The following is a 57671-nucleotide window of genomic DNA, read 5'->3' on the forward strand; positions in this document are numbered from 1 at the left end:
GTATGCATTGAAAGCAACGAACAAACCTCGTCCAAGGAAACATAAGGGCTGCTTCCAAGACTGCTTTTAAGTGATGGCATCTGGTCTTCCTGCCTTCTGTATCAATCTATTGTTTATACGCAGCTTAAGATTTTTAGATAAAGGAACGTCTTCTTGGCGTTTGCGATAACTCCAGGCGGCGTAATCCACGGTAAGCATTTGATCCCCCACATTCACGAAATCCAGGACAATCCCGGTCCGTTCAATTTCTTGCTGCGCCGACTGAATGAGGGTAAGAAAATAGGCATCCCTCAACGTGTGAGTGATGCCTAGATCAAGCTTCAGCAAAGCCAATAAATTCTCTGTGATTTGTTCGTTCATGGAGCACCGCCTTATTCTTTAGGCTTTTTCTTTCTGGCCGGCGCTTTCGGTTTAGGATCCGGCTGCTCACTTTGTTCAGTGGCTTCGGTTTCTGGAACATTTGTATTTCCAGAATTGTCTGCATCCGCAATAAAGCCGCGTTGCTCCAGATAGGCAATGCGTTTATCATCAGCTGTTTCATAGAAAGAGCCCGCATTGTAACGGGCCCTTGTTTCTGCATCAATAAATGGCTTGATTACTTTGTTTTTCATCCTTTATCCTCCCTTATACGACAGGAACGTCTACGATGGTAACCAGAACAAACGCTTCAGGCTTTACTGGTTTCCCGTCGAATCGTCCTTTGCCGCGGAATGCGGTTTGATCTTCCACAAATTTCACGTGTTCAGAATTATCAATTGTGATGGCTTCACGTTCAACAAGCGTATACTTTGAGTATTCTCCGAAAAGGACTTTATCTGCATCCAGGTTGTTATTGAAAACAACGCGCAGGCCAAGAAGATCAGGACGGCCAAGGTTTGGAAGCTTGCCCACCACGTTACCCTCAGAATCCACCTGAATGCTATACTCTGCAAGTCGGCCGTAATACGTTCTGCGGCTCATGACAGCAACGATTTCTCCGACACTATCAACGCCCGTGTCAATGAGTCCAAGGTGCTTCACTAGGTTTTTCAAAAGGTTAGCATCCGCATCGACTGAGACAATGTTTTCAGCTGGCAGGGCAGGAATGATTCCTTCCGGCTGTTTTTGTGCAGCTCCTTGACCTTTTACAATGGCAATATCAAGTGCAAGAGCGATAGCTCGAGCGATTTTCTTTGTCACATATTCATCTAGGTTAATGATAGAATCCTGCAGCAGGTAATTGTCAACAAACGTAACCTTACCTACCTTGAACCCGTCAAAGTCAATGTTTGCAATTGTTCCAACGTCTCCAGTAGGAATCGGGGCTTTTTGTTCAACCCAAGAGGCCGGCGTTGTATCTGTATCAACCAGGATACGAGTTGTACCTTTCACACGAATCTTTTCAACCAATGGATAAAGTGTTGTGAAATCCCCCATGATGTCCATGATCCGGTTAATGACCACTTCCGGAATAGTCAGCTCGGAACCTGAGATGGCGCGGATGTTACGGAACTTATTGTAAAAATCCACAACTTCGCTGTGCTTGTAGTATTCACCAGTTCTCAATAGCTCTCTTACCTGTTGTCTGTTCATGCCTTCCATTTCCCCCTTTTCATTTGAACGCTGCTGCTGTGCTGGCTCGTTGCTGTTTAGCTTTTCGAGTTCGCTTTCAAGGTCAGCAATTTCTGTTTCGAGCTTGGTCTTACTTTTTTCAAGCTGTGCCTCGTCGTCTTCAAGCTTTGTCATGCTCTCCTCAACGGCTTCAATTTCGTCTTCCGTTTTGGCCTCATTGATCGCTGCCTCTAACTCTTGGGACCTTGTTGCAAACCCTTCCTGCTGAATCAATAAATCAGCCAGGCTTGATTGTCTTTGTTCAATTTTCTTTAAAAGCATAATTTGTCTTAGTGCCATTGTTTCAATCGCTCCTTTAATTGGTGTTTACGCTGATCGAGCTGACGCTTTTGGTGTTGCTCTATTTCCGACTTCCGAGCCTGGACGCCCGTTTCTTCATATGCCGGAAACGTACAGACAGAAACTTCATGAAGGTCCACTTTTCGGATGGTCCACTTGACCGAACCATCTTCACGAAAATCTGTGTCTTCTTTCAGGATGTTGAATCCGAAACTGCACTGGTCCACATCCCCTCGCTTTACCCGTTCATAGATGTTAACTGCGTCAGAGTCATTGGGGTTAATGCGAATCTTCCCCCATAGACCATGGCTGTCAGCCTTCAATTCAAGGGTTCCGGATTTGTTCCGGCCAAGGACAAGGGTTGTATCGTGATTGATTAGACCGCGAATATCATTTCCAAGCGTTTCATTGAACGCTTCAGGACTCAGCTCCTCATAGGCGCCTGTCCACAATTCAGTGGCGCGATTGAACACAGCAAAATATCCCTCTATCACCATTTCCTCTCCATCGACAGCCCGGGTCTTTAATTCTGTTGAGACGCTCCTGGTTTGACGGCCCTTAACTCTACTCATCGTTTTCACCTCCTTGGTTCAACTTCTTTTGATCGCCAATCATGCCAGCTGGGATATAGTTCTCTAGCATGACAAGTTCATTAAGTCCCTCTTTCGGGGAAAGGCCAATCCAATCGCGCACCTCGTTCCCTTCCATGATGCCGCGCGTATACATGTTCATGCCGACCTCTGACAATTCCTTAATGTCATACGCGTAAAGGGAACGAGGATTAAATTTGAAATAAAGATCAGAAGCATATAAGAGCTTTCTTGTCAGCTCTTGCTCCATGCCTTTTGCAATAGGAAGCAAGGAAGAATTGATAAAATTGTTGAACTCATCTTTTTTAAATTCGCCCACGCCAACAAAAAAAGGCGGCACTCCTAAGATGCCGGCCACCGTTCTCTTATCTATTTGTACAGCGTCATTAATTGCTAAATCGTTTAATGACAAGGGTTTAACCTGTTCAATTTTGACAAAGTCGGCAGGGACAATCCAGGGCTTGCCGCCTCCGGTTTCATTGATGTACTTGCTTAAGATTTGATCGCGGCCCTCTTCGCTGGCCAACTCTTCAGACATCGCATCAACTGAAATAATGACGGAGGGTTTCCACTTGTCGGTCATAAAGCTATTCTTGGTTTTGGTGGCCTGCCGTAAATTATCGACAATCTCTTTTAAGACCACTTGAAAGCCCTGGCCAATGTACGGTCGTTCCGGATCAGGGTTTAAAACAAAGTGAAGGATCTCGTCATAGTTGTACGATTTTCCTTGATAGTTCACCTTATAGGCAAATTCAGTGTCGACAAAATGAACGCCAGATGGCCGTAAAGGAATAAGGTCTTGTATTAGTCCCTTTTCAAACCTGGGATAAACCACGCTGTTCCCACTTCCATCAAGAAGCAAGGTGTAAACGATGTTATACACCCAGGCTTTCCGAGTCATTAAACTATAAGGACTTATATCAAGCTTACGGGCCAGTGCGTTTCTAACCCTCACATCACCATTGTCTGTATTTTGCATTAAGTGAATGGTCATGGAGCTGATTAAGTCTGCAATTCTGTGAACTGCCATTCGCACTTCCGGATTATCAGACATCTTTGTATATCCTGAAACAAGAAGTGACTTGTCTTCTCCGGCCATAAAGAGCCCGATGGTTGTTAACGGTTCAGACCGGACCTGACTTTTCTTTTTACTGCGGTTTCGCTTGGCCATGCATCATCCTCCTTTCAGCCAAGAGCTTGCGTCAGTTGACTTCTCAATGTTTTCAAGCATACGAATAGCACCAAAAACAGCCGCGTCGAATACATCAATGCGGAGGTTTGGCATCACTTTTTCGTATTGGATCATGTCATCTGTTTTTTCAATCGCAGCCACATTTTGAACGCAATATTCAAAAGCTTGTGAATGCAGATAATAGAACATTTCATCTTTTGCTTTTTTCTCAATCCGCCGGAAACCTTCTGATTTCTTATAAAAGTATTGCGGCTGATCAATCATTTTGAAGCCTTTCTTTTTCATATCGACAAAAAACTCACGGGAGAACTTGCGGTCAAATCCTACCTGCTTCACCTTGAATCCCATCTTCTTCATATTCGCAAACCAATTGACTATGTCCGAGTGATTGACGGTGGCAGTATTACACATATTCAGCCACCCATCATCCCTCCATCCAAACAGAGGAATATTATCCTCCTCTGCCTTTTGGGTTGCGGCCACTATCGGGAACCAGGCATGCGTAACAGCAATATCAACGCCTTTATAATTTCCATAAAGGGCAGCTGCTGTTAAATCGTGCATTTTCGAAAGGTCGGCGCCGCCATACCAGTCTATATTCAGCTTAATCAGATCCTTGATTGTCCACTTGTACTTCCTATCAGAGACTTTAAACTCGTCAATATTAAAATAGGCCCTCATCGCTGACGTGTAGATGTTCAGTGACTTGGCCAGAAAGTCTTTGCGCTGCTGGGGATCGTTTTGAGCCTGCAGGGCGTCGTTCAAAATATCATCCGGCCGAATAGAAACGCCATAAGCCGGGTTTGCTTTTTGATGTTCAATAGGATTTGTATAGTCTACATTCCCTTTTTCATCCTCGTCAGCTTTTGCAATAAAGACAAAATAGGCTTCGTCCTTAATCGTCCCGTCTAAAATCTTTTTACAATACTGCAGGCGCTGATAGCAGAAGCTCGTCATATCATCGCCGGCTGTCGTAATGCCAATCATCAGCTTGTTTGTATAAGCTTTCATGGCTTCCTTGATGATGTTGTATTGCTTCGGTGTTTTATAGGCGTGCAGCTCATCAGCAATGGAGATGTTACAGTTTAGTGAGTCCTGTTTATCCGGATTGGCCGCAAGTGCCTGGATGTAAAGCGAACCGTCCCCTAAATCACCGGAGATTGAGTGTTCCTGGTTGTTGTCGATTACACGGAAATTTTCTTTCTCCCCCATTTGTCCCAAGTTAAAATTGATAAAGTTGAAACTTTCCAATGACTGCTTCAACGCGGCAGCAACGATGTACACTTTACTTCCACTCTTCCGGTTCAATAGCCCCAACGCCCAAGCGAGGCCAGCCGCAAAACTTGTCTTGATGTTTTTTCGAGGGATATAAATAAATGCCTCTTTGAACCGGCGGATCTTCGTCCCCTTTTTATAAAAGCCAAGCAAATTGTAAACCTGGAATTTGTGAAAAGGCTCTAATAAAAAGGGTGTGCCCCTCAAAGGAGTTCCGTCCAGCATTTCTCCCTGGGCATGAACAAAGGTTTTTTCGATGATTCCTATGACGAACTCTGCATCCTTTGGATCAAACTCATAATCCGGATTCTTTAAGTCGCGCAAAAAGCGCTCGCATCCTTGAATTTGTTCCCGGTTTACAAGCTTCCTGCGTTCTATAATGCTGTTGGCATACTCCATTACCACGTCATAGTTCTCGTATTTTTTCTTTTTCATTTCAGGCTGCTCAAAACACTAGCCAGCGATGAGGTTTTTTTCTTTTCAATGGGGGAATCGCTGGATTTCGGATTAAGGCAGAGACGATCGGAGTATGCCAAAATGTCCTTCCGAAGTGATTCCAGGGATGCAACAATCGGGGATTTTTTTGCACCTCCTGCAGCAGTATATGACTCGTATTCATATCCCTCATCTTTGAATTGCTCATTCAACCGGTTGTATTGAAAAACAAGTTCGGCATAGATGTCAATCAAGCGATTATACTGGGGTTTATGCACTCCGAGCTCTTTCATATCCGAGATCGTTTTTCGTTTAATCGTTTCTTTGGACGGCAGCTTCGTCAACGCCTTCTCACCTCCGAAAAAAAATTTTTGGAAAATCGCTCTATTGGAAAAAGTTCCCCCCCTCGGTCCCCAGAAAAAAATATTTTTTTAAAAAAGTTAGGGGGGGTTAAACAAAGAATAAAATTTAGGTTTTTTTTTGAGATTTTTCTAAATGATTTTTTCATAATCTCTCATTCTTTCAGCGCGTTCTACCCACCACTCACCCAAGGTAGTCAGACGATCAGTTGTCCGGTCGTGCATCTTATCATGACACCTATTGCATAAGCTCAACAGATTCCATGTAGCAAGTCGAAGCTCTGGCTTGTCCAATAAAGGATTGATGTGATGAACCGTGGATGCTGCTGTCTTCTTTCCATAACGTTTGCATTCTCTACACTCATATAAGTCACGCTTCAAGATTCTTATACGTTTGCACTCCCAAGTTGAAGACTTATAGAATTTATTAGCGTATGATTTCATTGTTTCACCTCAAATAAAAAGACACCCTATTCCTCGGCGCCTAAACTTACTAATACTTTACTCAATAATTCCAAGAGTTTATCGTGATCTTTTATGAAACTATCATTCACCATGAAATGTGGTTCACCATCTTTATAATATAAAATTCTAAAAGCCTTGTAAGACATAATAGCATCACGAATGGCTTGGGTTTCTTCTTCAGTAAAGTAAGTCCCTAAATCCTGATTAGTGATAAATATTTTTTCTGGAAACATCTTCATTTTTGCAGCAGAATAATTTGATTTGTTTGCCTCCAGGTATAAACACAAGAAAGTCACTTGATCAATAACATCTCGTTTTAGGTGATTTCTAATTTGTTTCTTTTGTTCGGTCTGTAAATCCATCATCGCCTTTGCAATCTTTACACTTTCTACTGATGCTTTAGTGGCTTCTTCAGCTGCTCTCGCGGATTGAACTGCTGCTTCTGCAGATTTCTTATTTGCACTAAAAATTAAGAAACTAAAAAAACCCGTCACTATTACGCTTAACCCAGAAATACTTAAGCTTAAAATCTCTACTGTGTCCAACACTTTCTCCACCTTTCAATTTACAATTCCACAACTAAGAGGATTTACCTCTTATAATGACGAATAATGTAAAAAAAGAGGTGAGAACATGTCATATGCATGGTTGCATAACAGTAAAATAGATATATCTATTGTCACTATTAATGAAAAAGATTATATTGTATATTTGACAAAAGTTGGTTCTATACAACCAAAATTGGTCGAAGAGATTGAAACTGGGAAAAGAATAAGACTTAATGATGTTCGAGATGAAATAACTTCTATAAATCCTAATGCCGAAGTTGATGAAATGATAATTTTTATGATAAATAAATTGCAATAATATACTTCTTATATCCGCTATGAGTTTCTGACATATTCTAATGTAATATTTTGAGAACTTGCAAAAAAAATTAAGGAGCATTTTTCTATGGATAATTTAAAAGAAGTTATAGTTTCAAAGCCAAACACACCCTATTTCTCAAACTTAAAAATTAAGATACCAAGATTTTGTCCCCATTGTAATCAAGCAATTTCAGCAATAACAGTTGAATATTATCGTTTGAGTTATATAGGAAATGAAGAAGCACTAAATGTCTTACTTCATAAATGCCCTGATTGTGAAAAATTCTTTGTTACTTTACATAAGAGATACAAGGAAAATAATCAAGAGTTAGAGTACATATCCGTCTATCCGAACCAAAAAAAAGTTCAGTTCCATGATTTAATTGAAAAAATTTCTCCCAGGTTTATAGACGTCTACAACCAGGCTTATACGGCGGAACAACAAAATCACTTAGACGTGGCTGGCGCTGGTTACCGTCTAGCATTAGAAATTCTTATTAAGGATTTTGCAATTAATGCCTTGCATGAAGATCCAAAAGTAGTAAAAAGAAAATCATTAAGTAATGCTCTAAAAGATTATTTAGATGAGCAGGAAGCCTTGACTTCAGCAGATGTTGTCCGCATACTCGGGAATGATTACGTTCATTACGAGCAAAAACATGAGGGAGTGGAGTTTACAGAACTCAAATGGTACTTAGAAATGTTCATTAAGAGGCTTGAAGCTAAGCTACTTTTCCTCAATCCCCCAGTCCCTACTCGAATGATTGATGCTTAAATTGTATTGAGATTTCAGAATTGGCTAATTCGTTTTTTAAAGAGTTAGCCTCTTTTAATAATTCATTAAGTTTGTTTAACTTCTCTAATGTTTCATCAATACCAATCGCTTTAACATCTAATCTCAGACCACCCATATTGATTTCACTCATAAAGAGAACATCCTTTCTAAATTAAGTTACCAGTTAACAGGCCTATTGCCTGAAATATAAAAAGCACCATATAGGTGCTTTAAATCGTTATTTTGTTTAATATACTCTGATTCAAGTCTTCTTCTAAAAATTTAATAAGTGAATCCCAATATTCTTCTTTTGTAAAAATAAATTCCTTTGGTTGATCATTAGTAACAATAACTTCAAATTTTATACAGTCATGATCTAAATAGACAATGATATCTCCATATGATATGAATTCCTCTGATAAGAACTTGATTTGATCACTTAATTGTACAAACTCTTTACTATATTTAGCATCAATATTTGGATCCTTTAATATCTCATCAATTCTAAGACCAATTTTACTTATTTCTTTTTGATTATTTTTAAGTGATTTCACCTGGAATTTCTTAAGAAAAGGTGAACTTTCCACTTGCTCTATAATATAAATGACTTTATGTGTAGCGTTTAAACCTTTAAAAACCATTTCAACTTTGTCAAATTTGGCTTGCAAACTAACCGACATATACTCACCTCCCTATTGTCATCAGTTTCGACAACATAAGATGAAATCCTGCATTAAACAGGAATATTCCTCCTTTAATTTATCTGTAGAGCCTTATCAAATCCATTTAACACTGTCTCTTCATGTAGTCCAGTGCATCTTCTTATACAATTCAAAGTATTTTTGTTCTGCTAAGGTGACAATTCCTAACTATCTTACCTAATCTCATTCTTCTTTTAAGGCATAGAAAAAGCGCCCTCCCGATTGGAAAAACGCTTTTGAGTTATTTTGTTAATATCATATTATCAGGTATAGTGGTTAATGCTCTGCCGTACTTCTGCCATTTTTCTGCTTATCGTCTGCAATAATATTTTCTTTTTACAAGTTTAACGTTAGGCGTTTATATTCAGTATCATTTTTTAGATTTTGAAGGTTATTATTAGGTGTTTTAAATAAATATGTTAAAACCTGTTGAAGTTTCACATCTGCAACTCTAGGTAAAAACTGTTCTATAAGATTATTAAACCTTGTAGAACATCGAGAAAATTGCAACCTTGATTTAACATCACTATCATTAATAAGCTTTACAAACTCTCTTATTTGAGGTTCGGTAAATCGATTGATAAGATCATCATAATAGATTGATGCAGAATCAGAGACCCCATAACCATTTCCAATGTAACACATAGTTAGTACTTTCACATATTTATCAATAACTATTAACGGTATCTCACCTGTCTGCGGAACATATGCAGATAGTAGTCTTGCATGAGGTGGCTCATTGTGGAAATTATTAAACCCATTATGGGCCGAAAACAAGTTATCTAATGCCATATCCATATCGACTGCAATTTGTTCTTCTGGCAAATATGATAATCCTTGTACAAATTGCAAAAACTCATGAGCTAAGCCCTTTCTAAATAAATCTGCATTTGCTGAATAAACTGCATACTTTAACCCTAGACTTCTCTTAGATTCTACAGAACAGTTTTCCCATAAAGAAGGTGCTACTAGTTTTAAATTATTTTTTATTTTGACATCTAATTGAGGGTCCGTATACATTCCAAAAACTGCTCTGATCGTAGAATCTACTAAATCCACTGGTAACATTTCAATATTAGAGTTAATAGGTGGTAAATCGATGGTTGAGAGTATATTGGTTCTCAAATTATTTAATAACCTTTTCACTTCCAAAACAGGTCCTTCCGGTTCTTTTGCTAAGACTTCCTTAATGCAAGTTTGTAACCAGCTTGTTAGCTGTAAACCGTCTAAGTCGTTATGGTTTGGATGGGCCGCACTAGCGTGATTCCTCATATCACGAATGTAATCAAGATGCTTATAACCAATATCCGTTATTATTCCAGTATCCTTACAGCCTTTAATTAATTCCCATTCATCTAGTTTCTTTAAATCTTCTTCTGTTTTGAAAGTAGCTCGACGTTTAGTGTCGGTTACAATACTGTTTAAAAAATAATCCATATCAAACCTAATAACTTTTTTACGTAAATTGATTACCGTTTCGTTCCAAAGAAAATTTAATGCAGCATCGAATAAACCAGCCCCACATGCTGCTATAAATTTAGAAATGTACATAGAACTACTTTTTAATTCTGGAGTCAACCGGTTAACTACCCTAGGTAGATTGTCCAAGACGTCCATTCTCTCGTCTGGAGTGACTAAAATATTCTGAGAAGGTAAATCAAGATTTTCTAAGTATTGTTGAAGCCCTTTTGAAAAAGCATCAACAGATGGTCCTACTTCATAAGCATCAACAGATTGCGCTACTTCATTACTAGTATTAATGGTAATTATCTCGTTTTTATCCATGTCTAATCCCCTATCTTTAGTATAAAAATTTGAGTTTTGTTAGTTATATTTCACAAAAAATTATTCTTTTATATTAATTAGACATATTATCCTTTTTTCCCTCTAATTACCCATATCTTATATTGTGTTGAATTGATAAATGTACTACGAAGGTTGTCCTGTATGTATTCAAGGCCCATTTAAAAAATGAGTAACACAAATATATAATGAGGAGTATTGTAGTTTAAACCTACACTTGTAATTTATGGTAGTATTTAATGAAAGCAATAAAAAATTCATTCTGATAATAAGAGGTAACTTATGAATAGAGTTAAGTTTTCCCCTAAAGCAACTATAATAGTGCGCGGATATTTGGATAGGATTGAAAAAATTTTTAATGAAAAACCATATTCCAAAAAAACTGTAAACATTAACGAAGTGATTGAATTGTATAACATTATTAAGTTTTATGATGAAGGAAACTTAAATGAGTATTTTATTGATAAAAAACACATAACTTTAAAAACTGAAATAAATCTAATAAAAGGTTTTATAGGACAGTTTTTACACAAAGAAAATGCAACTAATTTAATAGCAATATTCAAAGATGTGGAGTTTAAATATTTAGATGATTACTGGAGTCTAATTAATCACTTTAAAGCATTCCATCATATTTCTAAAAGCGATTTTTTAGAAATATTATTTAGAGATGATATTTTCCTACCACCAATACTAAAAAATAAAAAAATAGTTAATTTTTTTAGTAATGAAATTATTCAATATATGTTTGCGGATATCAAAAGTGCAGAATATATACTTGATGTATATGAAATTATCCATATGACTGAAAAAGAAGAAATGTTTTTTCCATCAGCATTAACAGTTGAAAATAAGGAACAGTTAATTAAAAATTATATTAATTCTGCAGATCCTAATATAAATTATTTAAGAGTCATAAAAAACATTCAAAATTCAACCGAACTTAGGATATCAGACAAAACCAGACTCGAGGCCTCCAAAAGACTTAATTTAGAGGAAGAAAAGATATTTAAAACTAATAGAGGATTGGAGTATTCCACTTCTGTAATTTTTAAATCAGATCAAGAAGAAGCTGTTATATACAATTTTTCAGGATTAAACTGGGAATGTATAGTGGGAATGAAGTGGTTAGAAGAAAATTCAGATTTTAATACACTACTTAATAATTTCATTTATATTTTTGAGTATGTGGATAGTACAATGTTGCTAAATGATGTAAGCAAAATGAATGAACAAGGTACATTAGAGCAGTTTTTTTTGACTCGTACTAAAAAATCATATAATGTGGGTAGTATTTTTCACCATAAGAATTTTTTTTCCACACTAAAAATGCAGGGGTATTATCATCAACTTCTTAAATTTAATGTTAGACTTGAAGAGGTATTCGAGTGGTTCTTCACAAAATATTTAAGTGAAGAATTTGGAATAGTTAATTTTAGAATTAAGTTACCTTCAAAGGGTTCATCTTACTTAGAAAAATGCAGAGCAATTCTTCCCGAAATGGAAAGTGCCCTTAAGCAGTATGGATATTTTATAGAGGATGGATATATTGATAATGAGTTATTACATTTTTCTTCGAATCATTTACTCTATAAAGAGTGTTCGAGCATTCTACATCAAAAATACATTTATCCAAGTGGGGAAGAATATTTAAAAGCTACTTATCTGTTATTTTCCAAACAATGTATGTTAAGTTACACCCCAAGATTGAAAAGAGAAACATCTGATTTTTTTAGTTTATTACTTAGTGAAAAAATAAAAAGTGATGAATATGATGAGTACCTAGTAATTGAATTGAAATGGCTTCAAGAAAGAGATTATATTGAGATAGATTCACAGGGTTTTTTAAAATTAAAGGATAAAATAAAAGTGATGGTTTTACATAAATTATATAACGACGAAGTAATCAATTATTGGAGAGTTCCTAAAGAATATAAAACTAAAATTGACAAGTTATTAGAAGAAGGCCTTCTGATAGCAGAAAATAAATTCTTTAATAAGCTTGAACATGAGTATTTTGATTATCATTTAAATAAAGCTACTTTTAGCAACTCTTTAGACTTAAGAAATATGTATCTCCATGGGACGCAGCCAAATGATCCTAGTAATGAGAAAATTCATGAAACCAACTATATGACTTTCATGAAATTGTTTGCGTTCCTAATAATAAAAATTAATGATGAATTATGTGTTTGGAAGCATAATAATTCATCTAGACAGAATGATATATAATAAATTTAAAAGGTATTCTAAAACCCCAATTTTTAAATTGGGGTTTTAGTAATTGATTAATTCCTTCCTTATATTCTAAATGTTCTTAAAGCTTTGTTCATTGCATCCTGATCAATTCCAATATACCTTAGGGTAAATGCTGGATCAGAGTGATTAAGTATTTTCTGTAGTAAAGCTACATCACCAGTCTGTTTATACAAATGGTATCCAAACGTCTTCCTTAAAGTATGTGTCCCGATGTCATCGAGTCCTACATATTCAGCAGCCTTTCTAAGAATTTTATATGCTTGACTCCGCCCTATTGGTTTGTTTAGACCCTCTCTGCTCTTAAAAAGGTAAACATGATCCTCTTTACCTTCAATATACTTTTTGAATTCTCTTTGGAGCTGCGGAGTCATATCTATGCGCTTTTTCTTGTTTGTTTTAATTTCTGTGATATTGAAATAAGATTTCTTTGCATCTATCACTTTTAGAGGCAAAATATCAGATATTCTCAATCCAGAGTTAATACCTGTAACAAATAACATATAATTTCTTTCATTCTGTTCCTTGAGATAACGTTTAATGAAAAAGATCATTTCAGGATCTCTTATTGGTTGGACAAAATTCACTAATTCATCACACTCTCACGCTCAGCATATACCTCGATATTAAGTATTAAGGCTAACTTATAAAAAGCCCTTGTCTTAACTCGGTAATATTTTCTTTCACTCATACCGATTTGATTATAGATTTCATAATCGTAGGCTTCTTCCTGGCTCATATACCTATTTATTATTATCGATCTTTCCTGTTGCGATAGACGATTTACAGCCTTGTGAATTTGAGCGAGAAATTGTTTTCTGTGTCGATCATAATCTGCTTTTTTAACGGCTATATTCTCCGTGTTTGAAAAGTTAACATTTGACTTTGAAGGTGGCAGAAAAGAGTAGTTTGCTGTAAGTTTAGGCAATTCCTCTTCAAATGTCTGTAGTAATAAAATTCTATATTTTTCAAGTGCTTCTTCGACTCTCTTTTTGGTTTCTTCTCGGTTTATTTCTGGTAATGTAAATGATAATTGTGACATTTTATCCCCCCAGCATGAATTTAAATCTCCTTGTTCTACATTATCTTTCTTGCAGCTGAACACTTTTATCTAAACTTGCCATTGCTTCATCCAGCCTTTTTTTAATAAATTTATACCTTCTCTCTTCATCTTCTTTAATTATTGGACATTTACATGGGATAAAAATATATGTCCCTAAATTTTCTTTTACTGCAGCTTGTCCACAACAATTACACTTCATTAGTTATCCCCCTAAGCCTTCGAATCTATAATTCTTACCACTTATTTTAATGGGTGTAGTATTTTGCACCATTCGACTGAAATCCCTTTCTCCATACATTTGAATAAGTTCTTTGGATCCATAATTTGTTGTTATTACATTGGATTTTCCTAGTCTACTATCCAGTACTTCAAATGTTTTACCACGTGCCCAAGAAGAACCTTTGTCATCTTTTGCCCTATCAGCTCCAATATCATCTAATATAAGAAGGTCTGTTTTTTGCATGGCTCGTAAGATATCTTTCTCTGATACTTCGCTGTTTTTGTTGTATGAATTCTTAAGTTCTGTAAGTAATCGAGGTAAGGAAATGAAAATACACGACACCTTTCTTTTGGTTAGTGACTTTGCAATGGATGCTGCTAAGTGACTTTTGCCGCGCCCAGGTTCTCCAAGAAAGAACAATCCATCAACTCCATTAAAGCTCTCAACGTATTCTTGAGATTTAAGCAAAGCCTCTTTCTGTGACTCATTTTTGGGTATAAATGTGTCAAATGCAGCTAGCTCTAGATCACGATTTATTAAACTGTGATATTTAAAAACATCTAGTATTTCATCCATTTCTCTGTTTTTAATCCATTCTGATGCTTCTTTACCGAGTTGTTTATCTACTAAAGCAACCTCTGTACAATGAAAACAATATTCCAATCCATCTTTCAAAAGATATTTCTTTGAACAACTAGGACATCTGAACTCAGAAACCGAGATCGTATTCTTTAAGAAGTTCTGCTGTATCTTTTGCATTTTCTTCTCTCTCCTCATAACCATCAATGAATGAATCGTTATTTAAAAAAGTTGCTGGATGCTTAATGTATTGTTTAGCAGTATTTAGTACTTGTTTAGCGTACATATCAGTCCCAATTAGAATCTTTTTAAGTGAATGGGTTTTCATGGCTGACTTAAAAGATTTGGCAGCTTTTTTCTTATCAATTTTCCGAGGATATATTGACCAGAATTGCTCAAATTCATTTGAGTAAATACTATTCTTATTTTCTTTTTCTTCTTCTTTTTCTTCTTCTTTTTCTTCTTCTTTTTCTTCTTCTTCCCCATAGTGTATGGATAGGGTATCTATAGGGTATCCATACTGTTTAGATGTTGATATAAATGCATTCTTAAATGATTTTGACTTTATTTGAGATACTTCTTTGTTTACGCATGCGATTACTTTTGGAGACGCAATGCGATTAAATTTTAACCAATTTATGATCATTACTTCTTTGGTTCCACTATCATAGTTAATCTTTCCGTAACTGATAAACCGTTTTATTAATTTGGTTACAGTTTCCCGGTTATAGCCTGTCTCAGTTTCAATTATTCTAAGAGGCAATTCGTATATGCCACACTGGCTGGTTTTACTATTAGTCATAAGATACAGATAAAAGTACTTTTCTTCCGGCGTAAGATCTAAAACAAATCCATCCTGCCAAAACTCTACATGCACTTGGCGATATTTAGCCATATTTACACCCTCTCATGCAATTTCCCCTATATTTATGTTACAATTGAAAAAAGTATTTTTTATAAGCGTCCATTGTTGGTAGCAATGGATTTTTTTATGCCTATAACTAAGGTCCTCGATATCATTCTAAATCCTCTTTACAATTCATTATCATGCCGCAATTAGGACACTTCTTTTTTGGTACTATTGCAAACTCATACTCTTCTACTTTGCAGTCTAGGCATGTATATTCCGTAATCATAGAAACAAATCCTTTCCATTAATCCTCAAATCAACCGAGGTCTCCATGCTTGGACATATTTAATGGCCTCCTCAAAATCCTTTTCTCGAATGTTACAATAGCTATTTACAGCAAATGCAGCTTTTAAGTCTTTCCAGAGAGAAGAATACAATTTTCGGATTGATTTATGCACATCTTTATTCACGACATTTTCATCCCACAGTTTATGAACTCGCTTCTTTACTGCATTATTTATTGCCTGCTGCTGTCCATAATTAACTGTAATACGCTGTTCAAGATCTTTTTTAATCGTTGCAACATCTTGTTTAATTTCTTTAAGGTCTTCATCATGATAGAAAGCTAGTTTCATAACAGAATGCAACTTGTCTCTTTCGGTAATTTTATTTGCTCCTTGCAACGACATTTTAACATTGTAGTAATCATCTACTAGTGACTCATATGCATTCCAAGCTTTAGGAGTGTTAAGCGATTTGGCATGCATCCATGCACCTTTCTCTGTCCATACATATAACATTGGAGCCCTTTTAGACTGTTCTGCAATTTGCGGATAAGTGACCTTGAAATATCTGAGTTCTTCTCCTTGTAAAAGAAGAAAGTGCTTACCCAATATATATCGTTCCTTATTACGAATGAAATTTTCTGAGATTCTTTTTTCATCTGTTCCATAAGCCTCTGCTAGATTGGCTGTAGTTAAAACACGCTGATTATTTGATTCTATTAGATGTAAGTGTTCCATTAACTATCCTCCAGTTTTACTTTAATAACGTCTGTCCACGCAGTAACTTACCATTCGTCCATGATAGATTTCATTGCTTGCTTTGACTCTTCATAAAACCAAAACCTTTTGCCCTTTTCCTTCCTTCTTTCCAATAACTTCATTCGGGGATCATGAAGGAATTCATTCTCTAGAAATGATTTACTCATGCATGTTCTTTTTGCCATTTGATCAATGTCCCACATAAATAGGAATTCACGCAGGGCTTGCTCTAACTGCATATTAATAAAATCTTTAATTTCTTTTTCATCTACATCCACATTTACTTTTGCTAGCGGCAAATGTATTCACCTCCTTAAAATTAAGCTGACTGGTTTTTTGTTGTTGCAAAAAGATAGTCAAGATCCATTTCAGGACATATTTCTTGCCTTATTCGAAGAGCTTCTTCGAAATACAGACGATATTTTCCATTTAATTTGTCAATTAAAGTCGGATACCGCATACCTAATCTCTTGGCAAGTGACAATTTAGTAATGCCTCTTCTAGCCATCTCAGCTTCTAGATTCCTAAACATAGTTCCACCTCACTTTTTACGATACATCGTAACCTAAGATCAATAATATACTACATATCGTAACTAATCAACTAATACAATGGATAAATTACAACCTGTCGTAACAATATGTTTACTTATGGAAATAACGATGGTATATTTGATACATAAATAACGAATAATCGTATATTAGTGAGGTGGAATGAGATGAAAAGAGGAGAATACTTAGATCGCATGATAAAAGAGAAAGGTTTCACTATCATGTCATTATCTAAGGCCAGCGGAGTAGCCTATACAACATTAAGATCAATGATCGAAAGGGATTTAAAAAACGCTTCAATTGATAATGTATTAAAAGTATGTAAGGTACTGGGAATAAAAGCTGATGATTTAGCTAAAGAAGAATATGATGAGCTTGAAATTAGTTCAACGAATACTTCGCTTCCAGAACTTAACTCAAAAGATGAAAAAGATATTCAAAAGGAACTAAGCCGGATGATAGAGGGATTAGAGTCTAAAAATGGGTATGCTGCTTTTGATGGTCACAACATCGAAGACATGGATGATGAGGATAGAGAATTGCTTATATCGTCCCTTGAAAACTCGTTGCGATTAGCAAAGCGATTAGCTAAACAAAAATTCACACCTAAAAAATACCGCAACTAGGAGTGTAACCATGGAGTCAATTACCAGAAAGGTCGAAAGGCTAGTAGAGAGAAATAAAACCAATTGCCCTTTTACGATTGCTCAAAGTCTGGGGATAGCGGTCGTCTTTGAAAACTTAGGCAATACATTAGGTTATTACAGTAAAAACTTTAGAATTAAAATCATACATATTAATGAAAACACTTCGGATAAACAAAGAGAATTTATCTGCTCCCACGAATTGGGTCATGCTATCCTTCATCCTAATGCCTATACTCCTTTTTTAAAAAAGAATACTCTTTTTTCTATAGATCAGATTGAAGTTGAGGCAAATTTTTTCGCAGTTAAGTTACTATTAGCTAATAAAGAAACAGAGATGATATATATAAATGAAGCAATAGAAGAATACGGTGTTCCTCCTAGAGTGGTAAATATGTTTTTAGAGCGTAAATTTTTTTAATCAATAATAGAACGTATGTTCTTTAAAGGGGGTGGTTTTTAAATTTTTGTTCCCAAGCTAAGCGTCTGTCCACGTTCAGAAAGGGGAATAAAATGAAACTTCACAAAACAAAAAAAGACTCAGAATTGTTTTTTTACCATAATGTAAAAGGAATTAAATTGTGGTGCTATCGCCATCGATACTATGATCACTTAGGAAAGAGAAAAGAAAAGTCTAAACAAGGATTCACTTCAGAGAATGAGGCATATAGAGCATTATTAGAAGTAAAAACCGGAATACTCAATGGTGATGTAAAAAGAGTAGAGAGTAATAATTTAACTATAGGTGAATGGCTAGATACTTGGTATGAAACTCATAAAAACAGTTGGAAAGTAAGTTCTCAATTACAACGAAAAAATGCCATTAAATATCAGATGAAACCACTCCTGGGTAAGTACAAATTAGCGGAACTTGATAAGACAACCTATAAAAGAGTGTATATAAACACACTGCTAAAAAAATACAAACCAAGTACTGTTCAACTATTCCACAAATTATTTAAAGTAGCAGTAAATGCTGCTGTAGATGATGAAATCATTCCGAGAAACCGCTTCAATAAGATAACGATTGAAATGGAAGAAGCAGCAGATAATTTCCTTACTTCAAATGAATTAAGAAAACTTCTTGCTGCCAGCAAAGAACTAGACAACATCACTAATTATACTCTGATCTTCCTGCTCGCATATACGGGATTAAGAAAGGGAGAAGCTCAAGGATTAAAATGGGAAGATGTTAACCTTGAGGCTAGGACAATTTCAGTTAAGCGTACCCGTGATAATAAAGGCGAACGAACGCCAAAAACTAAACGCAGCTATCGTACAATCTTAATTGATGAAGCGTTAATCAAACAATTAACGTCATATCGTAAGTGGTGCAAAGAGATAAAATTATCCTATGGTTTAATTTTTTCAGAAGAGGATTTCATCTTTATCTCTTATCAGAATGGCACTCCAGTAACAGATAATACTATTAAGTATTCGATGGATCGAATACTTAATAAAATAAATCTAAAACGGATAACTCCTCATGGCTTACGACACACTCATGCAACCATTTTAATAAGTAAAAGAATTCCTGTAAAAGTCATTGCGGATCGTCTTGGAAATACTCCTCAAATGATATTGGATATCTATGGACATTCATTCAAAGACCTTGAAGAGGAATCTGTTCAGGCATTTGAACAGGCACTTCATTTGTAAATTGGGGGAGGTTTTGGGGGAGGTTTTGGGGGAGGTTTTCAAAAATTCCTCTGAAAACCTAAGAATACTAGGGTTTTAGAAGCTATTGAGTTCTACTCTCGTTAATATCTTCAAAAACCCCGGCTTATGCCGGGGTTTTTTCTATAGTTACGCATAATTCACCCGTTTCCCCTTCACACCGGCAGATAAAATGTTGTCCACCTTAAAGATCCTCACCTGCTGCTTTGAAAAACAGTACGCCTTTACATAGCTGCCGCGTATTTCCCTCACAGCGATTGTTCTCTGGGACAAAGCTCCTTTTTCAGAAAGATAAATAATTTCAATCGGAAGCTTCTGATTAATCGACCTCTCAAATAGTATGTTCATTTTTTCAGCTCCTTTGCTCTCCCTTTATTATATGCAAACACCTGTTCGCTTACAACTTTTTTGGGGAGGGTTTGGAGTGTAATTTTTGGCAAGAAAAAAAGCCCCTATAAATAGAGGCTTTCAAAAATTATTTGTACTGAATCAGCGTGTACTTCTTCTTCCCTCTGCGGATCACGGTGAATTTGCCGTCAATGCGGTCTTCGGCTCCAAGAACTTTGTCTGTTTCCTGGACGCGTTCGCCGTTAATGTATACCGCTCCGTTTGATACGTCTTCTCTCGCCTGGCGTTTTGAAGGAGAAATTTTGGCGCTGACTAAAAGGTCAACCAGTCCGATTTCGTTCTCTTCTACTGTAAAGGCAGGAACGTCTTTGAAGCCCTGTTCAATTTCGTCGCCAGTCAGTTCTTTGATGTTGCCGCTGAAAAGTGCCTGTGAAATTTTAATGGCCTGCTCAAGGGATTTTTCTCCATGGACAAGCTTTGTCATTTCTTCAGCGAGTGCTTTTTGAGCTGCGCGCTTTTCCGGAGCATCTGTCAGTTCCAATTCGAGTGAAGCAATTTCTTCATGAGAAAGGAACGTGAAAAACTTGATGTATTTCATTACATCGCGGTCGTCTGTGTTGATCCAGAACTGGTAGAACTCGTAAGGCGTTGTCTTTTCCTTATCAAGCCAGATCGCGCCGCCTTCTGTTTTGCCGAATTTTGTGCCGTCTGATTTTGTCACAAGCGGTACAGTTAGACCGAATGCTTTTGCATTCTCTTCTGATTTGCGGATGAGCTCAAGACCAGCTGTGATATTGCCCCACTGATCGCTTCCGCCAACCTGAAGTCTGCAGCCTTCTTCTCTGTACAGGTTCAAAAAGTCGTAAGATTGCAGAATCATGTAGCTGAATTCTGTGTATGAGATGCCGGATTCGATTCTTGAAGCAACCGTATCTTTAGCAAGCATGTAGTTGATGCCGAAGTTTTTGCCCACATCTCGAAGGAATGTAATCAGATCCATAGAACCGATCCAGTCGAAGTTGTTTGCAAGTACGGCAGGATTTTTTCCTGAAGGATCAAAATCAAGGAAACGTGACAGCTGGTTCTTAATTTTATCTGACCATTCTTTGACGATATCAGATGTATTCAGCGTACGTTCTGCTTTTTTGCCGGACGGATCTCCAATCATTCCTGTTGCTCCCCCTACGAGGGCAATCGGACGGTGTCCTGCCTGCTGGAAACGGCGAAGAGTTAAAATTGGAAGCAGATGGCCGATGTGCAGGCTGTCTGCTGTCGGGTCAAATCCTGTATATAATTTAACAGACTCCTCTTCAAGCACCTTTTTCAGGCCTTCTTCGTCTGTCATTTGATTAATTAATCCTCTGAACTGAAGATCTTTGAGCAATTCACTCATTTTGCTTCTCTCCTTTTTCATAAAATACAAAAACGCCCCTTCAATAAATGAAGGGGCGTGGAATACGCGGTACCACCCTGCTTTGGGAAGCATGCTTCCCGTCTCGAAAAGATAACGGCCTTTAACCCGTCTTCTGCTAATTGGCAGATCTGCCGTTCACAAAAGAAGCTCCTGGAGGTAATTCATGATCCATCTTTGTGCTGATTTGCATCGACCATCAGCTTTCTGGGACAGGGAGATGTTCACTACTTCTTCCATTCAAAGCGATAAATAATAATAAATCTTTTTTACCACAACTCAGCATGACTTGTCAAACGATCCGCCCCGATTTGACAAGATCATACAAAAGAACTGTTTTTATATGATATAATGAAGTGATTGTATAGGGGGATGATACGCTCATGGATAAACTTAGAACGTGGTACAGAAAATGGATGCCATACAAACATAGAACAATTAAAGGGTTTAACATTACATATGGAGTCATCTGGAACCTGGTGCTTGTGTTTATTGTAATCGGTTTACTGACGGCTTCTTTTGGTGCGGGCGTAGGAGCAGGCTATTTTGCTTCTCTCGTAAAAGATGAACCTCTCCGCACATACAATTCAATGAAAAAAGACATCTACAACTATGAAGAAACCTCACAGGTTTATTTTTCGGATAATGTTTACCTCGGCAAGCTCCGGGCAGATATTGAACGGCAGGAAGTAAAGCTTGCAGATATATCTGATCATGTAAAAAATGCCGTAATTGCGACTGAAGATGAATTTTTCTACGAGCATGACGGCGTGGTTCCTAAAGCGATTATGCGCGCTCTTTTTCAGGAAGCAACCAACTCGTCTAATCGTTCAGGAGGAAGCACGCTGACTCAGCAGCTCATCAAAAATCAGATCCTGACCGATGAAGTTTCTTTTGACCGAAAAGCAAAGGAAATTCTGCTTGCGCTCAGACTAGAACGATTTTTTGAAAAAGAAGAGATTCTTGAAGCTTACCTGAATGTAGCGGATCTTGGAAGAAATGCATCAGGAAGAAATGTCGCGGGAGTACAGGCAGCTGCCCAAGGTATTTTCGGAGTCGATGCAAAAGACCTGTCCCTCCCTCAAGCAGCATTTATAGCGGGACTTCCGCAAAGCCCGTTTGGCTACACACCTTTTACAAACCAGGGAGAAATTAAAGAAAATCTTGATGCGGGGACGTCCAGAATGAAAACCGTTCTGCGCCGCATGCACGACAAAGGCTTTATTACCCAGCAGGAATATCAGGAAGCAAGCAAATTCGACCTCAGAAAAAGCTTAACAGCCGCCAAACCTTCTTCCATTGATGAATATCCTTGGCTCACATACGAAATTGAAGAGCGCGCAAGAGATATCATTCTTGCCCAGCTTGCGGAAAAAGACGGCCGCAAACTGGATGAATTAAAGCAAAATAAAGAACTCTATGCCGAATACAAAGCTCTGGCAGACAGAAATCTAAGACAAAACGGCTACAAGATTCACACTACTGTCAATAAAAATATGTACGATAAAATGAATGCCATTGCCAAATCCTATGAATATTACGGCAACAGCAAACCAGAATACAAGATTAATAAAGAAACAGGCAAAAAGGATCAAGTTCAGGAACCGGTTGAAGTAGGAGCTGTATTAATCGAAAACAAAACCGGAAAAATCCTCAGCTTTGTCGGGGGAAGAGATCACGATGTTTCAGAGACGAATCATGCGACAGATTCGTACCGTTCGAATGGTTCGACGATGAAGCCGCTCCTTGCCTATGCCCCTGCCATGGAAGTCGGAAAACTGCAGCCTGGTTCCGTTCTTGCAGATGTGCCGATGGACGTTCGGGGATGGAAGCCTAAAAACTTTGACGGCAGGTTCCACGGCTTCACAAGTGCGCGATTTGCTCTTGAAAAATCCTATAACATACCTGCCATTAAATCATATATGAGGGTTATGGATCAAAATCCTACTGAATACTTAAAGAAAATGGGCATGAGCAATATTTCTAAAAGAGATATCGGAATCCCTGCCGTTGCGATCGGGGGATTGACCAACGGAGTGACAGTTGAAGAAAACGTAAATGCGTATGCTACCTTTGCAAACGGCGGAAAATTTGTTGATGCTTATCTGATTGAAAAAATTGAAACAAAATCAGGAGAAGTCATTTACCAGCATCAATCAAAAGCTGTTGACGTGTTCACGCCGCAAACTTCCTATCTGACGATTGATATGATGAGAGATGTCATTCAGTCCGGAACCGGGGCTTCGGCCAAAAATTACTTATCGTTCAGTGCAGACTGGGCAGGAAAGACAGGTACGAGTCAGGAGTATAAGGATATTTGGTTTGTAGCTTCTAATCCAAATGTGTCCTTTGGCACATGGCTCGGCTATGATACTCCAAAGTCTGTTGATAAAAACTATAAAGGCATGTCCTACAGCCAGCGGAACATCCTCCTCTGGTCCAAGATGATGAACGCTGCACATGAAGTAAACCCGGGAATGATTGCACCAAAAGCGACGTTTAAAATGCCGGGCGGAATAGTCCAGAGATCCTACTGCGCCCTTTCAGGCGATCTTCCGTCTGCGATGTGCCAGCAGGCAGGACTAGTCACAACAGATCTTTTCAACGCCAAATTCGTGCCGAAAAAAACGGATGACAGTTTAACATCCGGAAAATATGTGTTTGTAAAAGACCGTGCGTATCAGGTACCTCCTTCTGCACCTGCTGAATTTGTCCTTCAGGGTCCGATGCTGAAGAAGGAAATCCTTGAATTGCATAATCTCAGCAGCTTCAGCGATTTAAAAGAACTGCTGCCAAACAAAACAAATTGGGGAAAAATTGTCGTCACTGACGGAAATGAAATCAGGGACAACGGAGCGGTGCCAAGGCAAGTAACAGGTGTCGGAATAAGCGGCAGCTCTCTTGCATGGAACACAAGCGGAGATTCTGATGTCATCGGCTACCGCGTATATGCAGCCGGCAATTTCTCTAAAGACTTTAAAAAAGTTGCCAGCATTCCGGCTTCCAAGAGCCTTTCCGCTTCAATCGGCGGCTCTCCGGCAGCCTACTACGTCACAGCAGTTGATGTAGCCGGAAAAGAATCACCTGCTTCCTCCATTGTGAAAAGCGGCAGCTACCAGGCAGAAAAACCGGCCGCTGCAAAACCTGCAGAGCCAAAGCCTGCTGCACCTAAACCGGCAGAACCAAAACCTGCGGAGCCCAAGCCTGCTGAACCTAAGCCGCCGGCTCCGCCTGAAAAACCAAAAACGGGAGAGCCTGCGAAACCGCCGGGCGAACCCCAGACACCGCCTGAAAAACCGAATGGATGATTGTGAAGAAGGATGCCCGCTGGGGGCATCCTTTTTTAGGTTTTGGGAGTGGCGTCACTTTCCATCACTTAATAGGATGGCATCGCATTTATGACCCTTCAAACAATCCCCTTCTTGATCAAGAGTCATTTCTTGTTTAGTTATAACCCTTCACACAATCTCCCTTCTGATGAAGGGTCATATCTTAACCACTTATGACCCTTCGCACGATCCTACTCTTGATAAACGGTTATATCTTATCCACTTATAACCCTTCACACAATCTCCATCCTGATAAAGGGTCATTTCTTTTCCACTTATGACCCTTCACACGATCCCACTCTTGATAAACGGTCATATCCTGTTTACTTATAACCCTTCACACAATCTCCATCCTGATAAAGGGTCATATCTTATGCACTTCCTCCAGATAATGGGTCAGCACAACTCTCAAAACCAACTACAAAAATCCTTCCCAACAGAAAAAATCCGAACTAATTACCTCAGTTCGGATTTTCTTTGCTCTATTCGTTCTTTAATCTTCCATCGTCGACAAATCACCTGTCGGCAGATCAAGTTCCCATGCTTTCAGGACGCGGCGCATGATTTTTCCGCTGCGTGTTTTAGGCAGCTTGTCGCGGAATTCGATTTCGCGAGGTGCCGCGTGTGCAGCAAGGCCTTTTTTGACGAAGTTGCGGATTTCCTCTTTAAGTTCATCCGTCGCCTCGTAGCCGTCGCGAAGGGCGACAAACGCCTTGATGATTTCGCCGCGGACAGGATCAGGTTTGCCGATGACGCCTGCTTCTGCAATGGCAGGGTGTTCGACAAGCTTGCTTTCCACTTCAAACGGCCCAACTCTCTCCCCTGAAGTCATGATGACATCATCAATTCTTCCCTGGAACCAGTAGTAACCGTCCTCATCTTTATAGGCAGAGTCGCCTGATACATACCAGTCGCCCGGCATGAAATAGGATTCGTACTTTTCTTTGTTGTTCCAGATCGCATGCATCATGGAAGGCCAGCCCTTTTTAATGGCAAGGTTGCCCATGCGGTACGGCGGAACTTCATTTCCCTGATCATCCACTATGGCAGCCTGGACGCCTGGAATCGGCTTGCCCATAGAGCCCGGTTTGATTTCCATGGACGGGTAGTTGCAAATTACCTGCGCGCCTGTTTCCGTCATCCACCACGTATCGTGGATCCTGTTATCAAACACTTTTACTCCCCATCTGACAACTTCAGGATTAAGAGGCTCTCCGACACTCAAAACATGTCTTAATGAGCTTAAATCATATTGTTTAACGAGTTCGTCTCCTGCTCCCATCAGCATGCGGAAGGCAGTCGGCGCACTGTACCATACGGTAACGCCATAGTTTTGGATCGTTTCATACCAATGCTCCGGCTTAAATCTGCCTCCAACGATGACATTGGATGCACCGTGAAGCCATGGTCCGAAAATGCCGTATACTGTACCCGTTACCCAGCCTGGATCTGCTGTGCACCAGTAAACGTCATCTTCCTTCAGGTCAAGCACCCAGCTGCCTGTCTGGTAATGCTGGACCATCGCCTGATGGACATGAAGCACACCTTTAGGTTTTCCTGTTGAACCGGACGTATAATGAAGAAGAAGTCCGTCCGTCTTTTCTACCCATTCTATTTCGAGCTTCGTGCTAGCGGTTTTTATTCTTGTAAGGAAATCTATGTACGGACCATCTTCATTTACATTTTCTCCAACTAATACAACATGCTTTAAAGCAGGCAGATCGTTGAACGGAACACGCTCAAGAAGTTCAGGCGTTGTCACGATGACTTTAGCCTCGCTGTCTTTCAGGCGGTCGCTTACTGCCCCCTCCATGAATGCCTCAAATAATGGACCAACGATGGCGCCCAGTTTGATGGCTCCAAGGACAGTAAAATAAAGCTCGGGCGTTCTCGGCATGAAGACAAACACTCTGTCGCCTTTTTCAACATCTGCACATTGGCGGAGAATATTCCCTGCTTTATTTGAGTGTTCTTTCATTTCTTTAAACGTATACTTCTCTTCTCTTTCAGGGTCCCGGTAGTACAAGGCAACCTTGTTCTTCCGGAAAGATTCTGCATGTTTGTCAATTGCTTCGTATGCAGCATTGATTCTTCCTGTTTCCGACCACGAGAGGTTTTTTTCTGCCTCAGACCAGTCAAAATGGTCATAGGTTTTTTGGTAGTCTTCAAGATTGTGGTTCCCCTTTGCTGCTGGCAGCGCTTCCAACTTCATCTTAATTCCCCCTTGTTCAGTGTATACATCCTCTATTATAGAACAGTTTCTATCTTTTCTCAATTTTTAAAAAAATCCTGGTTTTTTCGTGTAAACGCTTCATTTTCTATTTTTTCTAGTATAATAGATGATAGTTCAGCAGATTAAAAAGGCGGTGAATGAATGGAACACCCGAAAACGTACAACGCAAAAGAGATAAAAACTCCGTTTGGCCCCCTTATTATCGAAGGACCCATTAAGCCTGAAAAACTGGCAGGACTTGAATTTCACAAGGATCTGACCGCCTTCAGGCAGCCTGAGCAGCAGCATAAGGCACTGGTCGAAATAGCGGGACTTCCGGAAGGCCGGATTATTATTGCAAGAAATCGCCATACCATTGTCGGGTATGTTACATATTTGTATCCTGATCCTCTTGAAAGATGGTCAGAAGGTAAGATGGAAAATTTGATTGAACTCGGTGCGATTGAAGTCATACCTGAATTCCGGGGCTTCTCTGTGGGGAAAAATCTTCTGAGAGTTTCGATGATGGATGATGCCATGGAGGATTATATCACCATTACAACCGAGTACTACTGGCACTGGGATTTAAAAGGAACCGGGCTGAATGTATGGGAATACAGGAAAGTCATGGAGAAGATGATGAATGCAGGCGGCCTTGAATGGTATGCGACAGATGAACCTGAAATCAGCTCTCATCCTGCAAACTGCCTAATGGCGAAAATAGGGAAAAGAGTCGATCAGGACTCCATTCAGCAGTTTGACCAATTGAGATTCAAAAACCGCTTTATGTACTGATATGTTTCGTTCATGCTTTAAAACAAAGGGGTAATAAGAATGATCGTCGAACAAATCATGAATAAAAACGTCGTTACGCTTCAGCCGGATGCAACCATTGCTGAAGCCATTGAAAGAATGGCTGAACACCGAATCCGCCATATTCTTATTGTGTCAGGAAACGACATGCTCGCAGGCATCGTTTCAGATAGGGACATAAAGGATGCGAGTCCTTCCATATTCGAACTGACCAATGACCGGGAAACGCTGAATAAACCGCTCAAATCCATCATGAAAACAGATGCGATTACCGGACATCCGCTTGATTTTGTCGAAGAAATCTCGTCTATATTCTATGAGCATAAAATTGGATGTCTGCCGATCATCAAGCACGGAAAGCTAGTGGGGATTGTGACAGAAACGGATCTTCTCCATACATTCGTTCAGCTGACAGGCGCTGACCAGCCCGGCTCTCAGATTGAAGTAAAAGTTCCGAATGTATCAGGAGTTCTTTCAGAAGCAGCTGCTGTTTTCAGCAGGCACAATGTGAATATATCGAGCGTGCTGGTTTATCCTGATCAGGACGAACGGTTTAAGATCCTCGTCTTCAGAGTTCAGACAATGAATCCGATGCCTTTAATTGAGGAGCTTGATAAAGAAGGCTATACCGTTCTGTGGCCAAATGTACCGGGGATTTCGTCATGAAAGAAAATATTTTCATCTACTCCCCTCTTTTTCAGCAGTACAAATTCAGCCAGGACCACCCATTCAACCAGCTTAGAGTAGAGCTGACCTATGATCTGCTGAAAAAGATGAATGCATTGTCTGATGATGAGCTCGCAGCACCGAGGATGGCCACTGATGAAGAGCTTGCACTCGTTCACGACAAAAAGTACATAGAAGCTGTTAAAAAAGCGGGAGCGGGAGAACTGGATCAAAAAGAGGCAATGAATTACGGAATTGGAACGGAAGATACTCCTATTTTTCCAGGCATGCATGACGCCGCAGCTCTTCTTGTCGGAGGCACGCTTGCAGCAGTAGAGCATGTTATGGAAGGAAAATCCAAAAGAGCCTTGAATCTTGGAGGCGGGCTTCATCACGGCTTCCGCGGCAAGGCTTCCGGATTCTGCATATATAACGACAGCTCTGTTGCGATCAAGTATATTCAGAAAAAGTATCAGGCGAAAGTGCTCTATATAGATACAGATGCCCATCACGGAGACGGCGTGCAGTGGACTTTTTACGATGATCCTTCTGTCTGCACCCTTTCCATTCATGAAACCGGACGCTACTTATTTCCTGGGACAGGCAATGTGACAGAGCGCGGCGCAGGACAGGGCTACGGGTATTCGTTTAATATCCCGCTTGATGCCTTTACTGAAGATGAATCCTGGATGGATGCCTACAGGCAGTCTATTCGGGAGGTTGCCGCTTTCTTTAAGCCAGATGTGATTCTTACCCAAAACGGCGCCGATGCTCACTTTTATGATCCTCTTACCCATTTCGCGACAACGACCGCTATTTTCAAAGAAATTCCTAAGCTCGCTCAGGAAATCGCTGATGAGTACTGCGGAGGAAAATGGATTGCCGTCGGCGGAGGCGGGTATGACATTTGGAGAGTTGTCCCAAGGGCATGGGCGATGATCTGGCTTCAGATGAAGGATCTTCCTGCAGAAGGAAACCTTCCTCCCGAGTGGATTGAACACTGGCAGTCAAAAGCCCCTGTCACTCTTCCTTCCTTCTGGCACGATTCAAAGGATGACTATAAAGCCATCCCAAGAAAGCTTGAAATTGAAGAGAAAAATGCGCAGACGACCGCTAAAGCTCTTTTTCCGATCCGTCAGAACAAGGCGAAAGACAGACACTCTCTTTAAACCTGAAAAAAGGCATGAATCGCAGGGATTCATGCCTTTTACTTATGATTTTGTCGATTGTCTTATTTCAATGCGGTGCGGAAGCTCAACGATATGATTTTCCACTTCTTCTTTGTTCATCAGCTTTGTCAATAAGCGCATAGCTACAGCTCCGATGTCATAAGTCGGCTGTACAACGGTCGTCAGCTTAGGACGGACCATTGATGCAAGCTTCGTGTTGTCAAATCCGATGATTTCAATGTCATTCGGAATCACATAGCCCATGTCCTGAGCGGCATGTACAACTCCAAGCGCCATTTCATCAGTTCCTGCAAAGATCGCAGTCGGTTTATCAGAGAGCTCATTGATTTTCTCAAAAGCCTCAAGGCCTGAATCATACGTGTAGTCACCCTCTGTGATCAGCGCTTCATCAGCGTCAATGCCGGCTTCTGACAGGGCACGCAGATAGCCTTTCATTTTCATTTCTTTATTGATCGGCTCTTCCATTGGTCCTGTTACATAACCGATGCGCTTATGGCCTTTTTCAATCAGCATGGACACAGCATCAAAGGATGCCTGCTCATAGTTGATGTTTACTGAAGGCGTCACTTCATTTACATCTACAGAAGCAGCAAGAACGATCGGTACAGGGGAGCGTTTAAACTCTTCCACATGCTCGTCTGTAATGTTTCCGCCCATGAAGACAATTCCGTCCACTTGCTTTCCAAGCATCGTGTTCAGCAGGTGAAGTTCCTTGTCTCGGTTTTGATCTGAATTACTCAAGATAATATTGTATTTGTACATAGTTGCAATATCTTCAATTCCGCGGGCAAGTTCTGCATAAAATGTACTTGAGATATCAGGGATAATGACCCCTACAGTTGTTGTTTTTTTGCTCGCAAGTCCTCTTGCAACAGCATTTGGGCGGTAGCCGAGACGATCAATGGCTTCAGACACCTTTTTGCGCGTTGTCGGTTTTACATTCGGGTTGCCGTTTACAACCCTTGATACTGTAGCCATGGAAACATTTGCTTCACGGGCTACATCGTAAATCGTAATATTGTTCATTTTCCTACACTCCTTCGAAATCCATCTATATGTATAGTTAGCATTTACAATTATTGAAAGTAACATGTCATCATTATGAATTTATATGTACATAATGATACGATACTATGAAAACGTAAGCAATCTATTTACAGCGTTTTTACGCAATATAACCGTATTTGTTCATAAATGAGCAAAGTTTTTCATAAACAGCACTGTTTTCTATCATAAATAAAACCTCATCATGTTGCAAGCAAAACAAAATCAGGGTGCCGTGCGGATTCAAGAATTCTCTCCTCCGCGGCACCCTGAAAAGGTTTTTTATGCTTTAACTTTAATTAAAGGTTTAATTTCATTCATGAAATCAGCAAACTGATCGAAGTCCATCTGCTGGGCAGAATCTGACAGTGCAACCGCCGGGTCCGGATGAACCTCTGCCATTACGCCGTCTGCTCCGATTGCAAGTGCAGCTTTAGCACATGGAATAAGCAAATCGCGGCGTCCTGTTGAATGCGTCACATCAACAAGTACCGGCAAGTGCGTTTCCTGTTTTAAAATAGGAACCGCTGAAATATCAAGCGTGTTGCGTGTTGCTGTTTCATACGTTCTGATGCCGCGTTCACACAGGATGATCTGATCATTTCCCTGTGAAATGATGTACTCGGCAGCATTCACAAATTCATCAAGAGTTGCCGCAAGACCGCGCTTCAGGAGCACAGGCTTATTAACGGCACCGGCAGCTTTCAGCAGCTCAAAGTTCTGCATGTTGCGTGCACCGATCTGAATGACATCAATGTATTGAATTGCGATTTCGATATCTGCCGGGTTGACGATTTCACTGATGACAGCCATATCGTACTCATCGGCAACGCGTTTTAGTATTTTCAGGCCTTCTACACCAAGACCCTGGAAATCGTAAGGGCTTGTGCGCGGTTTGAACGCACCGCCGCGAAGCAGGCGCACTCCTTGTTTCTTGGCTTCTTCAGCAACAGCAGCAACCTGCTCATAGCTTTCAACTGCGCATGGACCGGCAATCAGTACCTGGCTGCCGTCTCCGATTTTAACTCCTTTTACATCCACAATCGTATCTTCAGGTTTCTTTTTACGAGAAACTAAAAGCGCCTTGCGGTGGTCGTCTTCCTGAAGCTCAAGACTCGCTTTAAAGATTTCTTTGAATATATGCTGAATGGTGGAATCCTCGAAAGGTCCGTCATTGTTTTCTTTCAATTTATTAAGCATTCTTCGTTCACGGACAGGATCATATCGATTAACGCCCTGCGCTTCCTTGGCTTTACCAATATCCTGTACTAACTTTCCTCGCTCATTAATCAGCTGTAAAATCTGCAGATTAATCTCTTCTGCTCTCTCTCGCAATGCTTCTAACTCGGCGTTACTCATCTGACTCATCCTTTCCCGTTTTTATAGAAACCGGCAAACCGGCTTGTACATGCATCTTATTCAAGCATCTGACCGTATTCCCGGCAGATGCATTATGCACTGAAAAGAAAATAGTAATCATTTTCTTTTGTAATTAGTGATAATTATATACAAAAACAATCCTGTTGTCACGCATTTTTCTTTAACATTTAAACGCTTTTAAGCAATAAAGCGTTTGAGCGATTGTTTTTGCAGTCTTTTTCAGGAGTCTGCTTGAGGCACGGCTGATGTTTTTTCGAATTCAGCCGATAAACTAGATAAGAATAAATGAAAGAGGTGCTGTTCATGAAAGCAGCTGACCATACATTCGCACTCGATATCGGCACGCGTTCAGTCGTGGGACTGCTTCTCTCTGAGCGCAGCGGCGTGTTTGAAGTCATTGATGCCGTCATGGAAGAACATAATGAGCGCTCAATGCTCGACGGTCAGATACACGATATTCAAGCTGTGGCTAAAGTCATTGTATCCGTAAAAGAAAAGCTCGAAAAAAAATATGGACCTCTGACGAAAGTCAGCGTTGCCGCAGCAGGAAGAGCGCTTAAAACACTTCGTGCAGAAGCATCCATCGATATAACAGGAAAACCGATTCTCGAAGATGAGGCAGTCTCCCAGCTCGAATTAATGGCCGTTCAGCTCGCACAGCAGGAAATCGCCCAGAAAGAAACCGGCATGGCTGGCTATGACTGCGTGGGCTACTCTGTTATTTCCTATAAGCTTGATCAGCAGGAGATCGGCAGCCTGCTCGACCAGCAGGGGCATAACGCATCTGCCGAAATAATTGCTACCTTCCTGCCTAAAGTCGTAACAGAGTCTCTCCTGGCTGCTTTAAAAAGAGCAGACTTAGAAATGCTTGCCATGACACTTGAACCGATTGCAGCCATCAATGTGCTGATACCGGCATCTATGCGAAGGCTCAATGTGGCTCTGGTTGATATTGGGGCAGGCACATCTGACATTGCCATTACAAGCGAAGGCACGGTTACTGCATACGGAATGGTGCCCGCAGCAGGAGATGCCATTACAGAAGCTGTTTCAGACGAGTTTTTGCTTGATTTTCATGAAGCAGAACGGGTGAAAAGAGAGCTGAATACATCACAGATCATCCGTTTTAAGGATATCCTTGGGTACGAAAAAAGTGTTTCAAAAGAAGCAGCCGCAGCTTCCATACAGCCTGCCGCTTCCCGTCTTTCGAAATTAATCAAAGAAGAAATCCTTTCCCTCAACAGCGGAAAGCCGCCAAAAGCTGTCATGCTGATTGGTGGAGGCAGCTTAACTCCCGGACTGCCTGCCCTGCTTGCAGAACAATTGTCGCTGCCTGAAGACCGCATTGCCATTAGAGGAATCGAAGCGATTCAGCAGCTTCATCTCTCAGATAGCTTAGGAAAAGGACCGGAGCTTGTAACACCGATCGGAATCGCGATTACTTCAAGCATCAATCCGATTCATTATGTCAGTGTCAGTGTCAACGGACAGAAAGTGAGACTTCTTCAGATGAAAAAGCGGACCGTCTCTGACAGCCTGCTGTCATCCGGCATTCAGCTGTCAGGCTATTACGGCAAACCCGGACTTGCCTATTTTGTTTCAATCAACGGCCGCTCTGTGACCGTTCCCGGCACCTACGGCGAAGCACCGGTCATCAGTAAAAACGGAAGGCGCTGTTCAGTAGATGAAGAACTTCAGAACGGAGATGAAATAACGATTCAAAAAGGGAAAGACGGCCACTCCCTCCCTGTCGTCATTTCAGATTTGATCGATGTTGTACCGGAAAAGAAAATCATTTTAAACGGCGAGCAGGTTGCAGTGCAGGCGAAGCTCTTAAAAAATGGAACACCGGCTGACCCCAATGACCCGGTCGCTGACAGAGATGTGATTACTTATACATTCCCTGACAAAGTCATGGACCTTTTCCAGGACGCGTCAAGATGCACTCCCTTCTGCCTGTCTATTGACGGACGGTTAGTCCATCTGGACGCATTCTCAGGAAAAATCACGATTAACCATGAAAAAGCACATCCGGATTCCTCTTTCAAAGAACGGGATCAAATAACGGCTGTCCGCAAAAAAAGGCCTTCTCTCGGCCAGGTGCTTTCTGCTCTTGAAATGGATGCCTATGAATCCATCACCATTTTCTACAATCAAGAACCGACTGTCATCAAAAAAATGCTTCTTCACGTATACAGAGGAGGCATATTGCTCTCCTTATCTGATGAGATCCGAAGCGGCGATGACCTGAAGATTCAAAAACAGCAGGCAGGCTCCTTCATCTTCCAGGACGTGTTCAAAGCTGTTGACGTCACATTCCCCGCTCAGACGAACAAGCGCTTCCTCCTGCTGAAAAATGAACAGGAAACAAGCTTCCACGAAGAGCTCTCTCCGGGGGATAGGCTGAGTATAAAATGGATTTAAGAAAAGCGGAGCCGCTGTCGGCTCCGCTTTTCTTTTATTCGTTTGATGCAGCCTGCTTCAAAGAGTCTGCTGTGATTTTCCAGTGTGATTCATTCCAGACAACCTGCTTGTCCTTAAACAGAAGGGCCTGAGGCGATTCGTGCCTGATGCCGTAAGTTTCGGCAATATGGTTAGATAGCGGTCTTGCTTCCTGCACGTTCAGGTAATAGGCGGGAATGGAATCATTCCCTTCTGTAAACGCGGAGAACTCAGAAAAAGCGGCCTGGGCAATCGGGCACGTTAAGCTGTTTTTAAAGAAAAGGAATGCAGCTTCTTGCTCGGCGATTTTCTGGAAGTCTTCTACAGTATCAATTTTTACTTTTGGCATGATTTTTGGCCTCCACTGGTTTTACCTACATTTTATACGAATAAATGACAAAATAAAAACAATCGGCTTTAAGCTGCCGATTGTTTTTTCTATTTCAGGAAGCTTACTTATTGATTTCTTCTTTTTTCGCTTCCTCGATCTCTTTGTTCACTTGTTTTTTAAGCTCTTCTGAATGAGGCGTTGTACCGGCAGTTGGAGCCGCCGCTGGGCTTACCGGCGATTGTACATCCGCATTCAGCTGAGGCTCATCGGCTGCTTCAGGAGCAAGTCTGATTTCGTCCTCTGTCTGCTCGTCGTTTTGCTGTTTGGATGATTTAAGATCACGCACTTTGCTCATGATCTGTGAAGACTGGTCAGTCACAGCCTGTGAAAGAGTGGCTGATTTTTCTTTTGCAATCGCAGCAAACTCATTGCCTTTTTCAAGGGCATCGTTTGTGATTTTACCTGTTTTTTCTTTTACAATGACAGCCTGTTCCCCAATATTATCACGAAGTTCTTTACCTGATTTCGGCGCAAGGAAAAGGGCTGTTGTTGCACCCACAATCCCTCCAACAAGTGTTCCGATCATAAAATCTTTACTGTTGATTCCATCTTTGCTCATGATAAATTCCTCCCTATTGTAATTCTTCTATATTTTTTAAAACGAGTTCATATAGTCGGGTACTTCTGCTGTTCTCGAACTTCTTTTTTGATCTTCCATTTGTTCCAGACATCCATGGCCACGTTGCTCCACTGGACGACCTGATTGATTTTATCCTGGTTTTTCTCAAGGTTTGTACCGACAGAAGCGGCTACCTTTTGTACAGAATCATTGAAGTTCTGTAAAGATGAACCGACACCCTGAACAGCGGATACAACTGTGTTCAGTTTCTCGGATTTCTCCTGAATGTCTTCTGCCAAAGCATTGGTCTTATGCAGCAATTGAGTCGTTTCAAGGGTGATACCCTGCACCTGCTTCTCAAGGCCTTCCAGTGTGCCTGCTACATTGTTCAGCGTAGCCGACAGCGCCTTCAGCGTTTTCGACAGGAACACGACAAGAACTGTGAATGCAATTGCAATGAGTGCAACAGCTAAGTATAAAATAATTTCCAACTTCAGCACCTCCAAATAAGCGATAGTAACTGTTTCCCGTAAGAAACAAATCATAAACATGAATTTTTCATACCCCTAGTATTCTACAAAACGCGCCGGATTCCTCTCCTATTATGACCGAGTTTTTCAATTTTCACTAAAAATTTTAACTCTTTTTTAAAACATCGGTTACAATAAAGGCTGAGCCGGTTATATGTTTACATAGGAGGAAGAAAAATGAAAGATCCCCGCATTCAATCACTCGCCAAAAACCTGATCAATTATTCAGTTAAATTAAAAAAAGGCGAGAAAGTACTTATTGAAAATTTCGGTCTGCAAAGAGAGCTCGTTACGGCTCTTGTTCAAGAAGCCTACGCTGCAGGAGGATATCCATTCGTATCCCTCAAGGATCAGCAGGTGGACCGTGCCCTTCTCATGGGAGGACAGGAAGAGCAGTACAGCATGATGGCAGATTTTGAAGCAAATGTGATGAGCAAAATGGATGCTTATATCGGGCTTCGTTCAGGTGACAACATAAATGAGCATGCAGATGTTCCAGATTCTCAGATGAAGCTGCAGAGCCGGACTGTCGGCAAAAAGGTTCACCGTGATATCCGCGTTCCTAAAACAAGATGGGTTGTCCTCCGCTATCCAAACGCTTCTATGGCCCAGCTTGCGAAAATGAGCACGGAAGCATTTGAAGACTTCTACTTTGATGTCTGCAATCTCGACTACGGCAAAATGGATGAGGCGATGGATTCGCTCGTCAATCTGATGAACAAAACGGATGAAGTGAGAATTACAGGTCCTGGAACTGATCTCGTTTTCTCCATTAAAGACATACCTGCCGTTAAATGTGCAGGAGAAATGAATATTCCTGACGGAGAGGTTTATACGGCGCCGGTCCGCGATTCTGTCAATGGAACCATTACGTATAACACGCCTTCACCATACAACGGCTTCACGTTTGAAAATGTAAAACTCACGTTTAAAGACGGCAAAATCATTGAAGCCGAATCAAACGACACAGACCGCATCAACAGTATTTTTGACACAGATGAAGGAGCAAGATATATCGGCGAGTTCGCGATTGGCGTTAACCCGTACATCCAGCATCCGATGCAGGATATTCTGTTTGATGAAAAAATTGACGGCAGCTTCCACTTTACGCCGGGACAATGCTATGATGATGCATTTAACGGCAACCACTCCAATATCCACTGGGACATGGTTAACATCCAGCGCCCTGAATACGGCGGCGGAGAAATGTATTTTGACGGTGTTTTAATCAGAAAAGACGGCGTCTTTGTGATTGATGAGCTAAAAGGGCTGAATCCTGAAAGTCTTAAATAAGTAACAAAAGCGGAAGTGCCTTGTTCAGATCCGATAGGCAGATAAGAATCCGTCGGAAAAGTCCGGTTTTGACTTTTTTGACGGATTTGTTCTGACAGAGGATCTAGGCGCTTACGCTTGCCGAGGATAACTTTGTTATTTCGTGCACAGCCTTTTATTCATTAAAATTTCATTGAAAACACAAAAAAGCATGAGCCGCGGCTCATGCTTTTTTAACCTATTTCTTTTTCGTAGGCACGCTGGTATTTCTGAATGTCTCCTGCTCCCATGAACACAAGAACGCCGCCTTCGTGCTTTTTAAGGACGCCAGTTTCTTCTTCGTCAATCAGGGCTGCTGAATCAATTTTATTCAATAGATCCTGAATTGAGAGCTTTCCGATGTTTTCCCTGGCAGAGCCGAAAATATCGCAGAGGTAAACCATATCTGCTTTCTTCAGGCTGTCTGCGAATTCATCAAGAAACGACTGTGTGCGGGTAAACGTATGCGGCTGGAACACTGCCACGATTTCACGGTCCGGATATTTTTGTCTGGCTGCATCAATCGTTGCCGTAATTTCAGTCGGATGATGCGCATAGTCATCAATCAGAACCTGATTGCCGATTTTTTTCTCGTTGAATCGGCGCTTTACGCCTTCAAACGTTTGAAGCTGCGCCTGAATAACCTCTGCATCAATTTCTTCATAGTGGCAAATGGCAATGACAGATAGAGCATTCAGCACACTGTGGTCTCCGAACGTAGGAATCTTAAATGAAGCATAGAATGTATTTCGGACAAACACGTCAAAGCTTGTTCCATCCGTTGATTTGACTACATTGCGTGCCTGAAAGTCGTTTTCTTCGCTGAATCCGTAGTACACGACAGGAACATTAGCCTGGATATGCTGAAGGTGCTCATCATCACCGCAGGCGATGATCCCTTTTTTCACTTGCATGGCCATTTCCTGGAACGCTTTAAAAACGTCATCGATGCTGCTGAAGTAATCAGGATGATCAAAGTCGATATTCGTCATGATCGCGTAATCCGGGTAGTAGGAAAGGAAATGTCTGCGGTACTCGCACGCTTCAAAAACAAAGTATTCGCTTCCTTCCATCCCTCTGCCTGTTCCGTCTCCGATGAGGAAGGAAGTAGGCTTTGCACCCTGCATTACATGAGCGAGCAAACCGGTTGTAGACGTTTTACCGTGTGCTCCCGTTACACCCACACTTGTAAATTTCTCCATAAATTGACCCAGGAAAATGTGATAGCGGATGATCTCAAGACCAAGATTCTTTGCTTCTTCGATTTCCGGGTGTGTGTCCGGAAACGCATTTCCGGCTATAATCGTCAGTCCTTGACGGATATTCTCTTTTGAAAATGGGAAAATGTTAATTCCGCGCTGTTCTAATGCTTTTTGTGTAAAAATCGGTTTTTCAATGTCAGATCCCTGAACCTCATAGTTCATGTCATGAAGAATCTGTGCCAGGGCGCTCATTCCAGTCCCTTTTATTCCAACAAAATGGTAAACAGTCATAAATAGAACCTCCAACAAACGTCTATCTGTTTGACATTATATGATTCTTAACCCAATGTGCAACCGGCGGCTGCATAAGATAGCGGTTATGTATTTTAATCGCAGGCCTGCAGCATTCTGCATTCTGCAGATTCTCTGCATGGCTTTTAAGAATGATGAAAACAAATCGTATTTTTTCCTGCCCAATGCATCTTAAACGATATCCTTGAACTTGGCAAGTGCTTAATCAAAATGGCGCGCTCTCATTCAGCCGCCCTGCCCCATGATGGCTTTCTATGAAAGAATTTGCCCTGATTTCAGGATTTTGTTTTTCAAAGCAGAAAAAGAGGGAAACTGTATAGAAACAGTTTTCCCAATTGAGGAAGATAATACCTTCTCACCCTGAAAATATTATCTTCTTTTCAAATGAATCAGTAAACACTTCTTTCCTGCATGCTTTCTAAATCCTGCTCTGTAATCAGCACTTCACGGGGCTTGCTTCCCCTTGCCTCCGAAATAATGCCCTGCTTTTCCATCATATCCATTAATCTGGCAGCGCGGTTATAGCCGATTCTGAATCTTCTCTGCAGGCTGGAGGTTGAAGCTCCTCCCTGATCAACGATGTATTCACACGCTTCTAAAAGCAGCTCATCCTCATCGTTCTCAATGCTTGATTTTCTCATTAATTCTTCCTGTTCGAACAAAAAGACAGGCTTCATTTGATTTCTGACATGGCCTACTACCCGCTCAATTTCTTCATCCGATACAAAGTTCCCCTGCAGTCTGACTGCCTTTGATGTTCCGTTTTCAAGGAACAGCATATCCCCTTTGCCAAGCAGCTTTTCTGCCCCGGCTGCATCAAGAATCGTGCGTGAGTCTACTTGAGAGGAAACCGAGAACGCAATTCTTGTCGGAATATTTGATTTGATCAGACCCGTAATAACATCAACGGATGGTCTTTGAGTAGCCACAATTAGATGGATCCCGCAGGCTCTTGCTTTCTGGGCAATTCTGCAGATGGATTCTTCGACATCGGCAGGCGCAGCCATCATTAAATCCGCCAGCTCATCAATCACAATCACCAAGTAAGGCATATGTTCACCTGAATTGTGCTTGGCTGCAAGCTCATTGTAGCGTGAAATATCCCTCGCTCCTGCATGGGCAAACAGCTCATATCTGCGTTCCATTTCTTCTACTGCCCATCTCAGCGCACCTGTGGCGGCTTTCACATCTGTGATGACCGGGCTGACTAAATGGGGAACATTCTGATACGGAGCAAGCTCCACCATTTTAGGGTCAATCAGCATCAGCTTCACTTCATGCGGCGAGGCTTTATACAGCAGGCTCACAAGGATCGTATTGATGCAGACGCTTTTTCCTGAGCCGGTTGCACCCGCAATCAGTCCGTGGGGCATTTTTTTCAAATCGGTCACGACAGCCTGGCCGGATATATCCAGTCCAAGAGCTGCTGTAAGAGGCGACTGGCTGTTTATGAAGTCGGGACTTCTCAGAATTTCTCTCAGGTACACCATTTTGCTGTGTCTGTTCGGCACCTCGATGCCTATCCGGTTCTTCCCTGGTATCGGCGCTTCGATGCGGATATCCTTGGCAGAAAGACTAAGCTTTATGTCATCTGTCAGATTTGTAATTTTGTTGACTTTAACACCCGGCTCCGGCTGCACCTCAAGACGTGTTACAGCAGGTCCCTGTGTCACGTGAACAACTTTTGCTTTGACATTGAAATTCTCAAGTGTCATATTCAGCAGCTGTGTCTGCTCTCTCAGCCATTCCGTGTCATCGACAATTTCCTTTGGGGGAATATTCAAAAGCTGGAGAGACGGAAATGCATAAGCAGAGCCCCCAGGCGCGCTCTGATTTCTTTGCGCTTTTTGCTTATCGCGCCCGAACATCATCACATTGAATGGAACCGTTGACCTCCTGCTCCCGCTGTTTCCTTGCTCCTGAACTTTTCCTGCTTCAGGCTTTGTTTCTTCGGAAAGCTCTAATCCAGCCTCCTGCTGCGGGTTCTGAGCAGATCTGTTTTCCTCATGGACGTTTAAATTCCGCACATCCTGGAAAAGAGAGGCAGGACGCTCTCGGTTTCCTGCTTCCTGTTCAGATTTTACTTCTGGTTCAAATTCTAATTCTGATTCAGATTTCAATTGTGGTTCATCAATAACTTCTTGTTCAAATTCCAATTCTGGCTGAGCTTTCACTTCTGGCACAGATTCTAATTCTGGTACAGCTGTTTCTTCTGCTTTAGATTCGCGTTCTGTTTCCAGCGCAGGAATTGATTCAAGTGACGCTGCAGTCTCGTGCACATCGGGCTCTTCAGGCTGCCCTGACTGGGATGGCTCATACAGTTCGGACACTTCATCCTCTTCCATTGATAGAGCAGGAGCTGCTTCTTTAAAGGCTGAAGATTGCTCTTTCGCTCGGTCTATAGGACGAATGACATCAGACCTTGTTTCATGTTCTTCCTCTTCCATTGAAGCTGCTGACTCTCTGAAGCTTCGGGGCTGTTCACTCACTTGATCAGAAGTGTGCAGATCCTGTTTTTTCTCTTCCTTGCGATATCCGAATGAGAACGTTTCAGGTTTATGATTTTGGTGTTTATGCAAAGCTGACACTTCAGGTCGGCCCGGCTTATCCTGTGATGTTGCTTCATCAGGGATAGACCCTGAACGTGCCTTTAGCCGGTCTGCTTCTTTTTTCAGCATTTCATGATTCTGCTGATGAAGCCTTGAAATGACAGATTCTGCAGCCTTTGCTTCCTGCTGATAGCTTTGAAACAGCGTAGTTCCCGTTTCACGTCCGCCGTCCTGACTGACCCGGCTGTTAAACGGACCCTGGTTGTCTCTTGATCTGTATCCGTAAATCGGAGAAGGAATTTCTGTCGGACTGAATGTTTTTTTAACAGGCTTGCTGTCTGTTTTTTTCAAAGCTTGCCCTGCAGGCTTTTTTGGCGCGGCAGGAGCTTTCCTTTCCGTTTTTGCAGCAGGTCTTCTTGGTTCTGTCCGGCTGTTCTGCTGGTCTGGAATGACCGGAAATTTAAAATTCCCTTTCGGGTACTGATAGGCGATTTTTGCATCTGCATTTTTCGTATTGGCAGCCGGCTGCTTCATTTGAGCCGGTGCATTATGTACAGGCGGAAGCTGTTCAGGCAGCTGCCTGCTTTCGGCTGATCTTTTTTCCAATTGCTTATCTTCTTCTGTTTCACCAGTAAAATAATTGATCATTTTAGAAAACCAACTCATTGCATACCACTCTTTCAAATGTTTCTTCTTTCATACCCCTCTATTGTATCAGGTAATCGCATCTTTTTCAGATAAATGACCATTTCATTTTCAAGAGAGAGAGGGAAATTTCGTTTCCCGCAAACGGAAAAAGCCACTAGAAAAAATCTCCAGTGACGTTTCACATTTTTATAAATGGTACGATATTATCCGCTTTTTTATGGGAGTCAGCGGACAAATTTTCCAGTTTAGCTATTTAGTCCTGTTCTTCTTTTTTTGCACGGTTCTTCGCAAGAATAAAAACAGGTTCAAGCTCGCGGTTTTCATATAAGAAGGACAAAGCCGTAATCGGCACTCTGCCGCTTGCGAAAAAGCTCATCGCCATTTGCCCGAGAATATCGTAGCCTGTATCGTTGCGTACATCTGCTATGATCAGAACATCCTGATGGGGAACCGCGATGGCCATTGTTCCCTCTGCTTTCTTCTGAAACGAATCAAGGATCGATTCATTCAGCAGGCGGCTCGCATCATAACCGTCGTTTGCATTAAGAAAATAAAACACATTTCCTGCGACATGATCTTCTTTTACACTCGTATCAAGCGACCTGAGATTAAATCTGGCCATCTCTTTCAGCTTGCTGAACGTCCAGTTCTCACGCTCCATCATCTTTTCATCAATCAGACGATATGATTTTCCTAAATCAAGGGCATAATAGATTCTTGTTTCTGCCGTATGCTCTTCAAAAATCAGCTTGACTCCGTCTGATGACTCTTCAGGAAAAGAGGTGGATCTGATAACCGGAAAGATCCCTTTTTCTTTGCCGGTCAATTCCTGTTCATGATTCATAACAGTCAGCGCTTCTTCGATATAGTACACAAGCTCATCAACAGCTGTATCTTTTTTCTCTTCCCATTTGGCAATAATCCCCGGAAGCGAAATAGTCAGACCTTTTTTCGTCTCATCATCTTCCACCCGGAGCTGATCTTTTTCCCTGTCAAACCGTGTGGACCATGCTTTATGGCTCAAGCGGTCTTTAATCGTTTCAGCCATTTTTCTTGAGGTCATTTTCATCCCAGAATCTTCCCTTCTGTCTCAGGAAAGTCCATTAATGAATTCCTGAATCTGTTCTTTCGTTTTTCTGTCTTTATTCACATAACGTCCAGTTTCCGCGCCTTTATGAAAAGCAACAAAGCTTGGAATACCAAAAACGCCAAGATCTGCACACAAATCAATGAATTCGTCGCGGTCTACATAGTAAAACGTATAGCTGCTGTTTTCTTCCTGAAGCTCGGGCAAAATCGGGTCCAGAAATCGGCAGTCCGGGCACCAGTCAGCTGAAAACATGAAAATGACCCGCTCCTGCTGAATAACTTCATTGTATTGCTGCATCGATTGCAGTTTTTCCATAATAAAACCTCCAATATGAACTAAATCTATCCACCCGAATCATACCAAACCCTGGTCCCTGTTGCCACTGTAGGGACTTATCAGAAAAAGCCCGGCTGAAAATAAGAAGACCTCTTCCTGTCTGAAAGAGGCCTGTTTTTCATTTAAATGAAACAGAAGAAACGATTTTCATCATTTGTTCTGCCGTATCTGCGACTTCCCTGCTGTTAGTCTGCGTCGTCATTTTCACTCCGCCGATGCCTGCTGACACTTCATACTCGTCGTCCGCTTTCAGTTTATCCACGAGAATGTAGCCAAAACGGCCTTTGTCCTCAAAAGTTTCATTTACTAGCGGATCTTTATATTGCTCAAGAAGAGTATCATAGAAAAAAGAGCTCGTCTCTTTTTCATTCTCATTCACAAAGAGAACGTACTGCTGATCTCCCTTGGTAAAAATGACATTATTTGTTTTCCCTGCTTCTGCTTTATAGCCTTCAGGCAAGTAATAGCTGATAGAGCCGCTTTTATCATTGGCTGCAGGCGGTTTTGCTTCAAAAGATGTTTTCGTCTGATCTATCGTTGCAGTCTGAATTTCTTCATCATTTATCGTACAGCCAAAAAGGAATAATAAGAAAACAAATAGTAGTCCGGTATATAGTTTCTTCATACTGAAAAACCCCTCCATCTTTACTAGGAAAATAGAATTCCCTCCCTATAATAACCCTTACATTTTATCGTTGACAAGACAGGTTTATTTTATGAATAGAAATGATGTCCCCATTTCTCATTCTGGACACGGTCTTTTTATTTGAGTTATAATTTTACTCATGAGAAAACCTAACCATCCATCAATTGAAAGTATACGTCTATCGAGAGTGCTGCATGCACTGAGTGACCCGAACCGGTTAAAAATTGTGAAAAGCATAGCAAGCAGGGGCGAGGAAGTATGCACGTACTACTCTTACGAATTCAACATTTCTAAATCAACCGTTTCCCATCATATAAAAACGCTGAGAGAATCCGCCATTATCAGAGTGCGCGTTGAAGGATCCCAGCATTTTTATTCCATCAGAACAGATGATTTAAACAATAAGTTTCCCGGCTTAATGGACGTGGTCCTAAGCGCAGACCCTGAAAGCTATTAAAAAGCTCTGATTTTATCAGAGCTTTTTTTATTGTCATAAAAGATCAGACGTGTTATTATGCCATTGTGTTCGATAATCATAGAACACTAGAACATTAAATTACTGGAGGATCATATAGTGAAAAAAGTACATCTGAAAAAAGCTGATTTGAACGTAACACAAATCGGATTGGGAACGAATGCGGTAGGAGGACATAATTTATTTGCACATTTAGATGAAAACCAGGGAAGAGAACTTGTGAAAGAAGCCTTGAATCTGGGTATAACTTTTATAGATACTGCAGATGTTTACGGATTCGGCCGTTCAGAAGAACTTATTGGAGAAATCATTAGACCGGTTCGCTCCGGTCTCAAGCTCGCTACTAAAGGGGCAGTGGAACGATTGGACGACAGCACCACACGCATCAACAACAAACCGGAATATTTACGTGCTGCGGTTGAAAAAAGTCTAAAAAGACTGCAGACTGATTTTATCGATTTATACTACTTGCATTATCCTGACAACGAAACACCTTTAGCGGAGGCAATAGGTGAACTATCCCGCTTAAAAGAGGAAGGAAAAATTGGTTCTATTGGAATTTCAAATGTCAGTTTAAGCCAGCTTAAAGAAGCAAATCAGCATAACGATATTGATGTCATTCAGTCTCCTTATAACATGCTTGACCGCTCAGCAGAAAAAGAACTCTTGCCGTACAGCCGGGAAAATAACATCTCGTTCATCCCATATGGGCCGCTTGCTTTTGGAATCCTTGGGGGCAAGTACAGCCGTGATTTGAAACTGAATGACGGTGACTGGAGAAAAGCAGAGCCTTTATTCCAGCCGGAAACATTTTCTGCTGCTTTAACCAAAGTAGAGAAATTAAAAGCAATCGCAGGCGAATACGGAACAAGCCTCTCTAATCTGGCCTTGGTGTGGCTGCTTGCGCAAGAGGGAGTTGATACTGTCATCCCCGGCGGCAAACGGGCTGATCAGATCAGGGAAAATGCGAAAGCAGATACAATTGAATTATCTCCGGAGCATTTAATTCAAATTGAAAAAATAATCAAGTAATTGCTGCAGATTTAGAAAGCCTATGACCGCATTAAAAAAAGAGACCAGTCGATTAACGATTGGTCTCTTTTTTTGATCTGCTCATTTTTGTTTTATTTGGTAAAAATATTGTCCGAAAAGAAGCAGGCAAATATGCTTAAACATCTCTTTCCTTGTCACAAGTCCGCCTGTAAAAATACCGACGGCGCCTTCTTTTTGGCTGATATTCTCCTTGTTGGAATACTCGTCCATCACAAGCTTCAGCTCAATACCTGATTTTACTTTTCTGCCAATCTCCGCAGGCAGGGGAATCCTCGCGCCGCCTGCAATAATCGGTTCCACCCCCTGAACAGACAGCGCCCCCCAATTGCAAAGGAAAAAGCCCTCATCTGTCTCGATCATACCGCCTTCAAGACCTATTCCGATGTCGGCATTTTCTTCTTCTCTTGCACGCAGGGCCCTGTTTACAGCTCCCTGTATTGTCTCCTCATCAGAAAACGGCTGGTCAGCAACACCTGATGAAACACTCGTACTGCTTAATGTAAAAGAACTGAGCTGGTCAAGGCACTCTTGTACGGCATTCACTTTTGCCGGGTTCAGCGTCCCGATGGCAACCTTCATAATTAATCTCCTTTAAAAAAGCGCATAGCTCCGGGAAACCGAAGCAAAATGCGCAAAGTAATCTGGCGGAAACGCCATTTTTATGAGTTTTGTTTAATAGTAGTTACAGTCGACTGGTCACAGGCTTTCACAAGCTTAACGATCAGTTCCTTTGCTGCAGCGTAATCATCAATGTGCACAATGGATGCTGCCGTGTGAATGTAGCGTGAGCAAATGCCCACAACGGCAGACGGGACACCATCGTTTGATGTATGCACTCGTCCTGCATCTGTACCACCCTGGGAAACAAAGTACTGATACGGAATATTGTTTGATTCTGCCGTATCCAAAACAAATTCGCGCATTCCTCTGTGAGTGACCATCGTGCGGTCAAGGATGCGAAGAAGCGCACCTTTTCCGAGCTGGCCGAATTCATGCTTTGCTCCGCTCATGTCGTTTGCAGGACTTGCATCAAGTGCAAAGAATAGATCCGGACGAATCATGTTCGCAGCTGTCTGTGCTCCCCTTAAACCAACTTCTTCCTGTACAGTCGCTCCGGAATAAAGCGTATTCGGAAGGGTAACATCTTTCAGCTCTTTCAAAAGTTCAATTGATAAACCGCAGCCGTAGCGGTTATCCCACGCCTTTGCCATAATTTTTTTCGGATTGGCCATCGGCGTAAATGGACAAACAGGAAGAATCTGCTGGCCAGGTCTAATGCCCAGAGCTTTCGCATCTTCATCAGAATCAGCACCAATATCAATCAGCATATTTTTGATTTGCATCGGTTTATTACGCTGGTCTTCGCTGAGCAAGTGTGGCGGAATGGAACCAATCACTCCCGGAACAGGTCCCGCATCCGTGATAACCTCCACACGCTGCGCAAGCAGAACCTGGCTCCACCAGCCTCCAAGCGTCTGAAAACGCAGCATTCCGTTTTTCGTAACACCCGTCACCATGAAACCCACTTCATCCATGTGGCCGGCAACCATAATCCTCGGACCTTCCTCACTGCCCCGCTTCACCCCGAAAATACTGCCGAGACGGTCCTGAATGATCTCATCTGAATACTTGGTGAGCTCAGAACGCATAAACTTTCGTACAGCATGCTCATTCCCCGGCGCACCCGGAAGCTCCGTCAATGTCTTAAAAAGCTCTAACGTCTCTTGATTCATCCATCATATCCCCTTTACATATGTATATTTTCATTTTACAGAAGATTTATCGTTCGTGCTACTAAAGAAAAGCGGAATCGCCCGTTTAGCTCCGGGAGTCAGATAAGAAATCGGCGGAAAAGTCCGGTTTTGACTTTTTGGGGGATTTTGTTCTGACGGAAGGGCTGGGAGTCGGAGCTAGACAATGCGAAAAGCGGAATCTCCTGGTTAAAAACACTTTCCCTTGTGCATCAGCCAGAGTTTGCGCTGCTAAATCCAGTTATGAACACTTTCCCCCTCAAACTTCCCAGAGTTTCTGCTGCTAACCCCAGTTATGAACACTTACACCCGCAAACCAACCAAAGTTTCTGCTGCTAAATCCAGTTAAGAACACTTTACCCTGCAAACCAACCAAAGTTTCTGCTGCTAAATCCCGTTAAGAACACTTTCCCCTGCAAACCAACCAAAGTTTCTGCTGCTAAATCCCGTTAAGAACACTTTCACCCGCAAACCAATCAGAGTTTCTGCTGCTATATCCAGTTATGAACACTTTCCCCCGCAAACTACCCAGAGTTTCTGCTGCTAACCCCAGTTATGAACACTTTCACCCGCAAACCAACCAGAGTTCCTGCTGCTAAATCCAGTTAAGAACACTTTCACCCGCAAACCAACCAGAGTTTCTGCTGCTACATCCAGTTAAGAACACTTTCACCCGCAAACCACCCAGAGTTTCTGTTGCTAATTCCAGTTATGAACACTTCCCCCGCAACCATCCTTAATCATTTCTCTCCACCCTCCTGCTTAACAACAGAAGGCATTTTCTGTATACTTAAAACATCGTGTACAGGATGGAGGAGATTGTGATGAATGGCAGAAAAGTACTGATAGGAATCGGGATTGGCCTGGCCGCTGCATATCTTTTCAGAGATCAATTGAAGCCGGCTTATATTTCTTCTGAAAAAGCACTGACGGCTGTGAAGAACGCGTTTAAAGAGAAAGGCCCTATTAATGGTTCATGGATTTATACGGTTCGTGAATCCTTTATTAATCAGGGGGAATCCTACAGCATCTACAAGGCCGGCGTTACACGGATGGCAGGATCGGATCTTGAGCAGTACGAAGCATTTGTAGACGCAACAAACGGAAATATCCTGCATGTTGAACAAATTGCATAAAACACAAAAGGCATGGGGTGCGTACCCCATGCCTTTTTATTTACAGCGGACGAACCCGCTCGACCTTTTCTGTGATCTCCCGCTGACTGTTCCACTTGATTGCGCGGTAAAACGCGTCATGATAAAAAGAGATCCACGTATTTTGATCAGCAGCAAGTCCGAGCCATTTTTGCTTCTGTTCAATCGACGTCATCGGATAGTCATCATAAGCGAGCACCCAAAGCGGATTGCTGTGCGCATGTGTAGGCATCAGGTCTGCCATATGAAGGATCGTTTCCCCGCCGTCTTCGATCTTAATCACGCTATGGCCGTTGCTGTGGCCTCCTGTGTGGAACATCGTGATGCCGGGCACTACCTCGGATGACTCTTCAAAGGCTTCTACCTGCTGTTCAATGGCTGTCCAGTTATCTTTCCAGTATGTATTCGCAGACCGAATATTCGGCTCTTTCATTTCATTCCATTCCGTAAGAGAAGTGATGATTTTCGCCTTTGGAAAAACAGATGCCAGTTCCTCACCCTCACGTTTGGTGAGACCCGAAACATGATCAAAATGAAGATGCGTCATCAGAACAAAATCAATATCTTCTGGTTTTAGCCCAAGCTCATTGAGCGAATGCTCAACATTGGATTCAGCTGTTACACCAAAGTTGCGTTTCTGCTTATCTGTCAGCCTGCCGGACCCGATACCGCTGTCGATCAGAAGATTTACTCCGTTCTTCTGGACCAGAATGGGATCTGTCCGCAATTCGATTTGATTAAGTTCGTTGACAGGATATTTTTTAGACCAAAGCGGTTTTGGAACGACGCCAAACATCGCACCTCCGTCAAGGTAAGTCACTCCCCCGTCAAGCCAAGTTAAAGTTGTTTCCCCAATTGTTAACCTCTCCATTTTTATCCCCTCCTCCTCCATCATACCAAAAACAGGAGACAGCGGGCATTAAAAAAGCCCAGGATTGATCTCCTGAGCTACTTTCTGAATTTCACTTCCGAGCGGTAGATCCGCTGGCCTTTATTTGAAAATTTTTCTTCGTATTCAGTCATAATGTTGCCCTCAAACTCACTGCTGTGCAGGTCAAGGCTTACAAAAGTCAGAAGCAGGCCGTATTCTGAAAAGCTTCTAAGCGAATATTCAAACAGCCCCTGATTATCTGTTTTAAAGTGAATTTCTCCCTCTTCCACCAGAATATCCTGGTATCTTTTCAAAAAGGTTTTGTACGTCAGTCTCCGCTTTTCATGCCTTGTTTTTGGCCAAGGATCAGAAAAATTCAGGTAAACTCTGTCCACTTCACCTTCTGCAAAAAGGTCTGTCAGGTCTTCAGCGTTTTCATTAAGCAGGAAAAGGTTTTCACACTCTGATTCAACCGCTTTTTGAAGGGCTGCGACAATAACGCTTTGAGATAATTCAATCCCGATATAGTTAATATCAGGGTTTGCTTTTGCCATTCCTGTTACGAACTGGCCTTTGCCTGTTCCCACTTCAATATGGATAGGATTTTCGTTTCCAAAAAGCTTGCTCCACTTTCCTCTTTGTTCTTTAGGATTCTGTATTGCAATATGTGAATGCCCGGCAATGTAGTCATTTGCCCAAGGCTTGTTTCGCTGTCGCATCAAGCACACCTCTGTCCATGTAATGTCGGATAAAAGGGTATCACGAAACGGTCCTGGGTGCAAGAAAATCTGGTGGACTGATTAACAGAATTTGTGAGAAAAGTCCGTGCAATTGTGCCGGCATATATTGTGCAGCAGCAGTGATCATAATGGCACCACTTGTTTTATATTCATCAGGGTTTTGTGGCATCACTCCGCTTAATGCTGCCACTTTTCATATTCTCAACAGCCTCTTTGTGGCACCACTCCGCCAAGTGACGCCACTTTTCACTTTCTCAACAGCCTCTTTGTGGCACCACTCCGCCTAATGACGCCACTTCTCTCATTCCCAACAGCCTCTTTATGGCATCACTCCGCCCAGTGACGCCACTTCTAACATTTTAACCAGCCTCTTGTGGCACCTCTCCGCCTAGTGACGCCAATTTTCACTTTCTCCACAGACTCTTTGTTGCACCTCTCCACCCAGTGACACCACTTCTCACATTCCCATCGGCCTTTCGCGGCGCAACCTTCGAATCCACAAAACCAAAAAACAGCCGGCTCCCCGCGGAACCGGCTGCATACGGGCGGAATGAAAACAGCGTCTCCTGCGCAAATTAAGAGAAGAATTTGCAAAGGAGGCTTTTTATGCCGCTTAAATACGAGAATCAAGTTGAGTTGTTAAAGGATATTCTGTCAGAGCACCAGAGTGACTGCTGCGGAACGGTTGCTGAATGCGAGCAGCTTGAGCGCGTGGTGAAATCTTTAATGGTTCATGCTGATGTGCATCAGGATTTAAAGGGTGTCCTGCAATCGATTTATTCGTACAGCCAGGACGGAAAAAATTCCCCTGAACTGAATTCATATATTACGTCTCAGCAAAATGTGCTGTCACAATGGATCAGCGACATTGATTCGTTTTCTTAATCTGCGCTGATTTTTGTGATCATTTGGCGCAGATAGCTGTGCCATTCGTTGGTTTCTTTTTCGTTGTGCTTGGCACGGTACCAAAGAGTGTAGGTAATCGTTTGCGCAAGCACATACCAGAACATTCTGGCCCTAAGCTGATCGTTAAGCTGAAGTCCGTAAGTAGAGAGCCAGCTGTCCCAGTCTTTTTCGTCAATGTACCAGTAAAGCAGCATGCCGATATCGATTGCCGGGTCTGCTATCAGCGCGCCGTCCCAGTCAATCAGATAGAGCTGGTTCTCGCTTGAGAGCAGCCAATTGTTATGATTGACATCGCAGTGGCAGACCACTTTTTCGGCACAATCCACATATGGCAGGTTTTCTTCAAGATAGTGAAGGGCCTGCAGCACTTCAGGGAGATAGAAATTTTCAAACTCAACCGTTTGCTTTAAGTCCTCTAATATCAAGGATGGAGTAAGAGGCTGCTTTCCAAGACGTTTCAGCATATCAAGCAGTTCTTTTGAATGATGGATCTTATGCAGCAGTTCCGCTACGTTTTCCCCGTTCATATCATTCGGCTTCAGTTCACGGCCGCTGAGCCAGTGCTGTGCTGTAATCACATCGCCATTTTCCAGTCTCTTTGTCCATACAAGCTTAGGAACAATTCCTTCTGCAGACAGAACGGCCAAGAATGGAGAACTATTTCGTTTTAAGAACAATTTTTGTCCTTCTCGCTGTGCAAAATAGGCATCGCCTGTTGCTCCGCCAGCAGGAGATAGCTCCCACTCGCTGCCTAGTAGTTGTTCCAACCAGTTCACCTTCAATTTCAACCCAACATTTCATTTATAAGTTTGGAATAGGAAAAGAAAGCATGCGCTTTTCCTGTCATTCGTCATCATTTCAGTCAATTAAAAAAGACAGCTAGTTTGATGAATCAAACAGATACAAGTAGCCATCCTTTTAAATTTTATCGTTTCCAGGCGAATTTAGTCAAGAAAAACCGAAAAGCTACTTTTGAAACAAGACCAAAGTGCCGATTTCATTTGCTGTGATCTGTGAGTCTGCCTTCTGATCATGGTGATTTTTATGCATCGATGGACTTGATGCGATTTCCCATTCTCCTCCTGCAGGGAGCGGAATGACCGCACCGTTTCGATGGCTGCAGTGGATGACCGCAATGTGTCTCCATGGACCATAATCTTTTACGTCCATTAATGCATATGCGTATACTCCGCCATCATTTTTGAGTACCCGGTAATGTCTGCTGATTTCATCAGAAGCTGCAAACCGGAAGGCGCCGTGGGATTTTCTTAAGGCAATAAGGTGCTTGACGTACTTGACATCTTCAGCGTATTTCTCCCGTTCATTCCAGTCGAGCTGATTGATGTCATCAGGTGATTTATAGCTGTTTTCAACGCCTTTTTTCGTCCGGTAAAATTCCTGGCCGCTGTGGAAAAACGGGATGCCCTGCGCAAGGATGACCATTCCGGCAGCAAGTTTTTGCCTCATCCGTCTGTCTTCATGCGCCTCATGAGGATTTGAAACCTCCATTTTATCCCAAAGCGTATGATTGTCATGGGATTCCACATAATTAATGGATTGTGCCGGCGACGTGAAATGGGCAATCGAACCTGTCATGACTCTTGCCAGCAAATCAGGGTTTGATGTATGCCCGAAAATAAATCCTTTGTCGTAAAGGTTAAATGTGCTCCCTTTGATGACATCCCTGAACTGGTCATTGAAAAAAGAGATGCCCGGCATTTTCCCTGCGTTTGCAATAATCGCTTTTTTTTCATAGGCAAGCGGGGTGTTTAAGTCCCATCCTTCTCCCAAAATAAGAAGATCCGGCTTAATCCTCATACATGATGCATGAACTTCATTCATCGTTTCAACATCTAAAATACCCATCAAATCAAAACGGAAACCATCAACATCATATTCGCTCAGCCAATAGGAAACAGAATCCACAATAAATTTGCGGGCCATTTTCCTTTCTGATGCGATATCATTTCCGACACCTGTTCCATCTGACGGAAGTCCGTTGTGATCGTGACGGAAATAATACCCCTGTACAATTTTTTCAAAAGAAGAGGTCTCCCGGATATAGACGTGGTTGTACACGACATCCATAATCACTCTGATTCCGCTTTCATGAATAGACTGAATGGCGCTCTTTAATTCTCTTATTCGTTCGGCAGGGTCATCAGGTTTCGCGGAATAGCTTCCCTCCGGCGCATTAAAGTGCAGAGGATTGTATCCCCAGTTATACTCCGCGGATGTGTCCTGTTCGTCCACGCCTTCAAAATCGTTAAAAGGCAAAAGCTCCAGATGGGTCACACCAAGCTCCTGCAAATAAGAAAGACCAGACGATAATCCGCCTGCTGTTTTCGTCTCTTTTTCATTGAAGGCTGCGTATTTTCCCTTTTGCTTTATGCCGCTGTCCGGATGGATGCTGAAATCGCGTATATGAGCCTCATATATAATGGCATCGGTCAATTTTTCAAAAGGTTGAGGTTTTTTCCTTAAGACGGCTGTTTTTTTCAGATCTGTTATGACACCGTACTCTCCGTTTATGGAAACCGCTTTTGCATAAGGATCGACAGCTTCGTTCCAGATCAGGTTCACACAGACAAGATACGTATAGAAAACGCTGTCAAAATTACCTTGAAGCTCTATCATCCATATTCCTTTTTCTCCAAGGGTCATAGGCATCGTTTCGATTTTATTTACATCCGGAAAAAGAAGCTTTACTTTCACCTCTATCGCAGTAGGAGCCCAGACCTTTAATACTGTGGATTCCTCCCCGCATACTGCACCCAGGTCATTTTCTCCGTAGTAAAAATAGTCATCAAATAAATCCGTTCTGATGACAGCCCCCATCTGCAGATCGGTTTTACGGTTCAGGTCATCACAAATTTCGTACAGTTTTCCGAATGGCTTAACGGACGGGTCAAACCTGCATTGAATCTTTACTCTGTTTTCAATCGTCTCGATCCGTTCACACTTGAGCTCTGTCCGGGTCTCCCCGTCAAGCAGATAGAACGTCCTCTTTCCGTCTCCCTGCATTTCTGCAGGAATTAAAATGGTGATTAAGTTCATTTCGTCAAGGTATGCATGATATGCACGTTGTACCGTTAGCATGTTGATTCACCTGCCTGCAATAGTTGTTTCTTCATCACACCAGTATACCCATGTGGACACGTCTTGATATTTATTCAGATATAATACTTTATGCTTTTCGGCCTTAATGTGACTGTAACAGGTGTTTCGCCTAAATATTCTCCGTCTGCATGCACCATGACAGAAACGGGGCCTGATATCGTGATTTCATGGCCCTCCATCATGCAAACTTCTTTCAGCCCTTTATGTCTGCCTGCAAAAACAAGTCCAAACAGAAGCAGCAGTTTTCCCCTGGATAATCCGTGGACAACGGTGACATTCAGCAATCCGTCATCAGGCCTTGCATCAGGAGAGATTTTCATTCCTCCCCCGTAAAACGGATGGTTGCTGACTGCAGCAAGCCAGACCTTCTCAAAAACCTTTTCTTCGCCGTCAATCGTTACAGAGAGAGGACCGGGCTGGTAAGTGAAAAGACCTTTCATAAGAGCAAGAGTGTACACAAAGGAGCCTGCACCCGCTCTATTCAGGACCTTTTTCCACTGCATCTCATTGGAAAGCTTCGCAACGTAGGCGTCGAAGCCGGCACCAATGCTGTTCACAAACAGCCGGTCTGCTTTCCCGGCCCTGCAGCAGCCCAAATCATAGCTTTTAGCCTGTCTATTCAGTCTTGTGAGAATAGAGCTTTTCCCTTTTGAGCCGCCGTATCCCTTCATAAAATCATTGCCCGACCCTGATGGCACATAACCGATCTGTATATGGTCAAATCCGCTGAGCCCGTTTACAATTTCGTGAATCGTTCCGTCTCCGCCAATGCCTATCACCGTTTTCAGCCGGTAATCATGTATGGATGCAATTTGCCTGGCAAGTACTTCTGCATGTCCGGCGTAATCCGTCATAAAAGACCGGTACTCCATGTTTTTCTTTTCCATTTCTTCTTTCATTTTCTTCCAGACACGCAAAGACCGTCCGTTTCCCGCAACGGGATTTATAATAAAGTATATGCTGTTTTCCATCGTCAGCCCCATTATCTTCAAGTGGAATAGGAATACCTTAAGAGATATTCCGAGTCTAGTAAAATTATAGCTTTTTTCTTAGATGAAGTGGGTGTAATTGGGTAAAAAAATACGCCAAAAGGCGCATTAGTCATTTCTTCTGAACGATTCGATCACACAATTAGCCAGGAGCACACCTGCTGCCTTCAGCTGATCATGCTTCATCGGCATTGAATGATGGACGTGAGGGTACATCCACTGACTGTATGCCCTCTTATCCGCAACTGTGAGATCATAAGGAGCCTCTGGGTATTCTACAAAGCCCTCTTTGCATACAAGTGCTTTTTTCACTTTTAATCCAATCTCTTTTTCTTTTAAAAGCTGCTTTACAAGGGCTGCTGTCCGGCTGAGGCTGATCATCGGCGAGAGTAGACTTGATTCATCTTTTTCTCCCGGGTTTTTACGCCAGAACCTTTCTGCGGATCCCATATATACGTCATGGCGGCCGCCTTCAAGAAAGTGAATGCACGTGATTTCCCCCGGACTTATTAAAATCGTGTCGAGGGCAATGGATGTATTTTTCACCCTGAGGACCGGAGCATACATGATCAGATGCTGATCCGGAAGCTTTTGCAGAAGTTCCTGCAGATTGTGGTCATCCGAGAGAGACGGATCTGCAAATGATCTGTCCCTAATGGTTGACGTTGCCCATTTCAGCTGGAAATGAAAGACACGCTTCATAAACATTTCCTTCAGCTCATCAAGCGAGCCGGGGGTGGCATGGAAGCTCAGCTCAGGTGAATCCATATTTGCTTCAGGATAGGTGACAGATGGGCCGGACCTTTCCTTGTTAAGCCTGTAACTCCGTATCCGTGTCAGCGAACCCTCCCCATTTTCCGTCCTTTCCATTTGCTCTTTTTTAACAAAATGGTGAAATTCATTCTTTTCAAAAGCTTCCTTCAGCATGAGCCACTGCTGTTTTTTCACACGCAGAAACCGGCTCTGATAGCGGTACAGATCCATTTCATATCTGGATATGCACGCATGAACTTTTATTAATTGAGCCACTTTATGTAAACTCCTTCCGAAACATTCAAACTCACAGAACGTGTAAAAGAAACGGAACCAATAACGGACACAGAACAGCCGTAAAAATGGCGCACAGCGTCATGGAAATGGAACTGACAGCTCCTTCAAGCTCTCCCATTTCAAGAGCCCTCGCTGTACCCGTTCCGTGTGATGCCGCACCAAGTCCGATTCCTTTTGCAACGGGATGGCTAATGCCAAAAGCTTTCAAAAGAGACGGACCGAAAACAGCCCCCGACATGCCTGCTATAACCACATATATGGCCGCAAGCGCAGGGATTCCTCCCAGTATTTCTGAAATATCCATTGCAACGGGATTTGTGACCGATTTAGGAGCGAGCGACAGGATCATCTCCCGGTCTACATGAAATAATGCTGCTAGGCCGGCCCCGCTTACTATTCCGATAATGCTTCCCGTAAGCACGCTTGTAAAGACGGTCCACGCATACCTCTTCATCACATGTCTGTTTTCATACAGCGGATAAGCAAGTGCGACTACTGCAGGGCCTAAAAGAGCATCAATCCACTTTCCGCCAGTCATATACTCAGCATACTCGGTATCTGTGAGAAGGAAAAGCACAATTAAGAGAAAAGTGCTCGTTGAGATCGGCACTAATAGAGGAAAGGGGTATTTTTTATAAACCTCTCTCATAAGGGCGTATACGATTACCGTAAGGACAATATAGAAGATCACAGCCATTATAGGTTTTTCCCCTCTCCTTCATTTGCCGTTTTTCTGGTGCTCATCCACTGGCTTACAAAAGCGGCTGAAAGCATGACGAGAGCTGTGCTGAAAAGAGCAATCAGCGCACTGATCAGGCCTCTTCCCGCAAACAGGTCAAAATGGTCCATCAGCCCGACCGTTGCAGGAACGAAAAGCAAGGCCAAATGTTTAAGCAAAAAGGAGCTTCCTTCCTTTAACAGCGGCAGTTTTATGAGTTTGAAGGACAAGCAGAAAAATAAAAGAAACATGCCGATAATGCTGCCCGGCATGGACAAGTTGAAAAATTGCTGAATGGCTGTTCCGGCAAAATAAAAAAGAAATAATCCGGCAAGCTGAATAACAATACGTATAAATTTCATAGTTTCCCCGCTAAGCGTAAAAGAGTCTTATTTATCTTATTGGGCATCAGCGCAATAAGACAGTGTCAATTGTATGGTACTTGGGGACCTCCCCAAGCTTGGTCTGAAACAGATTGATTTTTGAAACCTGAAAGGCTGACACCGGATGACCCGGAAGCATCCCTTCCTGAAAGTCTTCATCTGCCGCCCATTTCCGCGCAATCGTGATATGAGGGGCAAATGGACGTTCATCTAGTGCGAAACCGTGTTTCCGGCACACGGAGTATACCGTTTCCCTCACCTTTTCTAGCGGCTCTGATTTTTCCGTACCCGCCCAGAAAATCCGGGGAGCCTGTTTTCTCCCAAATGTGCCGAAGCCACTGATTGACAGGTGAAATGAAGGAAACTCGCCAAGAGCTGTGTGCAGTTCCTTCATGACGGCCTGCAGTTGATCAGCGGAATCAGGATGCCCCAAAAAAGCGAGCGTCAAATGATAATCCAGAGGATGAACCCAGGACTTAAACAGCTTCTTCATCCCTTCTGTTTTTGCAGTCAGCATTTCCGCTTCATTCTGAGGGACAGATATTCCAATAAAATAATGGGTTTGTGTTGTCATAACGGTTCCTTTCCCGTCTGTTTGCTAAGAGTATGGCTCTGCTCGTAAGCTTCCATGCAAAAACTGTGCAGACACTTTTTTCATTTTATCAAAGTCTGCGGGAAGAATAGAACCAAAGCGCCTCGCTTCATGAAAATCGATTGCTGGGAAGGCAAACAGAGGATATGCTATTATATCAACTAAAGGAGCTGAAATAATCATGCGTGTTGTAGAAAATGTGGCAGATTTAATTGGCCATACA

At 41.9% G+C, this 57671-nt stretch carries 61 protein-coding genes and 1 other annotated feature (2 of these 62 cut by a window edge); of the genes, 17 read left to right on the forward strand and 44 right to left on the reverse strand.

The features are described from left to right. The 10 genes from AZ46_RS11455 to AZ46_RS11500 all read right to left on the reverse strand — a co-directional run. Positions 1–80: the start of a hypothetical protein gene (locus AZ46_RS11455; RefSeq protein WP_051865445.1), read on the reverse strand. It extends 262 nt beyond the left edge of the window; only the first 80 of its 342 coding nucleotides appear in the window; its start codon is at positions 78–80; the stop codon falls past the left edge of the window. Further along, positions 67–360, reverse strand: coding sequence for a hypothetical protein (locus tag AZ46_RS11460; protein WP_029279027.1), 294 nt, complete (start codon positions 358–360; stop codon positions 67–69). Before AZ46_RS11460 ends, AZ46_RS11455 begins: the two co-directional genes overlap by 14 nt. Before the next feature lie 11 nt (positions 361–371). After that, positions 372–611, reverse strand: a complete 240-nt coding sequence (locus tag AZ46_RS11465) for a hypothetical protein (protein ID WP_029279025.1) — start codon at positions 609–611, stop codon at positions 372–374. Positions 612–624: 13 nt separating this feature from the next. Beyond that, complete coding sequence (locus tag AZ46_RS11470) at positions 625–1890, reverse strand: phage major capsid protein (RefSeq protein ID WP_029279024.1); 1266 nt, start codon at positions 1888–1890, stop codon at positions 625–627. Then, the gene (locus AZ46_RS11475; protein ID WP_029279022.1) at positions 1881–2462 is read right to left on the reverse strand and encodes an HK97 family phage prohead protease; all 582 of its coding nucleotides are present in this window, start codon (positions 2460–2462) and stop codon (positions 1881–1883) included. Before AZ46_RS11475 ends, AZ46_RS11470 begins: the two co-directional genes overlap by 10 nt. After that, the gene (locus AZ46_RS11480) at positions 2455–3651 is read right to left on the reverse strand and encodes a phage portal protein (protein ID WP_029279020.1); all 1197 of its coding nucleotides are present in this window, start codon (positions 3649–3651) and stop codon (positions 2455–2457) included. Before AZ46_RS11480 ends, AZ46_RS11475 begins: the two co-directional genes overlap by 8 nt. Before the next feature lie 3 nt (positions 3652–3654). Further along, entirely contained in the window at positions 3655–5382 is a 1728-nt protein-coding gene (locus AZ46_RS11485) for a terminase large subunit (RefSeq protein WP_029279018.1), read from the reverse strand. Continuing rightward, positions 5379–5726 (reverse strand): P27 family phage terminase small subunit, encoded by a 348-nt coding sequence (locus AZ46_RS11490; protein WP_029279016.1) that lies wholly within the window; start codon positions 5724–5726, stop codon positions 5379–5381. Before AZ46_RS11490 ends, AZ46_RS11485 begins: the two co-directional genes overlap by 4 nt. 147 nt (positions 5727–5873) lie before the next feature. After that, entirely contained in the window at positions 5874–6185 is a 312-nt protein-coding gene (locus AZ46_RS21545; RefSeq protein ID WP_029279014.1) for an HNH endonuclease, read from the reverse strand. Positions 6186–6211: 26 nt separating this feature from the next. Next, positions 6212–6751 carry a hypothetical protein gene (locus AZ46_RS11500; RefSeq protein ID WP_029279012.1) on the reverse strand — a complete coding sequence of 180 codons (540 nt, stop codon included), beginning with the start codon at positions 6749–6751 and terminating at the stop codon, positions 6212–6214. Positions 6752–6839: 88 nt separating this feature from the next. Between AZ46_RS11500 and AZ46_RS11505 the strand changes: the two genes are divergently transcribed. Next, complete coding sequence (locus tag AZ46_RS11505; RefSeq protein ID WP_029279010.1) at positions 6840–7073, forward strand: hypothetical protein; 234 nt, start codon at positions 6840–6842, stop codon at positions 7071–7073. Between the two features lie 87 nt (positions 7074–7160). Beyond that, complete coding sequence (locus AZ46_RS11510) at positions 7161–7850, forward strand: DUF4145 domain-containing protein (protein ID WP_029279008.1); 690 nt, start codon at positions 7161–7163, stop codon at positions 7848–7850. Here the strand turns inward: AZ46_RS11510 and AZ46_RS21965 are convergent. From AZ46_RS21965 to AZ46_RS11520, 3 genes are all read right to left on the reverse strand, one after another. Continuing rightward, the gene (locus tag AZ46_RS21965) at positions 7828–8001 is read right to left on the reverse strand and encodes a hypothetical protein (protein ID WP_161781209.1); all 174 of its coding nucleotides are present in this window, start codon (positions 7999–8001) and stop codon (positions 7828–7830) included. The two genes, AZ46_RS11510 and AZ46_RS21965, sit on opposite strands and share 23 nt — an antisense overlap. A gap of 79 nt (positions 8002–8080) precedes the next feature. After that, a complete protein-coding gene (locus tag AZ46_RS11515) occupies positions 8081–8530 on the reverse strand; it encodes a hypothetical protein (protein ID WP_029279006.1) in 450 nt (149 codons plus the stop codon). A gap of 357 nt (positions 8531–8887) precedes the next feature. Then, the gene (locus AZ46_RS11520) at positions 8888–10336 is read right to left on the reverse strand and encodes a hypothetical protein (RefSeq protein WP_029279004.1); all 1449 of its coding nucleotides are present in this window, start codon (positions 10334–10336) and stop codon (positions 8888–8890) included. A gap of 300 nt (positions 10337–10636) precedes the next feature. On the opposite strand from AZ46_RS11520, the gene AZ46_RS11525 reads away from it, so the two are divergent. Then, a complete protein-coding gene (locus tag AZ46_RS11525; protein ID WP_051865446.1) occupies positions 10637–12586 on the forward strand; it encodes a hypothetical protein in 1950 nt (649 codons plus the stop codon). Positions 12587–12654: 68 nt separating this feature from the next. Here AZ46_RS11525 and AZ46_RS11530 read toward each other — a convergent pair whose 3' ends face one another. The 7 genes from AZ46_RS11530 to AZ46_RS22075 form a co-directional block, all read right to left on the reverse strand. Next, positions 12655–13197: a site-specific integrase gene (locus AZ46_RS11530; RefSeq protein ID WP_029279000.1), complete on the reverse strand. Its 543-nt coding sequence runs from the start codon at positions 13195–13197 to the stop codon at positions 12655–12657. Beyond that, the gene (locus AZ46_RS11535) at positions 13197–13652 is read right to left on the reverse strand and encodes an ArpU family phage packaging/lysis transcriptional regulator (RefSeq protein WP_029278998.1); all 456 of its coding nucleotides are present in this window, start codon (positions 13650–13652) and stop codon (positions 13197–13199) included. Before AZ46_RS11535 ends, AZ46_RS11530 begins: the two co-directional genes overlap by 1 nt. Positions 13653–13692: 40 nt before the next feature. Then, the gene (locus AZ46_RS11540) at positions 13693–13872 is read right to left on the reverse strand and encodes a hypothetical protein (RefSeq protein WP_029278996.1); all 180 of its coding nucleotides are present in this window, start codon (positions 13870–13872) and stop codon (positions 13693–13695) included. 3 nt (positions 13873–13875) lie between these two features. After that, positions 13876–14652: an ATP-binding protein gene (locus tag AZ46_RS11545; protein WP_029278994.1), complete on the reverse strand. Its 777-nt coding sequence runs from the start codon at positions 14650–14652 to the stop codon at positions 13876–13878. Further along, a complete protein-coding gene (locus AZ46_RS20980) occupies positions 14603–15367 on the reverse strand; it encodes a hypothetical protein (RefSeq protein ID WP_051865452.1) in 765 nt (254 codons plus the stop codon). Before AZ46_RS20980 ends, AZ46_RS11545 begins: the two co-directional genes overlap by 50 nt. 266 nt (positions 15368–15633) lie before the next feature. Further along, positions 15634–16344: an ORF6N domain-containing protein gene (locus AZ46_RS11555; RefSeq protein ID WP_029278990.1), complete on the reverse strand. Its 711-nt coding sequence runs from the start codon at positions 16342–16344 to the stop codon at positions 15634–15636. Positions 16345–16391: 47 nt separating this feature from the next. Next, positions 16392–16664: a hypothetical protein gene (locus AZ46_RS22075; protein ID WP_029278988.1), complete on the reverse strand. Its 273-nt coding sequence runs from the start codon at positions 16662–16664 to the stop codon at positions 16392–16394. A gap of 419 nt (positions 16665–17083) precedes the next feature. Here AZ46_RS22075 and AZ46_RS21550 point away from each other — a divergent pair, with 419 nt between their 5' ends. The 3 genes from AZ46_RS21550 to AZ46_RS11580 all read left to right on the forward strand — a co-directional run bounded on the left by AZ46_RS21550 (position 17084) and on the right by AZ46_RS11580 (position 19219). Continuing rightward, positions 17084–17542 (forward strand): helix-turn-helix domain-containing protein, encoded by a 459-nt coding sequence (locus tag AZ46_RS21550; protein WP_029278984.1) that lies wholly within the window; start codon positions 17084–17086, stop codon positions 17540–17542. Between the two features lie 10 nt (positions 17543–17552). After that, positions 17553–17981, forward strand: coding sequence for an ImmA/IrrE family metallo-endopeptidase (locus tag AZ46_RS11575; protein ID WP_029278982.1), 429 nt, complete (start codon positions 17553–17555; stop codon positions 17979–17981). 92 nt (positions 17982–18073) lie between these two features. Beyond that, the gene (locus tag AZ46_RS11580; protein WP_029278981.1) at positions 18074–19219 is read left to right on the forward strand and encodes a tyrosine-type recombinase/integrase; all 1146 of its coding nucleotides are present in this window, start codon (positions 18074–18076) and stop codon (positions 19217–19219) included. A 147-nt stretch (positions 19220–19366) separates the two neighbouring features. On the opposite strand, the gene AZ46_RS11585 is transcribed toward AZ46_RS11580, so the two are convergent. Next, complete coding sequence (locus tag AZ46_RS11585; RefSeq protein ID WP_029278980.1) at positions 19367–19585, reverse strand: WYL domain-containing protein; 219 nt, start codon at positions 19583–19585, stop codon at positions 19367–19369. Between the two features lie 127 nt (positions 19586–19712). Beyond that, positions 19713–20978 carry a tyrosine--tRNA ligase gene (gene tyrS, locus AZ46_RS11590; RefSeq protein WP_029278978.1) on the reverse strand — a complete coding sequence of 422 codons (1266 nt, stop codon included), beginning with the start codon at positions 20976–20978 and terminating at the stop codon, positions 19713–19715. A gap of 48 nt (positions 20979–21026) precedes the next feature. After that, positions 21027–21249, reverse strand: a binding site (T-box leader). 130 nt (positions 21250–21379) lie between these two features. Between tyrS and AZ46_RS11595 the strand changes: the two genes are divergently transcribed. Next, a complete protein-coding gene (locus AZ46_RS11595) occupies positions 21380–24304 on the forward strand; it encodes a transglycosylase domain-containing protein (protein ID WP_051865456.1) in 2925 nt (974 codons plus the stop codon). Positions 24305–24818: 514 nt separating this feature from the next. On the opposite strand, the gene acsA is transcribed toward AZ46_RS11595, so the two are convergent. Then, positions 24819–26537 (reverse strand): acetate--CoA ligase, encoded by a 1719-nt coding sequence (gene acsA, locus AZ46_RS11600; RefSeq protein ID WP_029278974.1) that lies wholly within the window; start codon positions 26535–26537, stop codon positions 24819–24821. A 162-nt stretch (positions 26538–26699) separates the two neighbouring features. Between acsA and AZ46_RS11605 the strand changes: the two genes are divergently transcribed. The 3 genes from AZ46_RS11605 to AZ46_RS11615 are packed head-to-tail and all read left to right on the forward strand — an operon-like array spanning position 26700 to position 29185. Then, positions 26700–27332 carry a GNAT family N-acetyltransferase gene (locus AZ46_RS11605; protein ID WP_029278972.1) on the forward strand — a complete coding sequence of 211 codons (633 nt, stop codon included), beginning with the start codon at positions 26700–26702 and terminating at the stop codon, positions 27330–27332. 39 nt (positions 27333–27371) lie between these two features. Beyond that, a complete protein-coding gene (locus AZ46_RS11610; protein WP_029278970.1) occupies positions 27372–28016 on the forward strand; it encodes an acetoin utilization AcuB family protein in 645 nt (214 codons plus the stop codon). Further along, a complete protein-coding gene (locus AZ46_RS11615; RefSeq protein WP_029278968.1) occupies positions 28013–29185 on the forward strand; it encodes an acetoin utilization protein AcuC in 1173 nt (390 codons plus the stop codon). The genes AZ46_RS11610 and AZ46_RS11615 overlap by 4 nt, the downstream gene beginning before the upstream one ends. Positions 29186–29227: 42 nt before the next feature. Here the strand turns inward: AZ46_RS11615 and ccpA are convergent, their stop codons facing one another. Together ccpA and AZ46_RS11625 are read right to left on the reverse strand one after the other, a co-directional pair. After that, complete coding sequence (ccpA, locus tag AZ46_RS11620) at positions 29228–30298, reverse strand: catabolite control protein A (RefSeq protein WP_267881644.1); 1071 nt, start codon at positions 30296–30298, stop codon at positions 29228–29230. A 234-nt stretch (positions 30299–30532) separates the two neighbouring features. Continuing rightward, a complete protein-coding gene (locus AZ46_RS11625; protein WP_029278965.1) occupies positions 30533–31609 on the reverse strand; it encodes a bifunctional 3-deoxy-7-phosphoheptulonate synthase/chorismate mutase in 1077 nt (358 codons plus the stop codon). Positions 31610–31933: 324 nt separating this feature from the next. Between AZ46_RS11625 and AZ46_RS11630 the strand changes: the two genes are divergently transcribed. Continuing rightward, positions 31934–34054 (forward strand): cell division FtsA domain-containing protein, encoded by a 2121-nt coding sequence (locus tag AZ46_RS11630; RefSeq protein WP_029278964.1) that lies wholly within the window; start codon positions 31934–31936, stop codon positions 34052–34054. A gap of 34 nt (positions 34055–34088) precedes the next feature. Here the strand turns inward: AZ46_RS11630 and ytxJ are convergent, their stop codons facing one another. The 3 genes from ytxJ to AZ46_RS11645 all read right to left on the reverse strand — a co-directional run bounded on the left by ytxJ (position 34089) and on the right by AZ46_RS11645 (position 35513). Further along, entirely contained in the window at positions 34089–34421 is a 333-nt protein-coding gene (gene ytxJ, locus AZ46_RS11635; protein WP_029278962.1) for a bacillithiol system redox-active protein YtxJ, read from the reverse strand. A gap of 103 nt (positions 34422–34524) precedes the next feature. After that, positions 34525–35022, reverse strand: coding sequence for a YtxH domain-containing protein (locus tag AZ46_RS11640; protein WP_029278960.1), 498 nt, complete (start codon positions 35020–35022; stop codon positions 34525–34527). 47 nt (positions 35023–35069) lie between these two features. Then, the gene (locus tag AZ46_RS11645; protein ID WP_029278958.1) at positions 35070–35513 is read right to left on the reverse strand and encodes a DUF948 domain-containing protein; all 444 of its coding nucleotides are present in this window, start codon (positions 35511–35513) and stop codon (positions 35070–35072) included. 216 nt (positions 35514–35729) lie between these two features. On the opposite strand from AZ46_RS11645, the gene AZ46_RS11650 reads away from it, so the two are divergent. Next, entirely contained in the window at positions 35730–36845 is a 1116-nt protein-coding gene (locus AZ46_RS11650) for an aminopeptidase (RefSeq protein WP_029278957.1), read from the forward strand. A gap of 212 nt (positions 36846–37057) precedes the next feature. On the opposite strand, the gene murC is transcribed toward AZ46_RS11650, so the two are convergent. From murC to AZ46_RS11675, 5 genes are all read right to left on the reverse strand, one after another. Then, entirely contained in the window at positions 37058–38356 is a 1299-nt protein-coding gene (murC, locus tag AZ46_RS11655; protein ID WP_029278955.1) for a UDP-N-acetylmuramate--L-alanine ligase, read from the reverse strand. 410 nt (positions 38357–38766) lie between these two features. Continuing rightward, positions 38767–41592 carry a DNA translocase FtsK gene (locus tag AZ46_RS11660; protein WP_029278953.1) on the reverse strand — a complete coding sequence of 942 codons (2826 nt, stop codon included), beginning with the start codon at positions 41590–41592 and terminating at the stop codon, positions 38767–38769. 235 nt (positions 41593–41827) lie between these two features. After that, a complete protein-coding gene (locus AZ46_RS11665) occupies positions 41828–42643 on the reverse strand; it encodes a DUF1444 domain-containing protein (protein ID WP_029278951.1) in 816 nt (271 codons plus the stop codon). Positions 42644–42664: 21 nt separating this feature from the next. Beyond that, positions 42665–42979: a thioredoxin family protein gene (locus AZ46_RS11670; RefSeq protein ID WP_029278949.1), complete on the reverse strand. Its 315-nt coding sequence runs from the start codon at positions 42977–42979 to the stop codon at positions 42665–42667. A gap of 139 nt (positions 42980–43118) precedes the next feature. Next, positions 43119–43625 (reverse strand): hypothetical protein, encoded by a 507-nt coding sequence (locus AZ46_RS11675; protein WP_029278947.1) that lies wholly within the window; start codon positions 43623–43625, stop codon positions 43119–43121. A 160-nt stretch (positions 43626–43785) separates the two neighbouring features. Between AZ46_RS11675 and AZ46_RS11680 the strand changes: the two genes are divergently transcribed. Then, positions 43786–44103 carry an ArsR/SmtB family transcription factor gene (locus AZ46_RS11680; RefSeq protein WP_029278945.1) on the forward strand — a complete coding sequence of 106 codons (318 nt, stop codon included), beginning with the start codon at positions 43786–43788 and terminating at the stop codon, positions 44101–44103. Positions 44104–44220: 117 nt separating this feature from the next. Next, positions 44221–45153, forward strand: a complete 933-nt coding sequence (locus AZ46_RS11685; protein WP_029278943.1) for an aldo/keto reductase — start codon at positions 44221–44223, stop codon at positions 45151–45153. Positions 45154–45234: 81 nt separating this feature from the next. On the opposite strand, the gene AZ46_RS11690 is transcribed toward AZ46_RS11685, so the two are convergent. Both AZ46_RS11690 and AZ46_RS11695 read right to left on the reverse strand, forming a co-directional pair. Then, positions 45235–45753 carry a DUF84 family protein gene (locus tag AZ46_RS11690; protein WP_029278941.1) on the reverse strand — a complete coding sequence of 173 codons (519 nt, stop codon included), beginning with the start codon at positions 45751–45753 and terminating at the stop codon, positions 45235–45237. 80 nt (positions 45754–45833) lie between these two features. Then, on the reverse strand, positions 45834–46907 hold the full coding sequence (locus AZ46_RS11695) for a M42 family metallopeptidase (protein ID WP_029278939.1): 1074 nt from the start codon (positions 46905–46907) through the stop codon (positions 45834–45836). Positions 46908–47749: 842 nt separating this feature from the next. Here AZ46_RS11695 and AZ46_RS11700 point away from each other — a divergent pair. Then, the gene (locus AZ46_RS11700; protein WP_029278938.1) at positions 47750–48061 is read left to right on the forward strand and encodes a PepSY domain-containing protein; all 312 of its coding nucleotides are present in this window, start codon (positions 47750–47752) and stop codon (positions 48059–48061) included. A gap of 40 nt (positions 48062–48101) precedes the next feature. Here the strand turns inward: AZ46_RS11700 and AZ46_RS11705 are convergent, their stop codons facing one another. Both AZ46_RS11705 and trmB read right to left on the reverse strand, forming a co-directional pair. Continuing rightward, positions 48102–48950, reverse strand: a complete 849-nt coding sequence (locus tag AZ46_RS11705) for a YtnP family quorum-quenching lactonase (RefSeq protein ID WP_029278936.1) — start codon at positions 48948–48950, stop codon at positions 48102–48104. Between the two features lie 77 nt (positions 48951–49027). Then, positions 49028–49669, reverse strand: coding sequence for a tRNA (guanosine(46)-N7)-methyltransferase TrmB (gene trmB, locus AZ46_RS11710; protein ID WP_029278934.1), 642 nt, complete (start codon positions 49667–49669; stop codon positions 49028–49030). Between the two features lie 627 nt (positions 49670–50296). On the opposite strand from trmB, the gene AZ46_RS11715 reads away from it, so the two are divergent. After that, the gene (locus tag AZ46_RS11715) at positions 50297–50575 is read left to right on the forward strand and encodes a YtzH-like family protein (RefSeq protein WP_029278932.1); all 279 of its coding nucleotides are present in this window, start codon (positions 50297–50299) and stop codon (positions 50573–50575) included. Here the strand turns inward: AZ46_RS11715 and AZ46_RS11720 are convergent. The 7 genes from AZ46_RS11720 to thpR all read right to left on the reverse strand — a co-directional run bounded on the left by AZ46_RS11720 (position 50572) and on the right by thpR (position 57430). After that, positions 50572–51372 (reverse strand): phosphotransferase family protein, encoded by an 801-nt coding sequence (locus AZ46_RS11720; protein ID WP_029278930.1) that lies wholly within the window; start codon positions 51370–51372, stop codon positions 50572–50574. The genes AZ46_RS11715 and AZ46_RS11720 overlap by 4 nt on opposite strands. A gap of 190 nt (positions 51373–51562) precedes the next feature. Next, positions 51563–53695, reverse strand: coding sequence for a type I pullulanase (gene pulA, locus AZ46_RS11725; protein ID WP_029278928.1), 2133 nt, complete (start codon positions 53693–53695; stop codon positions 51563–51565). 74 nt (positions 53696–53769) lie between these two features. After that, positions 53770–54687 carry a diacylglycerol/lipid kinase family protein gene (locus AZ46_RS11730; RefSeq protein WP_051865458.1) on the reverse strand — a complete coding sequence of 306 codons (918 nt, stop codon included), beginning with the start codon at positions 54685–54687 and terminating at the stop codon, positions 53770–53772. A gap of 126 nt (positions 54688–54813) precedes the next feature. Beyond that, positions 54814–55734, reverse strand: coding sequence for an NERD domain-containing protein (locus AZ46_RS11735; protein WP_029278924.1), 921 nt, complete (start codon positions 55732–55734; stop codon positions 54814–54816). Positions 55735–55765: 31 nt separating this feature from the next. Continuing rightward, entirely contained in the window at positions 55766–56452 is a 687-nt protein-coding gene (locus AZ46_RS11740) for an LrgB family protein (RefSeq protein WP_029278922.1), read from the reverse strand. Continuing rightward, a complete protein-coding gene (locus AZ46_RS11745) occupies positions 56452–56835 on the reverse strand; it encodes a CidA/LrgA family protein (RefSeq protein ID WP_029278921.1) in 384 nt (127 codons plus the stop codon). Before AZ46_RS11745 ends, AZ46_RS11740 begins: the two co-directional genes overlap by 1 nt. Before the next feature lie 46 nt (positions 56836–56881). Then, on the reverse strand, positions 56882–57430 hold the full coding sequence (gene thpR / locus AZ46_RS11750; RefSeq protein ID WP_029278918.1) for an RNA 2',3'-cyclic phosphodiesterase: 549 nt from the start codon (positions 57428–57430) through the stop codon (positions 56882–56884). Positions 57431–57629: 199 nt separating this feature from the next. Between thpR and cysK the strand changes: the two genes are divergently transcribed. Then, positions 57630–57671, forward strand: the start of a protein-coding gene (gene cysK, locus AZ46_RS11755; protein ID WP_029278916.1) for a cysteine synthase A. Its footprint extends 891 nt past the window's final position; 42 of the gene's 933 nt are visible here — the first part of the coding sequence; it begins with the start codon at positions 57630–57632; its stop codon lies off the right edge, out of view.

The sequence above is a fragment of the Metabacillus indicus LMG 22858 genome (assembly GCF_000708755.2).
Classification (GTDB): domain Bacteria; phylum Bacillota; class Bacilli; order Bacillales; family Bacillaceae; genus Bacillus_P; species Bacillus_P indicus.

Bases quoted from the DNA above. Each gene is read 5' to 3' on its own strand.
- AZ46_RS11630 (WP_029278964.1), top strand. From the start codon at position 31,934: ATGAAAGCAGCTGACCATACATTCGCACTCGATATCGGCACGCGTTCA.
- tyrS (WP_029278978.1), bottom strand. From the start codon at position 20,978: ATGAGTGAATTGCTCAAAGATCTTCAGTTCAGAGGATTAATTAATCAA.
- AZ46_RS11595 (WP_051865456.1), top strand. From the start codon at position 21,380: ATGGATAAACTTAGAACGTGGTACAGAAAATGGATGCCATACAAACAT.
- thpR (WP_029278918.1), bottom strand. From the start codon at position 57,430: ATGACAACACAAACCCATTATTTTATTGGAATATCTGTCCCTCAGAAT.
- AZ46_RS11605 (WP_029278972.1), top strand. From the start codon at position 26,700: ATGGAACACCCGAAAACGTACAACGCAAAAGAGATAAAAACTCCGTTT.
- AZ46_RS21550 (WP_029278984.1), top strand. From the start codon at position 17,084: ATGAAAAGAGGAGAATACTTAGATCGCATGATAAAAGAGAAAGGTTTC.
- AZ46_RS11480 (WP_029279020.1), bottom strand. From the start codon at position 3,651: ATGGCCAAGCGAAACCGCAGTAAAAAGAAAAGTCAGGTCCGGTCTGAA.
- acsA (WP_029278974.1), bottom strand. From the start codon at position 26,537: ATGAAGTTGGAAGCGCTGCCAGCAGCAAAGGGGAACCACAATCTTGAA.
- AZ46_RS11665 (WP_029278951.1), bottom strand. From the start codon at position 42,643: ATGAAAATGACCTCAAGAAAAATGGCTGAAACGATTAAAGACCGCTTG.
- AZ46_RS11675 (WP_029278947.1), bottom strand. From the start codon at position 43,625: ATGAAGAAACTATATACCGGACTACTATTTGTTTTCTTATTATTCCTT.
- AZ46_RS20980 (WP_051865452.1), bottom strand. From the start codon at position 15,367: ATGGCTAAATATCGCCAAGTGCATGTAGAGTTTTGGCAGGATGGATTT.
- AZ46_RS11700 (WP_029278938.1), top strand. From the start codon at position 47,750: ATGAATGGCAGAAAAGTACTGATAGGAATCGGGATTGGCCTGGCCGCT.
- AZ46_RS11555 (WP_029278990.1), bottom strand. From the start codon at position 16,344: ATGGAACACTTACATCTAATAGAATCAAATAATCAGCGTGTTTTAACT.
- AZ46_RS11610 (WP_029278970.1), top strand. From the start codon at position 27,372: ATGATCGTCGAACAAATCATGAATAAAAACGTCGTTACGCTTCAGCCG.
- AZ46_RS11705 (WP_029278936.1), bottom strand. From the start codon at position 48,950: ATGGAGAGGTTAACAATTGGGGAAACAACTTTAACTTGGCTTGACGGG.
- AZ46_RS21545 (WP_029279014.1), bottom strand. From the start codon at position 6,185: ATGAAATCATACGCTAATAAATTCTATAAGTCTTCAACTTGGGAGTGC.
- AZ46_RS11740 (WP_029278922.1), bottom strand. From the start codon at position 56,452: ATGGCTGTGATCTTCTATATTGTCCTTACGGTAATCGTATACGCCCTT.
- AZ46_RS11615 (WP_029278968.1), top strand. From the start codon at position 28,013: ATGAAAGAAAATATTTTCATCTACTCCCCTCTTTTTCAGCAGTACAAA.
- AZ46_RS11585 (WP_029278980.1), bottom strand. From the start codon at position 19,585: ATGAACATACTATTTGAGAGGTCGATTAATCAGAAGCTTCCGATTGAA.
- AZ46_RS11545 (WP_029278994.1), bottom strand. From the start codon at position 14,652: ATGCAAAAGATACAGCAGAACTTCTTAAAGAATACGATCTCGGTTTCT.
- murC (WP_029278955.1), bottom strand. From the start codon at position 38,356: ATGACTGTTTACCATTTTGTTGGAATAAAAGGGACTGGAATGAGCGCC.
- AZ46_RS11460 (WP_029279027.1), bottom strand. From the start codon at position 360: ATGAACGAACAAATCACAGAGAATTTATTGGCTTTGCTGAAGCTTGAT.
- AZ46_RS11540 (WP_029278996.1), bottom strand. From the start codon at position 13,872: ATGAAGTGTAATTGTTGTGGACAAGCTGCAGTAAAAGAAAATTTAGGG.
- ytxJ (WP_029278962.1), bottom strand. From the start codon at position 34,421: ATGCCAAAAGTAAAAATTGATACTGTAGAAGACTTCCAGAAAATCGCC.
- AZ46_RS11505 (WP_029279010.1), top strand. From the start codon at position 6,840: ATGTCATATGCATGGTTGCATAACAGTAAAATAGATATATCTATTGTC.
- AZ46_RS11515 (WP_029279006.1), bottom strand. From the start codon at position 8,530: ATGTCGGTTAGTTTGCAAGCCAAATTTGACAAAGTTGAAATGGTTTTT.
- AZ46_RS11625 (WP_029278965.1), bottom strand. From the start codon at position 31,609: ATGAGTAACGCCGAGTTAGAAGCATTGCGAGAGAGAGCAGAAGAGATT.
- AZ46_RS11680 (WP_029278945.1), top strand. From the start codon at position 43,786: ATGAGAAAACCTAACCATCCATCAATTGAAAGTATACGTCTATCGAGA.
- AZ46_RS11695 (WP_029278939.1), bottom strand. From the start codon at position 46,907: ATGAATCAAGAGACGTTAGAGCTTTTTAAGACATTGACGGAGCTTCCG.
- AZ46_RS11475 (WP_029279022.1), bottom strand. From the start codon at position 2,462: ATGAGTAGAGTTAAGGGCCGTCAAACCAGGAGCGTCTCAACAGAATTA.
- AZ46_RS11535 (WP_029278998.1), bottom strand. From the start codon at position 13,652: ATGTCACAATTATCATTTACATTACCAGAAATAAACCGAGAAGAAACC.
- AZ46_RS21965 (WP_161781209.1), bottom strand. From the start codon at position 8,001: ATGAGTGAAATCAATATGGGTGGTCTGAGATTAGATGTTAAAGCGATT.
- ccpA (WP_267881644.1), bottom strand. From the start codon at position 30,298: ATGTTACTTTCAATAATTGTAAATGCTAACTATACATATAGATGGATT.
- AZ46_RS11730 (WP_051865458.1), bottom strand. From the start codon at position 54,687: ATGGAAAACAGCATATACTTTATTATAAATCCCGTTGCGGGAAACGGA.
- trmB (WP_029278934.1), bottom strand. From the start codon at position 49,669: ATGCGACAGCGAAACAAGCCTTGGGCAAATGACTACATTGCCGGGCAT.
- AZ46_RS11525 (WP_051865446.1), top strand. From the start codon at position 10,637: ATGAATAGAGTTAAGTTTTCCCCTAAAGCAACTATAATAGTGCGCGGA.
- AZ46_RS11575 (WP_029278982.1), top strand. From the start codon at position 17,553: ATGGAGTCAATTACCAGAAAGGTCGAAAGGCTAGTAGAGAGAAATAAA.
- AZ46_RS11580 (WP_029278981.1), top strand. From the start codon at position 18,074: ATGAAACTTCACAAAACAAAAAAAGACTCAGAATTGTTTTTTTACCAT.
- AZ46_RS11745 (WP_029278921.1), bottom strand. From the start codon at position 56,835: ATGAAATTTATACGTATTGTTATTCAGCTTGCCGGATTATTTCTTTTT.
- AZ46_RS11640 (WP_029278960.1), bottom strand. From the start codon at position 35,022: ATGAGCAAAGATGGAATCAACAGTAAAGATTTTATGATCGGAACACTT.
- AZ46_RS11470 (WP_029279024.1), bottom strand. From the start codon at position 1,890: ATGGCACTAAGACAAATTATGCTTTTAAAGAAAATTGAACAAAGACAA.
- AZ46_RS11485 (WP_029279018.1), bottom strand. From the start codon at position 5,382: ATGAAAAAGAAAAAATACGAGAACTATGACGTGGTAATGGAGTATGCC.
- AZ46_RS11670 (WP_029278949.1), bottom strand. From the start codon at position 42,979: ATGGAAAAACTGCAATCGATGCAGCAATACAATGAAGTTATTCAGCAG.
- AZ46_RS11465 (WP_029279025.1), bottom strand. From the start codon at position 611: ATGAAAAACAAAGTAATCAAGCCATTTATTGATGCAGAAACAAGGGCC.
- AZ46_RS11520 (WP_029279004.1), bottom strand. From the start codon at position 10,336: ATGGATAAAAACGAGATAATTACCATTAATACTAGTAATGAAGTAGCG.
- AZ46_RS11690 (WP_029278941.1), bottom strand. From the start codon at position 45,753: ATGAAGGTTGCCATCGGGACGCTGAACCCGGCAAAAGTGAATGCCGTA.
- AZ46_RS11660 (WP_029278953.1), bottom strand. From the start codon at position 41,592: ATGAGTTGGTTTTCTAAAATGATCAATTATTTTACTGGTGAAACAGAA.
- AZ46_RS11650 (WP_029278957.1), top strand. From the start codon at position 35,730: ATGAAAGATCCCCGCATTCAATCACTCGCCAAAAACCTGATCAATTAT.
- pulA (WP_029278928.1), bottom strand. From the start codon at position 53,695: ATGCTAACGGTACAACGTGCATATCATGCATACCTTGACGAAATGAAC.
- AZ46_RS11510 (WP_029279008.1), top strand. From the start codon at position 7,161: ATGGATAATTTAAAAGAAGTTATAGTTTCAAAGCCAAACACACCCTAT.
- AZ46_RS11715 (WP_029278932.1), top strand. From the start codon at position 50,297: ATGCCGCTTAAATACGAGAATCAAGTTGAGTTGTTAAAGGATATTCTG.